The sequence below is a fragment of the Nocardia grenadensis NBRC 108939 genome (genome assembly GCF_001613445.1).
GTDB lineage: Bacteria > Actinomycetota > Actinomycetes > Mycobacteriales > Mycobacteriaceae > Nocardia > Nocardia grenadensis.
The window spans coordinates 342,498-400,168 of the sequence record NZ_BDCJ01000006.1; the positions used below are offsets into that span (position 1 = coordinate 342,498).

Genomic DNA, 57,671 nt, shown 5'->3' on the forward strand with positions numbered 1-57,671 from the left:
CCGTCGCGGCGCTGACCGTTTCCGGCGTGCCGAGCGCGCCGCTGCTCGCGCTGGCGGCCGCCGCTCTGCGCGGCGCCGGGCTCGGCGACGATATGGTCATCGGCCTCGCCGATTCCGCGCGTACCGCGGAATCGGCGCGGGTGATCGGTAATTTCACCAACTATCTGGCACTTCGCCTGGACGCCGCGAGCGGGACCGCGCGGGAGTCGATCGATCGGGCGGCCACGGCCGTCGCGGCAGCGCGCGAATACGCCGGCCCGCGGATCGAACGACTGACCCATCTGCTGCGCGGGCACGCGGTCCCGGCCGAGGGCGGTCTGTTCCAGGCGCAGGTGCAGCTCCGCGCCGAGGGAGCGCTCGCGCTGGAGGGCCACGGGTTGTCCGTCCGGGAGATCGGGCGGCAGGTGGCGCGTCCGTATGGTGTGGACATCGTCTTCGATATCGTCCCGGCGGCCCACGGTTCCCTCACGGTGCACATCGTCTTCCCGCCGCAGCTGGCCGGACGACCGGAGATCGACGGTTTCGCGGCCGGATTCGCGCAGCGGGCCGCCGCCTGGGCCGCGGACCCCGGGACGCCGATCGGTGCCGACGACACGGCGCCCGCCTTGTTCGCCGCGGCGACCGCGGGATTCGTGTTCATGACCTCCGGGCTGGGTGGCCCGCCGCGGTCGGCGGCCGAACGGGTGATCGCCGAGGCGATCCGTACCGTGCTCGAACTGGACGAAGAAGACGAGATCGGCCGGGAGGACACCTTCTTCTCGCTCGGCGGTGACAGTATCGCGGCCCTGCGCATGGTGACCGATCTGGGCGAGCAGGGGTATGCGCTCGATGTGCAGACCGTTTTCGGTCACCCGGCCGTGCACGAGCTGGCACGGCAGCTGGAGCGGGACGAGGCGCACACCGGTGTGGAAGTGGAACAGGCGCCCGCGGTGGCGCCGATGGGCGCGTCGGGATTGGACGCGGCGACCTTGAGTGCGCTGGGGAGGAAGTTCGGCGCTCGGTGAGCGACCCCGGGTGACCTTGCCCGGGGCCTCGCGGTAGTTCCGGCGCCGGTTCCATTCCGTTGTCCGGCCCGGTGAATCGGACTTCTCGGGCCCGATTTCCGGTGCTGATCCGGAGGTTCCCCAGCAGTGGGTACCTCCATTATTGTTAGGCAAGGCTTGCCTATATTCTTTGCGCAGGTTCTTGTGGTTGAGGAGTGGGATGCTCGACAAATCCGAGGTACGCGACGTGGTGGCGGCAGCCATCGGCGTACCGCCCGAGTCAGTGGGTTACGACGACGATCTCGTCGGCCTGGGCATGCACTCGATGCAGCTCATGAAACTGTCGGCGGCCTGGCGCAAACAGGGAGTGGACGTCCGGAGTTCGCAGCTGGCGCTGGAGCCGACGATCACCGCCTGGACCCGGCTGCTGTCGGCGAGCGGCGACACCGAACCCGCGACACCCGCACAACCGGCAGTTGCCGAACCCGTCGAACCGGCCGGTGAATTCGGGCTGGCGACCATGCAACACGCCTACTGGATGGGCCGGCGCGGTGACCAGCGGCTCGGCGGGGTCGCCGCACATCTGTACGTCGAGTTCGACGGTCACGGCGTGCGGGCGGACCGTCTCGAACGCGCGGTGGCCCGGCTGGTCGCCCGTCACCCGCAGCTGCGCGCGCAGTTCCTCGACAGCGGCACCCAGCGGGTACTCCCGGACGCGCCGCCGATTTTCGACACGGCCGACCTGACCGGCCACGCCGATCCGGCCGCCGAACTGGAGCGGTTGCGTCAGCGCAAAAGCCATCAGCGAATGGACGTCGGCAAGGGGCAGGTGGTCGATATCGCCCTGAGCCTGCTGCCCGACGGCCGCCACCGGCTGCACCTCGACGTGGACATGCTCGCCGCGGACGCGCAGAGCTACCGGCGCATCCTCGACGACCTGGCACAACTCTACGAAGCCGATGCCGACGGCCTCGCACCGCTCCGGTACACCTTCCGCGAGTACCTCACCGACCGGGAGCGCACCGCACCGGACAACAGTGCCGACCGGCAGTGGTGGGCCGAGCGCCTGGACGAGCTGCCGGATATCCCCGCGCTCCCGGTGATCCCGGAAACCGAACGCGCCGATCCGACCCGCAGCATCCGGCTGCACCACTGGTTCGACGCCGGTACCGCGGCGCGGTTGCGGCGGCACGCCCACGGCAACGGGGTCACTCCGGCGGTGGCGCTGGCGACCGTTTTCGCCGAGGTGATCGCACGCTGGTCGGCCCGGCAGCGGTTCCTCCTCAATGTCCCGCTGTTCGCGCGGGAACCGCTGCACGACGAGATCGACGCCGTGGTGGGGGATTTCACCAACTCGGTACTGGTGGATGTCGATGCCACCCGGCCCGAATCCATGGCCGCCCGCGCCGCCCGATTGCAGCACGCGCTGCACACCGGTGCCGCGCACGCTCGCTACGAGGGCCTGGATGTACTGCGCGACCTCGGCCGGCTGCGCGGAGCGCCCGTCACTCCGTCGGTGGTGTTCACCTCGGGCCTGGATCTCGGGGAGCTGTTCTCCGAACGGGTCACCCGGATCTTCGGGAAACCGGTGTGGATCCTGTCGCAGGGGCCGCAGGTCGATCTGGACGCGCAGGTCGCCGAGGTCGGTGGCGGTCTGCTGGTGAACTGGGACATTCGCCGGGACGCGCTGCCCGAGGGGATCGCGGACGCGATGTTCGAGCAGTTCCGGCTGATCCTCGAGACCCTGGTCGAACCGGAGGCCGACTGGTCGGCGCCGCTGGCGATCGCGCTACCGGAGGCACAGCGGGCGGTCCGGGCCGCGGTCAACGACACCGCGGCCGATCTCGGCGCACGGACCCTGCACGAATCGTTCTTCGACCGGGCGGCGCGGGAGCCGGGACGTCTCGCGCTCGGGTGGCGGTCGGGCTCGCTCACCTACGGGGAACTGGCCACACAGGCGCTGGCGGTGGCCGGCGCGCTGGACGCCGCCGGAGTGCGGGTGGGCGATACGGTCGCGGTGCTCGTGCCCAAGGGGCCGCGGCAGATCCCGGCGGTGCTGGGGGTGCTGGCGGCCGGTGCGACCTATCTGCCGATCGGTACCGGCCAACCGGCGGCGCGGCGGGACCGTATCCTGCGGCGCGGCGGCGCGCGGGTGGCGCTGGTGGACGGCGCCACCGGCTTCCCGGACGAGGTGATCGCGCTTCCCCTGGACCGGGCCCTGTCCGCCGACCCGCTCGCCGGGCCCCGCGACTGCGACCCGGCCGCGGTCGCCTATGTGCTGTTCACCTCCGGTTCCACCGGCGAACCGAAGGGTGTGGAGGTCGGGCACCGCGCGGCGGCCAACACCGTCGACGCACTCACCGCGCATTTCGGCCTCGGTCCCGGCGACCGGACGATCGCGCTGTCCGCACTCGAATTCGATCTGTCCGTTTTCGATATCTTCGCCCCGCTCGCGCTCGGCGGTGCCGTGGTCTGTGTCGACGACGTCACCGAACGCGACGCGCAGGCATGGAGCGCGTTGATCGAGCAGTACGCGGTCACCGTCGTGAACGGCGCGCCCGGGCTGGTCGCGATGCTGGCCGATACCGCCACCGGCGCGCAGCCGGCCACGGTACGGCTGGTGATCACCGGCGGCGACCGGGTGCCGGCCGAACTCGGGCATCGGCTGCGTGCCCGGGTACCGGGCCTGCGTTTCGCCGGGCTCGGCGGTACCACCGAAACCGCCATCCACTCCACCGTGTACGAGGTCACCGACGAATTCCCGGTCGGCTGGGTCACCGTGCCCTACGGTGTGCCGCTGGCGAATGTCGTGCTGCGCGTGGTGAACGAACGCGGCGAGGACTGCCCGGACCGGGTGCCGGGTGAGCTGTGGATCGGCGGGGTGAGTGTGGCCGACGGTTATCGCGGCGACCCCGCCCGCACCGCCGACCGCTTCGTCGAGCTGGACGGAACGCGCTGGTACCGCACCGGGGACCTGGCCCGCTACCTGCCCGACGGCACGGTGGAGTTCCTCGGGCGGGCCGACCATCAGGTCAAGATCCGTGGTTACCGTGTCGAACTCGGCGAAGTGGAAGCGGCGCTGTGCGCACTGCCCGATATCCGTGCCGCCGTCGCCCTGGTCACCGAATCGGGACGACTGGTCGCGGCCGCGGTCGCCGCGCCGGGCGCGGAACCCGCCGACCCGGTCGCGCGGCTACGGGAGTTGCTGCCCGCGCAGATGATCCCCGAATCGGTCCGCCTGCTCGAGGAGATGCCGCTGACCTCGAATGGGAAATCCGACCGCGCCGCGATCCGCGCGCTGTTCGCCGCCGATACCGGGCACGAGCCCGTCTACGTCGAGCCCGAGGGCGATATCGAGGCGGCGGTGGCCTATATCGCGGCCCAGGTGCTCGGCCTGCCGCGGCTCGGGGTGGAGACCGATTTCTTCGACGCCGGCGGTAATTCGATTCTGGCGACAACGCTCACCGCCAAGATCCGGGGTCTGCTCGCGGTCGCTGATCTCGGGGTCACGGTGGTGCTGGAGGCGCGCACGGTGCGCGGGATCAGCGCGGCACTACGGGCCGCCGACACCTCCGGCCGGTTGGACCGGGTGGCGCGCATTCTGCTGGAGGTCGCCACAGTGGGCACTGCCGAGGACATGGAGGTCGTCTGAGATGCCGACACTGGATGAACTCGCGGAACTCATGCGGGTCCGGCTGGCCGCGGAAGGTCTGGACACCGCACCCGAGGTCCCGGCGCGGCGGGATCCGCAGCGGGCGCCGCTCTCGTTCGGTCAGCGGTTCGTCTGGGCGCATCAGCAGATCGCGCCGGACAGCACCGCCTACAACGTCTGCCAGATCCTGACCTTCCGCGGCGAGGTGCACGACGCCGCCCTGCGGCAGGCCTTCCTGGCGCTGGTGCGCCGCCATGAGGTGCTGCGCACCACGTATCACGTGGACGAGACCGGTAACCCGTATCAACGGATCCACACCGAGCTCGCGCCCCGGGTCACCGAGGCGAACCTCACCGGCATCGATACCGCGACCGCGTGCCTGCGTGCCGACGAACTCGTCGCCGCCGCCGCGCACGGGAAGTTCGATCTGACCGCGGAATCGTCCCTGCGGCTCACCTTCGTCCGCCTGGACGCCGAGACGGTGGTCGTGGCCGTGGTCATCCAGCACATCGCCTGGGACGGAATGTCGCTGGCGGCGCTGTCGCAGGATGTACAGCGGTTCTACCGGGAGGCGCTGACCGGTGTGATCCGGGTCGAACCGCTGTCCCGGCAGGTCGCCGACTACGCCGAATGGGAACAGGACCGGTACGCCGAAGGCGACCACACCGCCGCGGACCGATTCTGGGCCGGGCAATTCGACCGCGAGCTACCCGAACTGCCGTTGCCCTACGACCGGCACCCGAGCGTGGTCACCGAACGGGGGATGCGGTCGGACCGGCTCCTGGGTACCGCCGCGGAAACGACACTGCGCTCGGCCGGCGAGCGATTGCGGGCCACATCGCTACAGATTTTCCTCGCCGCCTGCTATCTCTCGCTGCGTCAGCTCACCGGAACCCGGGACATGGTGGTCGGGACCGCGGTCGCCAACCGCGAAGAAGCCGGGACCGAAGAGCTGATCGGCAACCTGATCAATATGTTGCCGCTGCGGCTCACCGGCGGGTCGGGCGAGACGTTCGGTGACCTGGTCCGCCACCTCGGCGAGGTGACCAACGCGGCTTTCGCGCACAAGCATTTCCCGCAGGAGGCGATCGTCCGGGCCGTCAACCGCGCCACCGGCAATATCGGTTCGCAACTGTTCGACGTGCTGGTCCTCTTCGTCCAGCAACAGTTCCAGGGTCCCCGGCTGCCCGGGGCCACCACCACCTGGCGGCTGGCCGATCACGGCGCGTCGCTGCTGCCGCTGGCGGTCGAAGCGTTCATGCACGCCGACCGGGTGGAAGTGCAGATCACCTATCGCACCGACCTCTTCGACGCGACTACCGTCGACCGGCTGCACGACTATCTCGACCGGACCCTGGCGCACGCGGACGCGGACACACCGCTGGACCGGCTGCTGGTGCTCAGCGATACCGACCGCGCCAGGCTCGACGCCTGGGCGGCCGGACCGCGGGTACCGATCCGGCCGGAAACCCTCGATGGCATGATCCGGGCCGCCACGGCGGACCACCCGGACCGGGTCGCCGTGGTGTTCGGCGATATCGAGCTGACCTACGCCGAATTCGGTCTCCGGGTGGCGGCACTGGCGCGGCTGCTGGCCGATCGCGGGGTGGGCCCCGGGGATCGGGTGGGGGTGTTCGCCGAACGTAGTGAACAGCTACCGGTGATCTTCGCCGCGGTGTTGCGGGCCGGGGCGGTCTACACGCCGATCGATCCGAGCTATCCGGCCGACCGGATCGCGTTCCTGGTCGCCGACGCGGCGCCGGCGCTGCTGGTGCGTTCGGCCGGCGCCGAGCGGGCGCTGCCCGCGGCCGACGGTATCCCGGTCGTGGACCTGGCCGACGACGAGATCGTCCGCGCGCTGGAGCGGGCACGGGGCCTGCCGGCCGAACCGGTCCGCCCGGTTCATCCGCTGGACGCCGCCTACCTGCTCTACACCTCCGGTACGACCGGGCGGCCCAAGGGTGTCGTCGTCGGTCACCGCGCCGCCGCCAACCATGTGCAATGGATGCGTGACCATTTCGGTTTCGGTGCCGAACGGATTCTGCAGAAGGCCCCGATCGGATTCGACGTATCGGTGTTCGAGCTGGTCAACGCCCTGTGCACCGGATCGGCGACGGTCCTGCCGCCACCGGACTGGTGGCAGGCCGATGTGGAGGCGCTCACCGAGATCATCGACCGGCACCGGATCACCCAGATCTCGCTGGTGCCCAGTGTGGTGCGCGCGCTGCTGGACTCCGGTCCCGATCCGGCGCGGTTGCGATCGATGCGGTTCGTCTATCTCGGTGGTGAGGCGGTACCGCCGGCCCTGGTCGCGGAGTCGAGCCTCGTATTCGGCGGAACGGTACTGGGTCTGTACGGCCCCACCGAGGCCGCCATGGACATCACCCACGAGGATTTCGCCGGGGCACCGGAACAGGGGCCCGCGCTCATCGGGGTGCCGGAGGCCAATTCGTCGGTATTCGTGCTCGACGAGCAGCTGCGGCGGGTGCCCGCCGGGGTCACCGGGGAACTGTATCTGGCGGGAGTCCAGCTGGCCCAGGGCTATCACCGCCGTCCCGGCACCACGGCGGCGACCTTCGTGGCCTGCCCGTTCCTGGACGAAGCCGGCGCGCGGATGTACCGCACCGGCGATATCGCGCGCTGGAACGCCCGCGGCCGCCTGGAATACCTGGGGCGCGCCGACGACCAGGTGAAGATTCGCGGGCACCGGATCGAACTCGGCGAGGTCGGTTCGGCACTGCGCCGGATGCCCGGGGTCGCGGACGCGGCGGCGATCGCGGTCGCCCAGGACGCGGATACGGTGCTGGTCGCCTACTACGTACCCGAGGCGGATGCGCCGCCGGCGACCGCCGGCGAAGCCGAGAACGCCACGTATCTGCGGGCCCGGCTGGCCGAACGGCTGCCCGACTACATGATTCCCGCCGCACTGGTCCGGTTGGACCGGCTCCCGCTCACCGCCAACGGGAAACTCGACCGCAAGGCACTGCCGCTGCCGGATCTCGGCAGCGCCGCCGGGCGGGGGCGCGCCCTGCGCGGCACCGCCGAACACACGGTGGCCGAGGCCGTCCGGTCCGTGCTGGCGCTTCCCGTCGCGACGGTGCTGGCCGCCGACGACGATTTCCTCGCTCTGGGCGGGGATTCCATCAGCGCGATCCGGTTGGTGTCGGCGCTCAAGAAGAGCGGTCTGGCGATCACCACCGGCGCGCTGTTCGACGCACGCACCGTCGCCGCCATCGCTTCGGCCGCAACATCGATCACCGGCACCGCTCCTCCTGTCCTATCGGACGCGGGGGCCACCGGCTGGATACCCTTCGTGCCTCTCGGCTCCGAACCGACCGACGCCCAGCTCGGGTACGGCCGGGCGGCAGCGCTGGTGACCCCCGCCGACAGCACGGCGCGGGAGCTCACCGCCGCACTCGGCACCCTGCTCGACCGGCACCCGCTGCTGCGGGCCCGGATCGGTACCGGCCCGGACGGTCGGCGCGGCTATTACGTTCCCGGGCCGGACGAGGACATCGCACGCCCCGCGGTCAGCGAGGTCGAACTACCCGCCGTGCAATGGGACCGCGTCGCGGAGGTGCTGGCCGAACAGGCCCGGGTCACGGCGGCCACGCTCGATCCCGCGGACGGGATCGTGATGGGCGCGGTGTGGATCCGGACCCCGGACCGGACGGCCGGACGACTGCTGCTGGTGATCCACCACCTGGTCGCCGATCGGGTCTCGTGGCGGATCGTGCAGGACGAACTACGCCGGCTGTGGTCGGGAGAATCGATCGGGACCGCCGCGGGCACCTCGGTGCGGACCTGGAACATCAATCTGGTCCGGTACGCGGAGACCGAGGCGGTGGCCGGTGAACTCGACTACTGGCGGGCGGTCGTCGCGGATGCGGATCGGCTGGTGGAAGCAGTGGACTTCGATCCGGCCGACGTCACCGTGGAGATCACCGCCGAACTCGACTGCGACGACACCGCTTTCCTGGCGGAGACCGTGACCGAGTCCTTCGGCTGCGATTTCGATACTCTCCAGATCGCCGCGCTGGCGGTGGCCGTGCATCGGTTCCGCCGCGCCCGCGACCGGGACGCCGCCACCGTATCGCTCACCGTCGACGGTCGCGGCCGCGCCGAAAGCCTCTTCCCCGGAGCCGATCCGACGCGGACGGTCGGCCGGTTGGCGAGTCCGTACCCGGTAGTACTCGATATCGGCGGCGGATCCGGCGAGCCGGATACGGTCACCGCGGTCAAGGCGGTGAAGGAGCAACTGCGCGCGGTCCCCGGTGCCGGGATCGGATACTGCCTGCTGCGCGACCGCGCCGACGCCACCCTGCGGCAAACACCCGCGCCACAGCTGAGCTTCGGCTACCTGGGCAACTTCACCGTCGGCTCCGCCGCCGCAGTGGGCGGGATCGCACCGGAGTTCGGTCTCCCGGGCGAGTTCACCGGACCGGACCGGCCGGTGGCGGCACTGCTCGAAATCACCACCGCGACGCTGATCGACGACGGCGACCCGGTACTGCGCGCCACGATGCGCTGTCCGGCGGGGTCGCTCCCCGCGACCGAGGTCCGCGAACTGGCCGACCACTGGCTCGGCGGGCTGCGCGAGCTGGCGAAAACGGTGCGGGAGAACCCGGGCCGCCGGCTCACGCCCGGTGATGTACTCGCCGCCGAGGTGACCCAGCTCGACCTGGACCGCTGGCACGGCAGCTACGGCGCCTACGAGGATGTGTATCCGCTGGCGCCCATGCAGGCGGGCCTGTTCTTCACCGCCCTGAGTGCCGGGTCCGCCGACCTCTACAACGTGCAGACCCTGATCGGTGTCCGCGGTGATCTCGATATCGCACGGTTGGCCGCGGCGTACGACACGGTGCTCAACCGTTACCCGAATCTGCGGATCACGGTGTCGGTTTCCCACGGGGGCACTCCGTACGGCCTCGTGGCCCCGCACGTCGACATCCCGGTGCGCGAAGTGGATTTCACGGCCGACCGGGACCCGGCGGCGCGGCTGGCGGAGTTGATCCGGACCGATCAGGCCGAACAGTTCGACCTCGGCCGCGGCCCGATGTTCCGGGTCACGGTGGCGCGGTTGCCCGAATCCCGTCACATGATCGTGCTGACCATGCACCACCTGCTGCTGGACGGGTGGTCCGGGCAGCTGCTGACCCAGGAGATATTCGCCGAGTTCGCGGTGCCCGGGGCCGAGCCCCTCGCCGATCCGGCGACTTTCGCGCGCTTCCTGGACTCGGTCCGTCGCGGCGCGCCGGCTGCCGAGGCGGCGTGGGGCACGGTGCTCGACGGTGTCGAACCGTGTCTGGCCGCGCCCGGGCGGGCGCCGGGCGGTTCGGCGCCGCCGGTCGCGTGCGAGTTCACGATCGAGGAGGATCTGGTGCGCCGGCTCACCGCGTTGGCGGCCGAGCTCGGGACCACCTTCGGGGTGGTGTGCCAGCTGGCCTGGGCCAACACGCTGCGGTACGTGACCGGTACCGAGACCCCGGTGTTCGGGGAATCGGTATCGGGCCGCCCCGCGGATCTCGACGGCGTGCACGAGGCCATCGGCTGTTTCGCCAATATCGTTCCGGCCGTGCTACCGCTGCGCCGGGATCGCACCTGGCGCGAGCACCTCGCCGATACCCGGTCGCGGCGGGTGGAACTCATGGAACACCATCAGTACCCGCTGACCGCCGCCCTGCGGGCGACCGGGACACGCAAACTCTTCGACAGCATGTTCGTGCTGGAGTCGTATCCGGCGCGTCGCCGGGAGCTGGCGGATCTGCTCGATGAGTCGGGTTTGGAGCTGGTGTCCTTCGATGCCGGTGGCGCCACCGACAACGCCCTGCTGCTCATGATCTTCCCGGCGAATTCGCTGCTACTCAGCGATCAGGTGCAGGCCATCATCTTCTACGCCGAGGACGCCTTCGAAGCCGATGACGCGCGGATCGTGGAAGCCGCCTTCCGTAACACCCTCCGCGATATCGCCGACCATCCCGACCGCCCGATAGAGGCGGCCCGGATCCTCACCGACGAAGACGAAGGGCTGCTGGTGATGCGGAGGATGTGGCAGTGAACGCCGAGATCGAAGACGTCCTGGCGCTGAGCCCGTTGCAGGAGGGGCTGTTCACCCTGGCGCAGCTGACCGCCGCGGGACACGATGTGTACGCCATCCCGTTCGCGGTCGATATCACCGGCCCGCTGGATACCGGGGTGCTGCGCGGCAGTCTGGAGGCACTGCTCGTCCGCCATCCGAATCTGCGGGCGGTGTTCTGGGACGAGGACCTGCCGAAACCGGTGCAGATCATTCCCACCGCGGTGGACCTGCCGTGGACCGAGCTCACGGCGACCGACGACGAGGTGGACGCGGTCACCGAGGCGGAGACCCGGCGGCCGTTCGATCTGCGGAAGGGTCCGGCGCTGCGCGCCGCACTGGTGATCCTGCCCCCGGCCGCGGACGGTACCCAGCGCCGCCGCCTGATCGTCACCGCGCACCACATCCTGCTGGACGGCTGGTCGCTCGGCCTGTTCTTCGCCGAGTTGCGCGTGCTGTACGCGGCCGGAGGCGCGCCCGAGGTACTGCCGCCGGTACGGCCCTACCGGGATTACATCGGCTGGCTGGCCGGGCGCGATACCGACCAGGTGCGGCAGCAGTGGGTGCGGTATCTGGAACCGGTGAGCGGCCCCCTCATGGTCGCCGAAGGCGGGGCCGCGTCGGGGCTGGGCGGTACCGCCGCCGCGGTACCGCCCGAGGTCACCCGGGTCGGGCTGACCGCGGACGAGACGCGGACACTGCGGAACTGGGCGCGCGAGCGCGGGCTCACCCTGAACACCGCGGTCCAATTCGCCTGGACGGTGGTGCTGTCCCGGCTCACCGACCGCGCCGACACCGTGTACGGCACGGTGGTGACCGGGCGCCCCGAGCAGATCTCGGGCGTGGACCGGATGATCGGGCTGTTCATCAACACCGTCCCGGTGGCTTTCCGGCTGGATACGACCGAAACCGTGGCCGCGAGTTGCCTGCGCCTACAGCGCGAATCCAGCACGATGCGCGAGATCGGGTATCTGAGCCTGTCGTCGGTGCAGCTCGCCGCCGGGCACAGCGCGCTGTTCGACACGATGTTCGTCTTCCAGAACGCGCCGCTGGACGGGCTCGGTGATATCGGCGACAGCGGGGTCCATTTCGAACCCGTGCTGTCGAAGAACCTCACGCACTATCCGCTGACAGTGGTCGCCCACGTCTACGACGAGGAATTGCTGGTCGCGGTGGAGGCCGTACCCGGCGCGCTGCCGTACCGGCCCGGCGATATCGGGTCGATGATGCTCACCGTGCTGCGGCGGCTACCCGGCGCCGCCGACATCCCGACCGGTGCGGTGGAGGTCCACTCCGCCGCGGCCGCGGCCGAATTGCTGCGCGGCGCCGCGACACCGGAACTGCCGGATACCGACGCCGCGGCCACGGTATTCGAGCTGTTCGAACGCCAGGCCGCGATCACCCCGGACGTGCCGGCGCTCGCCGACGATACGGTCCGGTTCACCTACCGGCAGGTGCACGACGAGGCCACCCGGCTGGCCCGGGAACTCGTCGCCGCGGGTGTCGGACCGGAAGACACGGTGGCGCTCTGCCTTCCGCGTGGCGCGCGCTCGATCGTGGCCGTCCTCGCGGTATTCGCGGCCGGCGCCGCCTACGTTCCGGTCGATATCACGTTGCCGGCGACGCGGATCGAATCCATTCTGCGGCAGTCCCGCCCCCGGCTACTGCTGACCGCGGCGGGGTTCACGGCCACTCCGGACGGACCACCGGCGCTCGACCTCGACGACGCCGCGGTCGCCGCTCGTATCGCACGCCACCCGGCGGGTGCGCCGCCGGTGCGCCGTCGGCCCGGGCACTGCGCCTACGTCATCTTCACCTCGGGTTCCACCGGCGAACCGAAGGGCGTGGCGAGTACGCACCGGGCGCTGGTGAGCTACTTCGCCGACCACCGGGCCCGGGTGTACCGGCCCGCGGTGCGCCGGCTCGGGCGGCCGTTGCGGATCGCGCATGCCTGGTCGCTGAGTTTCGACGCCTCCTGGCAGCCGATGATCGGCCTGCTCGACGGGCACAGCGTGCAGGTGTTCGGCGAGGAGACCATGCGCGACGCCGCGGGCCTGGTGTCGGGGCTGACCCGGTTCGGGATCGACATGATCGATACGACGCCGTCGATGTTCCGCCAGCTGGAGGCCACCGGGTTGCCGGGGAAGCAGCTCACCGTGCTGGCGCTCGGCGGCGAAGCCATCGACGGGCAGCTGTGGTCCCGGCTGCGCGCGCTGCCCGATATCGCGGTACACAACTGCTACGGCCCGACCGAGACGACCGTGGAAGCGGTGGTCGCGGAGGTGACCGCGCCGGACGGTCCGGCGTCGGCGACCATCGGCCTGCCGACCGCCGGAATGTCCGCCTACGTACTGGATTCGCGGTTGCGTCCGGTGCCGGCCGGGGTGGTGGGGGAGCTGTACCTGTCCGGCCCGCAGGTGGCGCGCGGCTATGTGGGGCGCGCCGCGGCCACGGCCGGCCGTTTCGTCGCGGACCCGGTGCACCCCGGCACACGGATGTACCGCACCGGCGATCTGGTGCGGCACCGGCCCGAGGGCGGCCTGGACTATCTCGGGCGCGCCGACGACCAGGTGAAGATCCGCGGCTATCGGGTCGAGATCGGTGAGGTGGAGACCGCGCTGCGCGACCTGCCCGGGATCGCGGCCGCCGCCGCGGTCGTCCGCCGCCACGGCGCGAGCGCCGGACTGGTGGGTTTCGTGGTACCGGAAGCGGGTGCGCCGGTGGACCCGGCGCGGATGCGCGCCGCGCTGGCCGGGGTGCTGCCCGCCTATATGGTGCCCGGGCGGCTGGAGGCACTGCCCGAACTGCCGGTCAACGCCAACGGCAAGCTCGACGTCCGGACACTGGCCGGACTGGCCGAAGCGTTGCGTACGCGGCATCGAGAGGCCGGGTCGGCGGCACCGGTCACGGCGACCGAACACACACTGAGCGCGGTACTCGCCGAGGTGTTCGACGGTGGCGCACCGGGGGTCGAGGACGACTTCTTCGCGCTCGGAATGGACAGTATAGTCGCCATCTCGCTGGTCAACCGGGCCCGGCGGCACGGGCTGCCGGTGACCCCGCGCATGGTGGTCACGGCGCCGACGATTCGTGATCTGGCCGCCGCCATCGACGCGGGGGCGGCGACGGCGGCGGAATCGGACGGCCCCGACTACGGACCGGTACCACCGCTGCCGATCGTCTCGTGGATGTACGCACAACCGCATTTCCGGCGGTTGGCGCAGGGGGTGCTGCTCACTCTGCCCGAAAACATGGTGCGCACCGACCTGGAGATGGTGCTGCAGGCCGTGCTGGACGGACACGACATGCTGCGTGCGGTGCTGACCGAGACTCCGGACGGCCCGCGGGTCGTCACCCGCGAGCCCGGGGTCGTCGCGGCGACTGGGATACTGAGCGAGCTCGACATCGGTCCCGGTTCGACCGGATCCCGGTGCACCGCGGCGATCGGGGCGGCGGCCCGCACGGCAATCGACGAACTCGATCCGTACCGCGCACAGATGGTGCGCGCGGTGCGTTTCCGCGGTACGCCGCGCGGCGATCTGCTGTTGCTGACCGCCCACCACCTGGCGGTCGACGTGGTGTCCTGGCATATCCTGCTCGCCGATCTGGAACATGCCTGGGCGCAGGTCGCAGTCGGCGTGGCGCCGCGAATCGCCGCGGAGGGCACCTCCTACCGGCGATGGTCGGAGTTGCTGTGGCAGCGTGCCCGGCAGCCGGAAGTGCTCGCGCAACGGGATTACTGGGTGGCTCAGGTCCAGGCTCCCGACCCGCTGCTGGGTGGACGTGTCCTGCGGCGGAGCGATACGTGGGCGTCCCTGCGGTTCACCGGAGTACCGACCGCACCGGCGACGACCGCACAGATCCTGCGTTCCGCCGCGGGGCAGGACGGCGTCCGCGATCTGCTGTTGGCCGCGCTGACCGCGACGCTGGCTTCCTGGCGGCGCGAGCGTGGCCAGGATCACCGGGCCGGCGCATTGGTCGCATTGGAAAGTCATGGACGGCCGGATATCGCGGCCGACTGCGATACTTCCGCCACGGTGGGTTGGTTCACCAGCGTCTTTCCGGTCCGGCTCGGTACGGGCGAGCATGCTGTGGATGTCGACCGGGCCGAAGCGGAACCGGCCGCGGCGCGGGCGCTGCTGGATGCGGTGAGCGCGCATATGTGCCGGGTCCCCGAGCACGGTGTGGATTTCGGACTGCTGCGCGATATCGCCGGTGTGCCCGAACTGGTGGAGGTCGGGTATCCACAAATAGAACTCAACTATCTCGGCCGGATGGACCTCGGCGGGCATCGTGAGGGCGCCTGGTCGATGATCAGCGATCCGGCCCTGGCGCAGGCTCTGCCCGTGGACACCGAACCGGATCTGCCGGTGCGGTCGGCCACGAGCCTGGTCGCCACAGTCGAGAGCACCCCCCAGGGCCCACAGCTGATGACCCGATGGGGGTTCAGCGAGGGGATCTTCACCGCTGCCCAGATCGACCGGCTGACCGAGTTGTGGTCGCGGGCCGTGGCGGCACTGGCGGCGGCTGTGGACTCGCCCGGTCATGCCGCGGGGGAACCGTGAGACTTCCTGACCTCGAACACCATTCGGCCCCGAGACAGCGCCCGGCGGAAGCCACTGGATGCGCCGGGGCCGATCCGAGCGGCCGGGGCGGGCACCGTAATTCGCCGGCCGCGCCGACATCGAAACCAGAGCGGAGTGAGCGTATGCAGAGTCCAGGGTGGATCCGGAAATTCCACAGATCCCGGGCGGCCGAGCCGATTCCGTTGCTGATCTTTCCGCACGCGGGATCGGGGGCCTCGGCCTACCGAGCGCTGTCCAAGGCGTTCAGCGCGGATTTCGATGTTTTTGTCTTCCAGTACCCCGGCCGCCAGGACCGGGCGAACGAGCCGGCGCTCACCTCGCTGGCCGATATCGCGGCCGGCGCCTTCGCCGAGTTCCGGGCATCGGCGGTCCACCGCGGGCTGCCGTTCGTGACGTTCGGGCACAGTATGGGCTCGCTGGTGTCCTTCGAGTTCGTGCAACTCGCCGAGGCGGCCGGGATGCCGGTGAACCAGGTCGTGATCTCGGCCGCCGTCGCACCCTGTCGCGGCGAGCACCGCAAACCCGCTCCAACCGACGATGACGAACTGCTCGACCATCTCGCGACGCTCGAGGGCACCGGCTCCGATGTGCTCGCCAGCCGCGAACTGATGCGCATGGCGCTGCCCGCCATCAAGGCCGACCACCGGGCCTCCGACGCCTACCGGTGCGACCCCGATATCGAGATCGCCACCCGGATCCACGCGATCGGCGGGGACCGCGACCCGATCGTCGGCATCGCCGACCTCAACGGTTGGCGGCAGCACAGCGGGGAGGTCGAGGTCACGGTGTTCGACGGCGGCCACTTCTACCTGAACGACCATATCGCTGCCCTCGCCGACCTGGTGGCCGAGAGCGCGCGCTCCGGATCGAACGTATGAGACGAGGAGCGGCAATGGCTCAGGAATCCGATACCGACCACGTCGTCATCGCCGGCCTGGCGGTCGAGGCGCCCGGCGGTATCGAAGAACCACGCGCGCTGTGGGACGCGCTGGTGGAATCACGAGAACTCATCGGCCCGTTCCCGCGTGACCGCGGCTGGGATATCGACGATCTGCTCTCGCTGGACCGGCACGAAGGCTGGAACCCGGTCAACGACGCCGGTGGATTCCTCGACACCGCGGCCGAATTCGATCCCGCCGTCTTCGGTATCGGAAAACGGGACGCCACCGCCGCGGATCCGCAGCAGCGGGTGGTGCTGCGCACGGTGTGGCGGGCGCTGGAGAACGCGGGTATCAACCCGGGAGACCTCGTCGGCGAGGACGCCGGGGTCTTCATAGGTACCTCACCGATGGAGTACGGGCCGCGCGCGTCCGCGGTGCACGAGTACTCCGGTCACCGGATCATCGGCTACAGCACCTTCGGCGTATCGGGCCGGGTCTCGCACAGTCTCGGGCTGATCGGGCCTTCGGTGAATGTCGACTCGGCGTGTGCTTCGTCGTTGACCGCGCTGCATCTGGCGGCCGCGGCCGTCCGGGCCGGTGAATGTGATTGGGCACTCGCCGGAGCGGTGAGCGTGATGGGATCGCCCGGCGCGTTCTACGAGTTCTCCCGGCTCAATGCCCTGTCCACCGACGGTCACTGCCGCTCCTACGCCGATAACGCGTCCGGCACGCTGTGGGGTGAGGGTGCGGGCGTGGTGGTACTGGAACCGGAATCGCGGGCCCGGCGACTCGGGCACCGGATCTACGGCCGGATCCTGGCCTCCCATCACAATCACAACGGCGCGGGTAAACCGATCCTGGTGCCCCGGACCGACGCGCAGGAGCGGGTGATCCGGAAAACCATCGCCTCCGCCGGAATCGATCCCGCGCTGGTGGGAATGATCGAGGGGCACGGCACCGCCACCCGCGCCGGCGACCCGGTCGAGATCCGGGCGCTGCAGAACACCTACGGCGCGGCGGGCTCGTCCGCCCCGCTCGGCTCGGTGAAGGCCAACGCCGGCCACGCCCAGGCCGCGGCCGGAATGCTCGGCCTGACCAAACTCCTGCTGTCCGGCCTGCACGGACGGATTCCCCCCACCCTGTACGCCGACACCCCGACCACCCGCGTCGACTGGGAGCGCACCGGTCTGCGGCTGGCCGCCGAACTCACCGCGTGGAAACCGGTGGACGGCTACCGCTACGGCGCCATCTCATCGTTCGGCGCGGCCGGAGCCAATGCCCACGCGATCATCGCGATGCCTGCCTGTGAGGAGAACGGCGATGTCTAGCCATCGGATGCCCGACGGGTCCGTTCCGGTTCTGCTGTCCGCGGATACGCCGGATCTGCTGCGCGAGGAGGCGGCGGCGATCGGGGCCTACGCGCGCGAACACACCGGGGTCACCGCGGGCGAGATCGCCGATATGCTCTTCCGGACCCGGGTGGCGCGCCGGCACCGGGCCCTGGCGCTGGTGGACGACGGGGCGACCCTGGCCGCGGCGCTGGCGGCGGTCGCCGCCGGACGGGAACATCCCGCGGTGGTCCGCAGCAGCGCGGTGCTCGCCCGCAAACACACCTTCGTCTTCCCGGGGCAGGGCGGCCAGCGACCGGGTATGGGCGCGGTGTTCTACGACCGGGCCCCCGCGTATCGGGCGGAAGTGGACCGCTGTGCCGCCGAGTTCGCCGAACTGTTCGGGACCGCGCCGCTGGATTACCTGCTCGACGATTCCGTGGCCGCCGACGATTCGGCGCGGGTCGTGCAGCCCGCGTTGTTCCTGCAGATGGCGGGGCTGGCGGCGCTGTGGAAAGCGGCGGGCGTGGAACCCGCCGCGGTGGTCGGGCACAGCCAGGGCGAGATCGCCGCGGCCTATGTATCCGGGAAGATGACGCGCCGGGACGCGCTGCTGGTCGTCGGGGCGCGGGCCGAAGCGGTGGACCGGATCGCCCCCGAGGACTACGCGATGGCGGTCGTCGAGGCCGACCGGGAGGAGGCCGAGGCCCTGCTCGCACGGCGGTCCGGCCGGGCCGAGGTGTCGGTGGTCAACTCGCCGCGCATGGTGGGCGTCTCCGGCGATCGCGAGGTGGTCGGCGAGGTGGTCGATACCCTCGCCGCGGCCGGGCGGTTCGGGCGGGTCATCCGGGTCCGGTATCCGGCGCACACCGGCATGGTCAACAGCCTGCGCGTCGATCTGCGCGCGGGTCTGGAGGGCCGGCTGACCGAGCGGTACTTCCGCGACAGTCCGATCGCCGCGTTCGGCGCCACCCTGGGCGAGGCGTTACCGGCCGAGTCGACGCTGGACGACTACTGGTTCTGGAATCTGCGCAATACCGTCCGGTTCGACCGGGCGATCGCCGCCGCGGTGGCGGCCGGCTCCGATTCGTTCGTGGAACTGGCCGAACACCCTGTCCTGCAGCTCCCGGTGCGGGAGAATCTGGAGACCCTGGCGGCCCCGGCCGAGACCATGGTCACCGGCACCTCGAACCGGACCGCCACCGATCTCGCGTTGTTCACCCGGAACCTGGCGACGCTGGCGGTGCACGATCAGCACTACCGGTGGTCGGCACTGGCCACCGATACCGGCGGCACACCCCGCCCGCCGCTGCTGGATTTCCCGAATATGCGGATGAGCCGGCAGCGGCTGTGGCTGACGCTCGGCTCGAGTCCCGCGCCGGCGCCCCGTCCGGTCGTCGCGGACCTGGTCGCCGCGCCGGCGACTCCGGTCCCGGAACCGGTGATACCCGCTCAGCTGTTGGTCGAGGAGTGGGCCCGGCTTTCCCGCCGGAAACTGCTCGCGCCGCGCACCATCGGGCTGGTGGACGCCTCCGGTGCCTGCGCCGAACTGGCCGAAGCGCTCTGTGCGCAGGCCGAGAACTACGGAGCGACCGCCCGGCTCCTCACCGCCGAGGCCGGCGGCGACCCGGCCGGTATCGACGCCGTGGTCGTCCTGCTGCCCGCGGCCGCGGACGCGGAGATGAGCGAAGCGGTCGCGGAATTCTTCGGCATCCGCGCCTGGTGGCTGAATCCAGATCCCGCGGTGTCCGACTTCTGGCTGGTCACCGTGGGCGGCGAAGCGGTGGTACCCGGTGACGAACCGCATCCGGTACCCGCCGCCGCGGCGGCCGGTTTCCGGTCCGTCGGTGCCGAGTACGCGGGTATCGCCTTCCGGCACCTGGATCTCACCGCCGCGACGGCGGAGACGGCCGGGGCGGTGCTCGCGGCCCTGCACACCGCGGACGAATCCGAACTGGCGGTACGCGACGGCAACCTGTACGCCAAGCGGCTGACCGAGGCCGAGCCCGCCGCCGGCCCCGGCGCCGTCCCGGACAATGTGCTGATCACCGGTGGCACCGGCAAGGTCGGCCTCGAATTCTGCGCGTATTTCGCGCGGGCCGGCACCCGGCGGATCACACTCGTGTGCCGCTCGGGCGAAACGGCGGAGGTGACCCGCAAACTGGTGCCGATCCGAGCGACCGGCGCCACTGTGCGGGTCCTGTCCGCCGATATCGGTGATCCGGCCGCTGTTGGTGCCCTGGTTTCCGAATTCGGCTCCACCCCGGCGGATTTCGTACTTCACGCCGCCGCCGATTACGCGGGCATCGAGGGCATCGAACTCACCGAGCTCACCTACGCGCAGGTGGTCGAACTGCTGCGGGCCAAGGTCGGTGGCCTCACGAATGTGCTCGACGCGCTCCCATTGGCCGCGGCTGCCCGGGTGCTGCTGTGCTCCTCGCTGGCCGCCACCCTGGGCGGTCGCGGCACCGTCGTCTACTCGGCGGCCAACCGCATGCTGGACGCTCTCGCCTACCGGTTACGTGCCGCGGGTGTGGACTGCGTATCGGTGCAGTGGGGCCAGTGGGCGGTCCACGAAGGTGTGGGAGCCTCCGATACCGCGACCCTCGCCGAGGTCGGATACCTGCCGATGCGGTCGGCCGATGCCATCGCGCTGGGCCTGAGCGGACTACCCGGCAACGCGGTGATCACCGCCTTCGATTGGGACCGCGGCCGCGCGGTGTTCGGCGCGTTCGGTTACGGGCCGCTGCTGTCCGGATTGGCCACCCCGGCGGCCACCACGGCCGCCCCGGAACCGGCCCCGGACCGCGCCGCCCCGGCCGCCGGTGCGCTCGTCTCCCCGGCTCTGCGGATCGTGGAACTGTTCGCGCAGGTCCTCGGCGAGGACGATCTCGACGCCATCGATACGACCAAACCGCTGGTCGCGCTCGGGCTGGACTCTCTCCAGGCCCTGGAACTGCGCCGCCGCGTCCACCAGGAATACGGGTACGAACTGCCGGTCGGCGACCTCGTGGGCGGTGCCACGCTCGACGACGTGGTCCGGCTGGTGGGGGACCGGCCCGCGCCGGGGCAGCCCCCGACCGCGGCGCCGGCGACCCCGGCCCCCGCCGCACCGCCACCCGCCGCGGCGCAGCCGGCGGCCGCGCCCCTGGACACCGACGATCTCGGCGCCCGGGCCCGGTGGGCGGCCGAACAGGTAGTTCCCGCGGACCTGGATATCGAGCGGCTCCGCTCCGCCCGGCACGACCTCGATCTGTTCGGTGCGCGCGCCATGCTCCGCGCCGTGGAACCGGTCCTGCGGGATCGGGCCGTGCACAGCGTCGAGGACATCACCGAACGGCTGAAGGTCGCGACCCGGCATCGCTGGCTGCTGCGGCAGTGGTTACAGGAACTCACCCGCCACGGCGCGCTGATCGGTGACCCGGACAGCGGTTACCGCTACGAGCGGGAGCTGCCGCCCACGACGCGCGACGAACTGGTCCAGGCGTGCACCGATCTCGGCTACGCACCGCAACTCGCCACCTTCCTGGGCGGCACCAACGAACACCTCACCGAACTCGTCCAGGACCGGATGCGGGTGCAGGAGTTGCTGTTCCCGGACGGCGATATGTTCACCGCGGAGGCCACCTACCGCGAGAACGCGATCAGCCGCTATCTCAACCACGCCGCCCGCGAGATCGTCGCCGGGGTGGTCACCCGCCTGCGCGCGGACCGGTCGCCGGTGCGGATCCTGGAGCTGGGCGCGGGGGTCGGTGGGACCACCGACGATGTGGTGGCCGGACTCACCGGTCTGCCCGTCGAGTACCACTTCACCGATGTCTCGAATTTCTTCCTCGACGCGGCCCGCCGGCGGTTCGCCGATCGGCCGTGGATGCGGTTCGCCATCGTGGACATGAACACCGATCTCGCCCGGCAGCCGCGCCACGACCTCGTGATCGCCTCGAATGTGCTGCACAACGCGCATCACATCGGCCATACGCTGCGCGAACTGCGCGAGCTGCTGAATCCCGGGGGCGCGGTGGTGTTCATCGAGACGGTGGTGGCGCACAGCCAGCTGCTGACCTCGGTGCACTTCCTGATGTCGCCCGCGGCCGGGCAGCCGCACGCGGGGGCGACCGATGCGCGGGCGGGAACCGACCGGATCTTCCTGACCGAAGCGGAATGGGTGGGGCAGCTCACGGCCTCGGGCCTGCGCCCGGCCGTGGTACTGCCGGCGGCAGGCCATCCCCTGGCGCTGCTCGATCAGCGTGTTTTCGCCGCCGTGCGCGACGCGTAGGCAGCTTCGGATGTGAACGCGAAGTCGCCGGGTCGGCGGCGGGGAACAGCGAAAGAGAGAACACCATGTCAGAGAAACGGTCGGATTCCGGTGACGCGATAGTCGTCGAGTCCGTCGTGAAGTCGTTCGGCGAGGTGAAAGCCCTGCGCGGGATCGACTTCCGCGTACCGGCCGGGAGCGTGCTCGGCGTACTCGGGCCCAACGGCGCGGGGAAGACCACCACGGTCTCGGTGCTGTCCACCCTGATCCGGCCCGATTCGGGCCGGGCGGTGGTGGCCGGGCACGACGTCGTCCGCGACGCCGCCGAGGTGCGGAAATCCATCATGCTCACCGGTCAGTACGCGGCGCTGGACGAAATGCTCACGGGCCGGGAGAACCTGGTGCTGTTCGGACGGTTGCTCGGCCTGCGCCGCCGGGCCGCCCGGCAGCGCGCCGACGAACTGCTGGAACGCTTCTCGCTCACCGAAGCGGCCGACCGGCGGGTCGGGCAGTACTCCGGCGGTATGCGCCGGCGGATCGATATCGCGTGTGGGCTGGTGCGCGCACCTCGGGTGGTGTTCCTCGACGAACCCACCACCGGCCTGGACCCGGTGAGCCGGCAGCAGCTCTGGGCACTCGTGCGCGAGCTCGCGGCCCAGGGGGTGACCATCCTGCTCACCACCCAGTACCTGGAGGAAGCGGATGCGCTGAGCGACAACATCATCGTGGTCGACAAGGGTACGGTGATCGCGGAGGGCACCGCCGATGCGCTCAAAGCACGTTCGGGTTCGAGCTACTGCGAGGTCGTGCCGGTGGATCCCGGCGATGTGCCGGCCGTGGTGGCCGCGCTGGCGCCGCTGTCGGAGTGCACGGTCGCCGATTCCGCCGACCGGGTGTCGCTGCCCGCACCTGACGGCGCCGCCACCCTGACCGCCGCGTTGGCCCGGCTCACCGAGGCCGATATCGAACTGATCGATATAGCGCTGCGACGGCCGTCGCTGGACGAGGTGTTCATCCGCCTCACCACGCGCAGCGAGGAAGCCGAAGCGGTAGAGGTCCCGGCATGAGCGGGCCGGGCCCGGAGGCGGTAGCGGAGCGTGACCACGCAGGGCCGCTCAGGCCCGATGGACACGGCGTTATGGTGGCCTCGACCCTCGGACGGCCGCCGGTGGAGGATCTGAACGTCCCGCCCGGTATGCAGTGGGCGGCACTGAGCGAGCGGTCCATCCGGGCCGCGGTACGCGAGGGCGACCTGGTCATCGCCTTCGCCGCGCCGCTGACCTTCTTCGTCTGTTTCTATGTGCCGCTACGTAAATCGGTGGAGGCGGGCGGTGTCGACTACGCGCAGTACCTGCTGCCGCTGATCCTGGTACACGCCATGTTCTTCAGCTCCATGTTCGCCGCCGACCGGGCGGCCCGGGAGGTGGCCGGCGGTATGGGTACCCGGCTGCGGGCCATGCCGGTGGTGCCGTGGGTGCCGCCCGCCGCGCGGGTTTCGGCGAATCTGGCGCGGGCGATCACCGCGATCTGCGGTGCGCTGGTGATCGGGACCCTGTTCGGCTTCCGCTTCCACGGTGTCGTCCCCGCCCTGGTGTTCCTGGCGCTGGTGCTCGGCCTCGGAGTGGCGATGATGCTGGCCACCGACGCGCTCGGGACCGCGACGGCCAATCCGCAGGTGGGTGCCACGGTGCTGTTCGTACCGCAGCTGCTACTGGTCATGATCTCCACCGGTTTCGTCCCGGCGGAGGGTTTTCCGGGCTGGATCCAGCCGTTCGTACGTCACCAACCCGTCTCCCGGGTGGCCGACGCGCTGCGCGGGCTCGCCGACGGACGGTATACGGAAGGACTACCGGTGGCCGTGACCTGGGTCGCGGGTCTGCTGGTGGTGGGCGCGGCCTTGGCGGTATGGGCGGAAAGGAAGCGGCAGTGACCACATTCTTGGATCAGGCGCTGGTGGAGACCGGGCGGCTGCTGCGGCGCTGGAGCCGCCAGCAGGAGGTGCTGTCCACCACGCTGGTACTGCCGATCCTGTTGCTGCTCATGTTCGAACTGGTGCTCAGCCGTACGCTCGGCGTGCCCGGCGACGCGGAACCGCTGTACGGTTTCGTGCCTCTGATCGCCGTCGCGGGTGCCATGTACGGCGCCATGGGCACCGGGGAATCCTTGTTCGGGGAGCGGCAGAGCGGTTTGCTGCGTCGGTTCTGGGTGCTGCCGGTGCACCGGGCGAGTGCGCTGCTGGGCCGGTTGCTCGCCGAATGCGCGCGGGCCGCGGTCGCGACCCTGCTGGTGGTCGTGGTCGGGGTGCTGCTGGGGCTGCGGTTCGACAATGGCTGGGTCGGGGCACTCGGCGTGATCGCGATCCCGGTGATCGTGGTCGCCGGCTTCACCCCGCTGGTGGTCGCGGTCGGCGTGAGCCGGGCCGGTGGCCAGGCCGTGCAGGTGTTCGCGATCGTGGTGCTGGTCGGCATGTTCTTCAATTCCGGTTTCGTTCCGCTGGCGAACTATCCGGGCTGGTTGCAGCCCATCGTGCGGGGACAACCGATGAGCTGTGCCATCGAGACCATGCGCGGCTTCCTGCTGGGCGGGCCGATCGCCACGCCTTTGGCGCAGACCGTGGCCTGGGCGGTGGGCATGGTCGCGGTGTTCGGGGCGCTGGCCGTCCGCGGCTACCGCAAGGCGGCCGAGAGCTGAACTCTGGGAAGGAAAGGGCGCCGGGTGGGCTACTGGGCCCGCGGTCCCTTTCGCGAGATTCTCAGACTAGAACCCCTGCTCGATCCCGTCTTCTCTACGGTCCGCAACTGCAACCCCGCCCTGCGATACGACTCCCGGCCCGCCGTCATCGATTTTCAGCGACGGGAAACGACGATATAGACACAGTCGCCCAAGGGTACTCTTGCAACTGCGCATTCTTACCCCAGTCGCTCAGGGCGCCCTTTCTTGAACTCCGGATCAACGCGCCGTGATTATTGTCGACGCGTGAGTGTGATAAGCACATAAGAAATAACATTCGCGCCGATACAGCGCACCAGATCGTCGTGGTCGAGCTGATCGTCGGACAACTCTGCAGCTGTGCCGGGCATCTCGGTTGGCTCGGTCGTGGCCCAGACCGTCGTATCGCCCACCGGGCTCCTCGCCCTTGATTATCGAGATCTCGATTGTGCCCCATAGAATTGCCGATCGTAGTCGGCGGGGGCAAAGGAGGAACACCGATCGTGACCAGGCCGCAGTCCTGGAATGTAGTGGCAGCGGAACTTCTCCAGAAGATGCGCAAGCTCGCGGACGACTACACCCGCGTGCACGAATCACCTACCAGAGGCGTTGCGCACGCCGCGCACGACGTCAGCCGGGTGGCCGACCGGACCGACGGTACGGCGGCCGGACTCCTGCGTGCTGAGTTGCGGCCGACCGATCGGAGGGGCGAAGCCGGGCGAACAGGGGATCCTGCGGCTCGGTCACCATCAGATGCCTTCGGCGGCACGGTCTCGAATCGGCACGCCACTGATATCGAAGCGGAGCTGCGGCGCTATCCCGGTTCGGAATACATCACTCAGCGTCCCGCGCCCGCGCCCGGCGAACCGGTCGGTGCGGCGTGGATCGACGGCCCGCGGCATTACGCGTGGGAACGCGAGTGGCTCACCGAGAACAGCCCCCGCATCTCATCCCTCTCCACGCTCACCCTGGCCTCGCTGGAGGCGGAAACGGCGCTTCGCCTGACCAATGCGACGCCAGGACCTCATTTGTTGATGCAACCGCGCCCTCGGTTGACCGGCGAGATGCTACCCATCTGGAAGTTTCGAACCCTGCCGATAGGCGAGCCGGTCCGGCCCAGCGGAACCGACACGGCGTCTCGGGCCGGCCCGATCGGCCGGATCGCCCGCCACTTTTCCCTCGACGAGTTCCCCCAGTTCGGGTATCTCGCGCCGGTCGGGGCGAGACCGATACTCGATGCCGACCTCGAGCTGATGCGGCAAGTCCTGTCGCCTGTGGAGCAGGTGCGTTTCAACCAAATCCCCAGAGATGGGTTGTACACCTCGCACTATCCGCTCTGCCGCGGGCAGCAGAACCAATCCCCGGAGTTCCTGCGGACGCGATATCTCGCTGATGTCTCTCTGCCCGAGATCGGCTCGCGAACGTTTCACCAGTACTTCTTGGACGACGTCGTCGCGCCGTACCAGCGCCGCGAGGCCCATCAGCTCCTGAACAGCTATATCGGCCGAGACCTGTCCGCGGAGGATCGGATAAGTCACTGGTTCGCGACCACGGTGACAGCGACATTGGACGCTGCGCCCAGTGCGGCCCCTCGGATCGTCCACGAAGCATTGCAGTCCCAGCTGCAACGCGACACCGCACTGATGTCTCCCGAAGATCGGGAGGTTCATGCGTTCGTGGCGAAGGTCGATCAATTACTGGCCGGGAACACTGATTTCGGCACGTATCTGCAACACCGGGAGCTCCCGGAAATGCGGGCATACGCTGAGGATGTTGTGTCCCACAATCGTCACCGGGACAGCGACGCCAAACAAGTGCCTCTCTTCGCGACGATATTCCCACTGGCGAGTTAGCCTCGATCTCGTGAGGGTGGGAATCGTTCTGGCCTGGTTCGGATTGATTGTTTTCGCTTTCGTGGCGGCGTGAGCCGCCCCGAACAGCGGGTGGGCTGACGAGTTCCACCAGCTCGGAGGGTTCGCCTGCCTGATTCGTCGGAATGGATATCAATGCTGTTCAGGGAGAATTGCGGGGAGCGGACGGATCGCTCCCCGGACGGGTCACAGTTCGATTCGCTGGTCCTCGGGCAGGAAGAGTTTGTCCGTTTCCACCACACCGAAGGTTCGGTAGAACTGGGCGATATTGCGGACAACCTGATTCACCCGGAACTCGTCCGGAGAATGGGTATCGCCGGCGAGCAGCCGTTCGGTGACCTCGGGGGTCTGCTTGGAGCGCCAGATCCGCGAATACGAATTGAACATGGTGTGGTAATCGGGATTCGTGACGCCCTGACGCTGCTCGGCGATGCGGTAGGCCGCCAGCGCGATCTGCAACCCACGCAGATCGGCCAGGTTCTCGCCGACGGTGAGCGCGCCGTTCACATGCTGTTCCGGCGACAGCCCCTCGGGGACCAGGGCGTTGTACTGCTCGATGAGCGCCTGGGATTTGGCGTCGAAGGCATCCCGGTCGGCGGGGGTCCACCAGTCGCGCTGGTTACCGTCCCCGTCGAACTTCGAACCCTGGTCGTCGAAACCGTGCCCGATCTCGTGCCCGATCACCGCCCCGACCCCGCCGTAGTTCACCGCCATCTCGGCGTCCTTGTCGAAGAACGGCGGCTGCAGGAACGCGGCGGGGAAGACGATCTCGTTGTTGGTGGCGGAATAGTAGGCGTTCACCGTCTGCGGTGAGGCACTCCACTCGGCCTTGTCCACCGGTTTCCCCAGTCGGTCGAAGGACCGCTTCACCTCGAAATCGTTGATGGCGCGCAGGGATTCGATCAGCTTGCCGCGGGTGACCTTCAGCCCGGAATAGTCCACCCATTTGTCCGGGTACCCGAGTTTGGTGCCGATCTTTTCCAGTTTCTCGATCGAGGCCCGGCGGGTCTCCGGGGACATCCAGGTCGAATTGGTGAAATTCTCCCGGTAGGCCGCCATCAGATCGTCGACCATCGCCTCGACCCGTTCCTTGGCCTCGGGTGGGAAATGCTTGTCCACGTACAGCTTGCCCAGCTGTTCGCTCAAGTTGCTGTCCACCGAGCCGACGGCCGATTTCCAGAGTTCGGGCCGCTGTTTCAGCCCGGACATCAGCCGCCCGTTGAAATCGAAATTGGCGTCGGAGATCTCCTCGGGCAGCACGTTCGCGTAGGTTTTGAGCACGGCGAGCTTCAAGTAGTCGCGCCAGATAGCGATATCGGTCGTCGCCCAGATCTTGCCCGCCTCGGTGACGAACGAGGGCTGGTTCACCACCACCTTCGCGAAGAGATCCCTGGGCCGGTCGGTGATACCGCGCAGCCACGGGTCCCAGTCGTATTCCGGAGCCAGGGCGGTGGCCTTGTCCCAATCGAAGACGTTGTAGGTGGCCGCCGCGTCGCGGTTGCGCACATTGTCCCAATGGGCGGCGGCGATCCGCTTCTCCAGATCCAGCAGCCGCCCGGCCACCCGGGTGGGGTCCGGCATATCCGCAGCCTTGGCCAGGCGTTCCAGATATGTCCGGTAACCGGCCAGCTCCTCGGCGAACTGCGGATCGCGATAGTACTGCTCGTTCAGGCCCAATCCGGACTGGCCGACAGCGGGGATATGGGCGGAGGAATTCTTCTGGTCGATGCTCACCCCGATACCGATCAACCCGCCGATCGGCAGCCGGCCCATCACCTCGGCCAGGGCCGGTTTGTCCTTCGCGTCCTCGATCTCGGCGAACATCGAGTCCAGGGGCGTCAGACCCAGCCGTTCGATCTCGTCCAGGTCCATCCGCGCGTCGTAGAGGTCGCGGATCTGCTGGGCCTCGGTCCCGTCCTCCGGGTCGCTGATGCTCTCGATGATCTCCCGCAACTGCTGCTGGGTGCGTTCCCCGGCCTCACTGAACGCCCCGTAGGAGGTCTTGTCCGGCGGCAACTGGTATTCGCGCAGCCATTTACCGTTGACGTGCCGGTAGAGATCGTCCTGGGGCCGGATCGCCGGATCGGAACCGCTCATATCGACGGTCACCAGCTTGATGGGTGTGGCCTCGGAGCAGGAGGCCAGCCACGCGGCCGCGGGCGCCAGCCCCAGCGCGACGAGGAACCCACGGCGATCGAGCACCAATCGACGATCCGATGATTTCAACGAAACCTCTCCCCGATGCGAGACCCCGCACCTCTTCTAGGCGAACCGGCCCCATGAGGCTACCGGCGCCCCACCCCCGCGTCGCGCCGGGCAACACGGCGCGGCCTGAGCGGTGCGACCTGCCCCGGTTTCGGAGCGACCGAGCGCATGCTGCCCGGACCCGTCCACCGGTCGGCGGCGATCGAGCATCGACAGTGTGGTGAGCCTCCCCGGACCGATCGAGGTGCACGACAGCATTCCTCTGCTGTCTGCTCCGGATGGTCTGCCTCAGCGGTCGGGGCCCGCCCCCCGGTTCTGGAGCGACAGAGCGAAAGAGCGCAACGACTGAGCGCCGGTGTGAAGAACCGGGGTCACAGGGCCCCCGACCCGCGCGCCGGAGGCGCGCAAATGAACGCAACCCCGATTTCGGGTTGAGCTGGGGATTCGCTATCCTTGACCGGTTGCCTGCGGGCCCGGTGCCCGCGATTCGGCCGCGAACCCCCGGTGGTTGATCGTCGAGATCGTACAGAACCGCTGGTAGGCGCGCGTTCGGGTGGTGACAGACCATGCCCGTCGGGTCGGCAATCCGGCGTGCTTATCGTCCAGGTCGAGGAGGCTGAAGTGATTCAGCAGGAGTCGCGGCTGCGCGTCGCCGACAACACGGGTGCCAAGGAGATCCTCTGCATCCGCGTTCTCGGTGGTTCGTCGCGCCGCTATGCCGGTATCGGCGACGTCATCGTCGCCACTGTGAAGGACGCCATCCCCGGCGGCAACGTCAAACGGGGTGACGTGGTGAAGGCCGTCGTGGTGCGCACCACCAAGGAACGGCGCCGTCCGGATGGTTCCTACATCCGTTTCGACGAGAACGCCGCTGTGCTCATCAAGGCGGACAACGACCCGCGCGGCACCCGCATCTTCGGCCCGGTCGGGCGCGAGCTGCGCGACAAGAAGTTCATGAAGATCGTTTCGCTGGCCCCGGAGGTGCTCTGACATGAAGGTGCACAAGGGCGATACCGTGCTCGTCGTCTCGGGTAAGGACAAGGGTGCCAAGGGCAAGGTCATCCAGGCCTTCCCGAAGGACAACCGGATCCTGGTCGAGGGCGTGAACCGGATCAAGAAGCACGTCGCGAACTCCGCGAACCTGCGTGGCGCCTCCTCCGGCGGCATCGTGACCCAGGAAGCGCCCATCCACGTGTCCAACGTGATGGTCGTCGACTCGGACGGTAACCCGACCCGGATCGGCTACCGCACCGACGAAGAAACCGGCAAGCGGGTTCGGATCTCCCGTAAGAACGGGAAGGACATCTGATATGACCACCTCCGAGAAAGTGCAGCCCCGGCTCAAGCAGCGCTACCGTGCCGAGATCAAGGACGCGCTGAACAACGAGTTCGACTACGCCAACGTCATGCAGATCCCGGGCGTGGTCAAGGTCGTGGTGAACATGGGTGTCGGCGACGCCGCCCGGGACGCGAAGCTGATCAACGGCGCGGTCGACGACCTGGCCCTGATCACCGGCCAGAAGCCGCAGATCCGCAAGGCCACCAAGTCCATCGCGCAGTTCAAGCTGCGTGAGGGTATGCCGATCGGCGCCAAGGTCACCCTGCGCGGCGACCGGATGTGGGAGTTCCTGGACCGCCTGGTCTCGATCGCCCTGCCCCGTATCCGCGACTTCCGCGGCCTGTCGCCCAAGCAGTTCGACGGCAACGGCAACTACACGTTCGGCCTGAGCGAGCAGTCGATGTTCCATGAGATCGATGTGGACAAGATCGACCGTCCGCGCGGTATGGACATCACCGTTGTCACCACCGCCACCAACAACGAAGAAGGCCGTGCCCTGCTGAAGCACCTCGGCTTCCCGTTCAAGGAGAACTGAGACATGGCCAAGAAAGCACTGGTCAACAAGGCCAACCGCAAGCCGAAGTTCGCTGTCCGCGCCTACACTCGCTGCCAGCGCTGCGGCCGGCCGCACGCGGTGTACCGCAAGTTCGGCCTGTGCCGCGTGTGCCTGCGCGAAATGGCGCACCGCGGCGAGCTGCCGGGCGTGCACAAGAGCTCCTGGTGAGCTGAGCCGGGCGGGTGGTCGCCCGCCCGGTGTTCACAATATCGAGAAGGACCCGAGCCGAGCTCGGGTCCTTCTCGACGGCCCTGTCTCCGGCCATCGGCATGACGCGGTCGGCTCGGTGCGCGACCGGAAAGACGAGCTCTGCGGTCGGTATTCGCGCGGTGTCTGTACCGGATACGTCTAGGACGTGTTCATGATGAGGCCGATATGGGTGAAGTAGTTCAGTACGGAGAACACTATCCAGGCGGTGCCCGAGAGGCACCAACATATCGCTATGACAAGACCCACCACTCGATTGCTGTTCTTGGTGAACGCCGGTGTCAGGACGGCTCCTGCCGCGATGAGGAAGAACAGTGTCGAGATGAATACCGACTCCACCATCGGTGAATCGGCGAATCGACCGGTGATGGGCTCTTCCGGCGGGGCGCCGAACAGCTGGTACTTGATACCGGCGACTCCGATCGCGGCCATTCCCGCGCCGACGGCGGCGACCAGGTAGGACACCGGTCTCATCGTCGTGAAAAGGCTCGCGATGTCTTCGCCCCCGGCCCGCGATCGGATCTTCCACAGATAGAACGCGGCGGCCAGCAGGAGAACGCCGAGAGCCAGCGACCCTTCGCCGAAAACTATATTCGCCTGGGGGACGACCGAAAACGGCCATTCGACGGTCATATGCCCACCGAGAAACGTCAGCAATGCGCCGTTGATTCCGAGGGCCAACGCGTATCCGTCGAAGTCCGAAGGTTTTCCTTCCAGGATTTTTCGCCCCAGCGAGACAACCAATAGAAGGGATACGCCTGCCGAAATTCCCATCAAGGTGTTGTACATCTGGAAGCGATCCCAGGGGAACTCTTCTGGCGCTGCCAGGAGTGTCGATCGAACAGCTGTTGTCGAAAGCATGTAATTCTCTTACTACTTGTGAACTGTGCCGATGGGTGATGATTTGCCGGCTGTCCGGTCGGTCGACCCGTGCAGCCGGAAGCAATCGATCATCGGCGGGATGGATCGGATCGCCGCTGCGGTCCGGCTCCGATGGCCTCGGAGAACGCGGCGGTTGGCAGACGGCGATCTCGGGTTGAAGTGGATATGTGTCCTGCGTGCCCTCCGGCCCGGTGGTTGTAGCAATCCGGTTCGCTGTCGGGGCCGGCGCGCTTCCGACGTGCGATGCTCCGAGTATCGTCCGTGCTGAATGTTTGCCAAGGCGTTTGCTGTATATCGGCTGTGTAACATTTTCCGGGTGGCGGACGAAGCCGGTGAATCGGGAAGCGCAGCGACGGGGTCTGCCGGGCCGGTAGCGGAGGACGGTGGCTTCGCCGCCCAGGCATGAGCGGCGGTGCCGCTCGCTGCGCAGGCAGTGCGCGGTACGAACGGGTGGTGATGGCCGCCTGTCCCGGCGGGCGATTTCCGCAGGGCGTATCGGCGGTGCTCGATTCGGAGCGGCCGGTGTCCGGGCCTTGAGCCGAAATGGTAGCTGTTGCGGCATAGTCGAATTCGTTCCCAGGTTCGAGGAGAACCGGAGAAATCGGGCACGGGTGGCGTCGGTTAGTATCGGCGACTGTGAGGCATATCGCGCGAGCGCCGGAGCTGGTGCGGGTGCTCGTGCTCGTCTTCGCCGCCGTGGTGCTGACGCTCGAGGTCCGCGACGGCCAGCTGGTCGATCCGCGTGAGACCACCTATGTCTCGCTGGTGTCTTCCCTGGTCGCGGTGCACAATTCGGCCGAAACCGAGGTCGAGCGGCCGAGTGAGACGGGCGGGCAGTCCGTGCACTGCCGCTATGCCTGCGCACGTGCCGCGGCACCGCGGCCCCGGTTCGACGACCTGTGGCCTGCCGCACTGCTCTTCATGGGCCTCGTTGTGGGGCTGCTGGTTTACACGCGCCGCATATCGCCGTCGGCGCTACCGGCGCCCGCTGCGGCCGCGGCCGGGGAAGAGATTCTGCTGCACCTCTGCGTCTGCCGGAGGTGACAGACCTATGCCGAGCCGGCGGGCCGATCCCCGCCGGCCGGTGAGAGCTGCCCCGATGGAGGCCGTGCGGATTCCTGAGACAGCTGTGCGAGGTGCTGCGCGTGCCGTGGAGTGGCCCCGGGAGCCGGTCCGTCTCCTGCCAGGGGCGGGCCGGGGGCTACCGGGAGTCGAAAGTGTGCCGCGGTCCGGCCGCCGCGCACCGATCCGTTCCTGGCAACCGTTTCCCCACGCTCGCTGCCGCGCAGTATCCGGCGGGGTGGTCTGCGCGCACCCGAAAGGCGTCGGTGGAGCGGTCCGGAAACAGGCACGCCGGCCCCGCGCCGGGTCCCGCAGAAAGGAACACACCGCACGAGAATCCGGTTCGGCCTGCGGTCGTCCGAGTGGACGAGGGCCCTGCCGACTGCCGCACACGGCGGCACAAGAGCACATCGGACACCCACGATCAGACGATTACAACAGGAGATATCCATGAGATTCCACCTTCCACTGACCGTCCTCGCGGTCTCGGCCGGCTGTCTCGTTCTCGGGAGCGGTTCGGCTTCGGCGCTGTCGGTCGATCGATCCGAGGAAGCCGTCACCGTGCACCTGACCGACGCGGAAGCACGGGCGGTCGAGGACCTGAACCTCGGCCCGCTGCTCGGCGCACTGCCGCCCAATTTCACCCCGGACGCGAAACAACGTCTCGGCGAGAGCATCACCGAGTACGCGGGCCGCGCCGCCGACCAGCCGGGATCGACCCTGTCGGTCATCATCGACCAGCCGATCGCGGCACCGCCGGGAGTGAGCGTCACCGTCACCCGCTGATCCGCCGATAGGCACCGCCCGGCCGGCGGATCCCGATGCCGGCCGGGCGGCAGCCAGGCCGCGGTGCGGCCGGTGCCGCGACCCAGATCGGCTGCCCACCGCACCTGCTGCCATGCCCGCCGGTGCAGACGGTCGAGCAGCGCGAGACCCATATCGTCGAGCACGGTCTGCTCGTAGGTGGGTGCCCATCCGTCGTAACCGGTTGCCACATCGACCGTTCGGTAGTGGCGACGGTCGAAATCGGCGAAGGTCGGCACGGTCCCATCGTGCGGCGGTGGCCGGGCCGCGGGCAACAGATTTCCGGCCTCGACCACCAGGCCGGGAGCCCGTCCGGCTCGCCGGGGGCGCGGCCGGAACATCGGGCACCGCCCCCGATGTCAGGCGAAGTGGGATTTGTAGATCTGGCCGTGCACGCCGACGGTACGGTCCCCCACTTGGGAGACGGTGAAGTCCGCCGCCGCGGAGAGATAGGCGTACGCGGTGGCGCGATCCATACCCTTCTCCTGTTCCAGGAAATCCAGCGCGTTCACGACCGCCCGGCGCATGGCGACGTTCAGATCGCTGGACTTCTGCGAACCGTCCGGGTCGGAGAGGCCGGCCGGTGACTCGCGCACGCTACATTCGGTGACATGCCGACCTCGAATAATCCGCTGCGCCGGATCGCGTGGTTCGTGCTCGGCCTCCTGTACGTCACCGCGGTGGCGGCGCCGGGCGCGGCGGCGGAGCAGCCCACCCGGATGGACACCTACGTCACCGATTCGGCCGGTGCGCTCGACGCCGGTGACGCCCAGCGCGTGCGTGCGGCGGTCGATACTCTCTACGCCGATCACAAAGTGTGGCTCTGGGTCGCCTATGTGCACGATTTCGCCGGTGACAGCCCGCAGGACTGGGCCGCGCGGACCTCTCGGCAATCCGGGTTCGGAAACCGGGATCTGCTGCTGGCGGTGGCCACCCGGGATCGCGCCTACGCCTTCTACGGTGAGCGCCCGGCCGGGGTCAGCGAATCCGAGATCGACCGGCTGCTCGCCGACCGGGTCGAACCCGCGCTGCGCGACAGCCGGTGGGCCGACGCGGGTGTCGTCGCGGCTCAGGGGATCGGTTCGGCAATGAGCGGGGGCGGAGTGAGCACGGGTCCCGTACTGCTCATCGGTGCGCTCATCGTGCTCGCCGTGGGGGGTCTGCTGCTGTATCAGCGCTACCGGCGCCGGGCCCGGGACCGGGCCGAACTCGAACAGGCCCGGCAGACCGATCCGACCGACCCCGCCGCCCTCGCGGCGCTACCGCTCGAGGCGCTGCACGCGCGGTCGCGGGAGATCCTCGTCGAACTCGACAATGCCGTACGGACCAGTGCCGAGGAGTTGGAACTGGCCGTCGGGGAGTTCGGTGATCCGGCGGTGCTGCCCTTCCGTACCGCGCTGGAGAACGCGCGAGCCGCCACCGCGAAGGCGTTCACGATCCGGCAGCGGCTCGACGACGCCATCCCGGAAACACCCGACGAACAGCGCACCCTGCTGATCGATCTCATCACCACCGCCGGTCGCGCCGACCGCGAACTCGACGCCCGCGTCGCCGAGTTCGACGCGATGCGCGATCTGCTCATCGATGCCGGACCCCGGCTGGACGCGCTGACCCGCGATATCATCGACCTCACCGGCCGCACCCCGGCATCGGAAGCCGAACTGGCCCGGCTGGCGAGCATCCATCCGGCCAGTGTGCTCGCACCGATCGCCGACAACGTCACCATGGCTCGCGAGCGGATCGCTTTCGCCGACGACTGCGTCGACGACGGTCGGCGGGAAATCGCCCGGCCGGTGGGTGAACAGGGCGGGGCGGTCGCCGATATCCGGGCCGCCGAGGGCGCGATCGGCCAGGCCCGCACCCTGCTCGACGCCGTGGACGGCGCCGCGGCCCATATCCAGCAGGCGCGGGCGGGCCTGCCCGCCGTCCTCGACGAGTTGCGCGGCGATCTCGCCGCCGCCGCCGAATTGACCGAGCACGGCGGCCCGGAACTGGCGACGGCCGTCGCCGCCGCCCGGGACGTGCTGGCGCGTGCGGATACCGCCGCCGCGGCCGACCCGCTCGGTGTGTACCACGAGGCGGTCGCCGCCGACGGGGATCTGGATCGGGCGCTCGCCGCGGCCGGGGCCCGGAAGACGGCGGCCGCGGACCTGGCGCGCCGGCTGGACCAGACGCTCGGCGACGCGGCCACCCGGGTCCGGATGGCAGGCGATTTCATCGCCACCCGCCGGGGCGCGATGGACGCGATGCCCCGCACCCGGCTCTCGGAGGCTCAGCGGCACCTCGACGAGGCGCAGCGGCTGCGCACCGCGGACCCGGCCGCCGCGCTCGATCATGCGCGCCGGGCCGCCGATCTCGGTGGTCGCGCATTGCAGGAAGCGCAGGCCGGGGTGCAGACCTGGGAAGTCCGGCGGCCGCCGACGGGTGGGGCGCAGGCGGGCGCGATCCTGGGCGGCATCCTCATCGACAGCATGCTGCGCGGTGGGATGGGCGGCGGTCACGGTCACCACGGCGGGTACCGGGCCGGGTCCTTCGGCGGGTCGGGCGGATCGCGGCGGATCAGCCGCGGCGGACGCTTCTGACGCGACCCGAGTGCCCGCCCGCGGTACGGGCGCGGGTGAAAGCGCGCGTGCCGCCACCCGGGTGGCGGCACAATCGATCCGCGCGTATCCGCTGATCTCAGCGCGACATGATGAGCGGTACCAGTTGTTCGTCCGGTGTCCGGGCGCCGTGGTGGCCGGACATCGCCGACTCCAGCGGTTCGTGCTCCGGTCGCACCAGTACGGTGCGGCCCGCCGCGACGGCGAGCAGATCCCCGATCCGGTTCGCGATCACCGGGGTGGGCGGAGTGGGACCGAACCAGTGTTCGTCGAGGGCCTGCTCACGGGTCACCACCTGGGCGTGCCCCGCCAGCCGCTCCCGCCAGGTCGCCAGCGCGTCGGCTCGTGCGGCGGTGTGCCGGAGGTAGACGTGGCGAACCCGGGCCTCGCCCGCGATCAGGGCTACGTCGCGGTGCAGCACCTCGGACGCGTCGAGGTCGACCGCGTGGTCCGCGTGGATCATCCCGTGGTCACCCGTGATCAGCAGTGTGCAGGTGCCGGGCAGTTCGCCGAGCAGTCCGGCCACGAACCCGTCGATATCCCGCAGGACCGCGAGTGCCTCGGGTGATTCGGGTCCGTGCAGGTGGCCGGTCGAGTCGAGGTCGGGGAAGTAGGCGTAGGCGAAGCGCGATCGCGTGCCCGGATGACGGGCGACGGCCAGGATTCCGGCGCGGAGTTCGTCGAGAGTGGTGGCGGGGTGCAGTGTCCCCGGTGCGCGGAACGATGCCCGGGTCAGACCGGAGCGCACCTGGTACTCCGGGACCACATAGTGCAGCTCCACGCCGCGCGCGGCGAGGTCCTGTAAGCGGCTCCGGTGCGGTTGCGCCGATTCGGGCGGATAGGTCTCGCGCGCGTCGTCGCCGGTCGCGGAGTCGAATCGCCAGCGCAAGGAGTTGAACAGCCGCAGGCCGTCGGCGGCGGCGGGCACGGCGAAGCTGTAGCCGATGATGCCGTGTGTGGCGCAGGGCGCGCCGAGCGCCAAGCTGGTGAGGCTGGTGGCGGTGGTGGCCGGGAATCCGGCGGTGAGCGTGGTGGTGACGTGCGCCGCCAGTGTGGGGGCGAGATCACGGTGGCGTGCCAGTAGTTCGGCGCCCAGACCGTCGATCAGCAGCAGCACGACGTCCCGGTTGAGGGTGAGGCCGAGTGGGTCGGGCGCGTCGAACCCGAACGACGCGGTGACGGACGGCAGGATATCGGCGAGCGTGTACTGCACAGGTTCCAATGGTGCAGTACGGAGGCGATCCGGGAGCGAATCCGTGGGTAGACCGGCTGGGGCACAGGCGTCCTGCCCGTGGCCGCCGCGACCGTTGCGGATCCGGGAGCATGCCGGTCGATCGCGGTCGACGCGATCGACCGGCGGCGATTCTCGAGGTCTTTCGCGCGTGTGGAGGCCGTGTATCACGCGCTGCCGCTGCGGTGCGACTCGGTAGCGCGTTCCGCTCCCTCAGCGAAATGTTCACGCACGCGAATTGGCTGGATTGCATCATGCATGTTATGTGTACTATGCACATCGGCTGACTTTCGAATATCGAGGAGCACGCTCGTGACCAAACCCGAACCCGTCGTCCGCCCCGCGGCGGTACTGGCGGTGCTCGCATACGCCGGGATCGTGGCGTCGTTGACGCAGACCCTGGTGATGCCGTTGCTCGGGCAGCTACCGGAGATCCTGAACACCGAACCCTCGAACGCGACCTGGGTGGTGACCGCGAGCCTGCTGGCCGGCGCGGTGACGACGCCGGTCGCCGGCCGGCTCGGTGATCTGCTCGGTAAGCGGCCCGTGCTGGTGGGATCGGTGGTCCCGCTCGTCATCGGTTCGGTGATCTGCGCCGTGTCCTCTTCGCTGTGGCCGATGCTGATCGGGCGCGGTCTGCAGGGAATGGGCGTGGGCCTGATCCCGGTGGGTATCGCCGCTCTGCGCGATCTCCTGCCGCCCGCCAAACTCGGCTCGGGTATCGCGCTGATCAGTTCCTCGCTCGGTGTCGGTGGCGCGCTCGGGCTCCCGCTGGCCGCCGCGGTCGTCGAATACAGCAGCTGGCGGTACCTGTTCTGGGGCGTCGCCGGGCTGGCGGCGGTGGCCGGTGCGCTGATCTTCGCGGTGGTGCCGTCGACGCCGCCGCGGGCCGAACGCGGCCGGTTCGACCTACTCGGCGCACTCGGTCTGGGGGCTGCCCTGGTCTGTTTGCTGCTGGCCGTATCGAAGGGCGCGAGCTGGGGCTGGTCCAGCGTCACGACGATCTCCCTGTTCGTCGCCGCGGTGGTGGTGCTGCTGGTGTGGGGCGCGTGGGAGCTGCGCTCGCGTGATCCGCTGGTCGACCTGCGGGTCACCGCCCGCCCCCGGGTCCTGCTGACCAACGCCGCCTCGATCGTCATCGGTATGTCGATGTTCGCGCAGGCGCTGATCTTCCCGCAGCTGCTGCAACTGCCGCAGGCCACCGGCTACGGCCTGGGCCAATCGATGGTCGCCATGGGTCTGTGGATGGCGCCGGGTGGCCTGATGATGATGCTGTCCTCACCGCTCAGCGCGAAACTGTCCGCGCTGGCCGGGCCCAAGGTGACGCTGATCCTCGGCGCGATCATCATCGCGGCCGGTTACGGCGCCTCGGTGCCGCTGATGGGCGAGCCCTGGGGTCTGATGGTGGGCGCGATCATCATCAGCCTCGGCGTGGGCTTCGCCTACGGCGCCATGCCCGCCCTGATCATGAGCGCGGTGCCGATCACCGAGACCTCGGCCGCCAACAGCTTCAACACCCTGATGCGTTCGATCGGCACGTCGGTGGCGTCGGCGGCCATCGGTGCGGTGCTGGCCGAGATGAGCACCACCTTCGCCGGTGGGATCTCGGTGCCCACCGAGAACGGTTTCAAGGCGGGCATCCTGATCGGTTGCGGTGTCGCCGCGGCGGCCGCGGTCATCGCCCTGACCATCCCCACCGCCAAACGCGCCGCCGCGGTCGCGGTCGCGGGTGCGCAGCCCGCAACCGAGAAGCCGGAAACCGTGCACGCGATGGCCGAAGCGGTTCCGGCCGCTCCGGCCGGTCTCTCGGTGGAAGCCGAGCGGGTCGTCGACGATGCCGAAGCCACACGGCCCGAGACCAACGGTTCGGTGCCCACTGCGGCCCCGCGGCACGCGGCCCCCGAACCGGCGACATTCGCCGCGGCGGGAACCGACGCGTATACCGCGCCGCAGCCGAGTGGAAGCGGCTCCATTCTGTTCGGCCGGGTATACGACGCGCGGGGTGTCGCGGTGATCGGTGCGACTCTCACCCTGATCTCGCCGTCGGGCCGGCAGCTGGGCCGGGCGCTGTCCGGGTCGGACGGTTTCTACGAGATCGCGGCCCCCGCCCCCGGTACGTATGTGCTGATCGCCTCGGCCGAGGGGCGGCGCCCCGACGCGTCCACCGCGGTCCTGGGCAGCAACCCGGTTTCCTACGACGTCACTCTCACCACGCTCGCCGGCCTCGCCGGCACGGTCGCGTGTACCGGCGACGGCGCCCCGGTGGCCGGTGCCACCGTCACCGCCCTGGATATGCGCGGTGAGGTGCTGGCCGCCGCGGAATCCGACGCCACCGGCGGATTCGACCTCGCGGGCCTGCCCGAAGGCGAGTTCACCGTGGCCGTCAGCGCGTTCGGTTATCACCCGACCGCGGTGTCGGCGCGGGTGAGCAGCCGGGACACCGCACTGCTCGAGGTGCTGCTGCGCCCTGGCGTGCGGGTGGCGGGCGTGGTGCGCGGCGGCGGTCGCCCGCTCGCGCAGGCCCGGGTCACCTTGACCGATTCCCTCGGCAATGTGATCGAGACCGTGGCCACGGACGCGGACGGGGCCTATACGTTCGGGAACCTGGACGAGGGCACCTACACGGTCGTGGCGACGGGGTACGCGCCGTCCACGGCCCAGGTGCATGTCGGCGAGCACGACGTGGACGGCCTCGATATGGACCTGCGGGCGGAGCCGCTCCCCGCGCCGACCGGGTCGGACGAGGTGGAGACCGAACAGTTCGGCGAGCTTCCGGAGGTGCACAAGAGCTCCTGGTGAGCTCCGGTACGGAAGCGGGATGAACCAGGGCCCCGGAGCAGTTGCTCCGGGGCCCTGGTTGCTTCGATACCGTGGATGATCTGCACCTGATCACCGATTCGCGGGCGGCCGTGCGGTGGGACTCACGGGGCCGTAACCGCGGCGCGGATGCCAAGCCTTTCTCTACCGGTCGCCGTCCTTACCGTCGAGGGCGAGCGTGATCAGGTTCACGATCTGCTGCTGGCCTGCGGTCAGCATGTCGAACTTGCTCCGCATTTCCAGGGTCAATGTGTCGACCCTGCCGTTCAGCTGTCCGAGTTCGCCCTGGATCCCTGTGATGTCGCCGCGGATCTCTGTGATGTCGCCGCGGATGTCGGCGATATCGGCCCTGGTCGCATTGTGAAGACGCATGTTCTGTTCACGGAACTCCCGCAGCTCGATGCGAAGCTCCGAGGTGTCGCGATCCGCCCCGCCCGCAAGCACCCGAGCCGCAGCCGCATCCTTCTCGCTGCGCTGCAATCGATGCTTGACATCTCCCATTTCACTCTCGAGGGCCGAGAGCCGGTCCTCGAAGTTCCCCTTCTCCCTCATAACGGCCAGATTACCTGGTCGTGGCATTGTTCCGGGGCCCTGATTTTGTCGTACTCGAGTCAGCTCCTACACTAGACCGGTTGCCAGGGCACCTTTGTGTCCGTGGGCGGCCCCACGTGGCTGCCCGGGGCGATACGAACTCATCCGGCGGTGACTGCCGCCCGGACCAGCCGAATTGCTGTAGGCCCACGGCCCGCGCCCACTGGCGTGGGTGTTGTATGGGAACCGCAGCGAGAAAGGTGTCGAGGTCGAACTATGACCATGACCGATCCGATCGCAGACTTTCTGACTCGTCTGCGCAACGCCAATTCGGCGTACCACGATCAGGTGAAGGCTCCGCATTCGAAGCTCAAGGCGAATATCGCCGAGATCCTGAAGCGCGAGGGCTACATCGCCGATTACCGCACCGAGGACGCGACCGTGGGTAAGAACCTCGTCGTCGACCTCAAGTACGGCCCCAGCCGCGAGCGCAGCCTGCAGGGTCTGCGCCGCGTGTCGAAGCCCGGTCTGCGCGTGTACGCGAAATCCACCAACCTGCCCAAGGTCCTGGGCGGCCTCGGCGTGGCGATCATCTCCACGTCGACCGGTCTGCTCACCGACCGCCAGGCGGCCAAGCAGGGAGTAGGCGGGGAAGTCCTCGCCTACGTCTGGTAGAGGGAGGTACGGACAATGTCGCGTATCGGTAAAGATCCTGTGGTGCTCCCCTCGGGTGTCGAGGTGACCATCAATGGTCAGGACATCGCGGTGAAGGGCCCGAAGGGACAGCTGTCGCTGACCGTCGCCGAGCCGATCACCGTCGCGCAGGAGGACGGCCGGCTGGTGTTCACCCGGCCCGACGACGAACGCCGCAGCCGCTCACTGCACGGCCTGACCCGGACGCTGGTCGACAATATGGTCACCGGCGTCACCAAGGGCTACGAGAAGAAGATGGAAATCTTCGGCGTCGGCTACCGCGTGCAGCAGAAGGGCAGCAACCTCGAGTTCGCCCTCGGCTACAGCCACCCGGTGCCGATCGAGGCGCCCGAGGGCATCACCTTCGCGGTGGAATCGCCCACCAAGTTCTCCGTATCCGGGATCGACAAGCAGAAGGTCGGCCAGATTTCGGCGGTTATCCACGGTCTGCGCAAGCCCGACCCGTACAAGGGCAAGGGCATCCGCTACGCCGGTGAGGTCGTTCGCCGCAAGGTCGGAAAGACGGGTAAGTGATCATGGCGCAAACCGAGAATCAGAAGGCCAAGCGCATTCCGCTGGGCAAGGACGTTTCCACTCGCCGGCGGCTGTCCAAGACGCGTCGCCACTTCCGCCTGCGCAAGAAGATCGAGGGCACCACCGCGCGTCCGCGGCTGATCGTGCATCGTTCCTCGCGGCACCTGCACGTGCAGCTGGTCGACGACTCCGCCGGCCGCACCCTCGCTTCGGCGTCGACCATCGAGGCCGATGTACGGGCGCTGGACGGCGACAAGACCGCCAAGGGCAAGAAGGTCGGCGAACTGATCGCCGAGCGCGCCAAGGCCGCCGGTGTGGAGGCCGTGGTGTTCGACCGCGGTGGACACGACTACCACGGCCGGATCGCGGCGCTCGCCGATGCCGCTCGGGAAGGCGGGTTGAAGTTCTGATGACCAACATGACTGCACATACCTGTGTGAACGGAAGGAACGTCTGATGCCGGGACGTCAGCGGCGTGACGGCGGAAACGGACCCGCCGGACAGAACTCGAACGCCCCCGACGGGGGTCGCGACAACCGCCGGGGCGGCGACCGCCGCGGCGGTGGCGACCGTCGTAACGACCCCGCCGAGAAGAATCAGCTCGAGCGCGTCGTAGCGATCAACCGTGTCTCCAAGGTGGTCAAGGGTGGTCGGCGCTTCAGCTTCACCGCACTGGTCATCGTGGGCGACGGCAACGGCCTGGTCGGTGTCGGCTACGGCAAGGCCAAGGAAGTTCCCGCGGCCATCCAGAAGGGTGTCGAGGAAGCGCGCAAGGGCTTCTTCCGCGTCCCGATGATCGGCTCCACGATCACCCACCCGGTGCAGGGCGAAGCGGCGGCCGGTGTGGTCATGCTGCGCCCCGCTTCCCCGGGTACCGGTGTGATCGCCGGCGGCGCCGCGCGTGCCGTGCTGGAATGCGCGGGCATCCACGACATCCTGGCCAAGTCGCTCGGTAGCGACAATGCGATCAACGTCGTCCACGCCACCGTCGCGGCGCTCAAGATGCTGCAGCGGCCGGAAGAGGTCGCGGCTCGCCGTGGTCTGCCGCTCGAGGACGTCGCTCCCGCGGGCATGCTGCGTGCCCGTGCCGGACAAGGAGTCTGATATGGCAGATCTCAAGGTGACCCAGATCAAGAGCTCGATCGGCGCCAAGCAGAATCAGCGCGAGAGCCTGCGGACCCTGGGTCTGCGGGGTATCCGCAAGTCGGTTGTCCGTGCGGACAACCCGCAGAACCGCGGTCTGATCAATGTCGTGCGCCACCTCGTAACTGTTGAGGAGGTCTGACATGACCATCAAACTGCATCATCTGCGGCCCGCTCCGGGCGCGAAAACCGATAAGACCCGCGTGGGTCGCGGTGAGGGTTCCAAGGGTAAGACCGCGGGTCGCGGCACCAAGGGCACCAAGGCACGCAAGAATGTGCCGGCCGCCTTCGAGGGTGGGCAGATGCCCATCCACATGCGGCTACCGAAGCTGAAGGGCTTCACCAACCCGTTCCGGGTGGAGTACCAGGTCGTGAACGTGGGCGCCATCGCCGAGCTGTTCCCCGAGGGGGGCACCATCGGCAAGGACGAGTTGGTCGCCAAGGGCGCGGTGCGTAAGAACCAGCTGGTCAAGGTTCTCGGCGAGGGCGAGATCTCCGTCGCCGTCCAGATCAGTGCGGACAAATTCTCCGGCTCCGCCAAGGAGAAGATCACCGCCGCCGGTGGCACCGCCACCGAACTGGGCTGACGTTCGCCGGTTTCGACGATCGACATGGTCGGGTCAAGCGCGGAGGCGGTAGCGCAGTGTAACCACGCAGCGCTCCCGACCATGTCGAAAGGCACAGCGCCGCCGGACGAGTGCAGGCTCGTCCGGCGTCACTGTTAGAGTTCAAGTGTTGTCTGCCAAGACCCGTCATGGGTTCGGCGATTTCCGACCGGGACACGCTGAAAAATTCCATGGCCTGACCATGTCGTTCGCCAGGAGGATCTGTGCTTTCCGCCTTCGTTACGGCCTTCCGGACTACGGACTTGCGGCGGAAGATTCTCTTCACGCTGGGGCTGGTCGCGTTGTACCGCCTCGGTGCCTCGCTACCGTCGCCCGGGGTCGACTACAGGGCGGTCCAGGAATGTATCGACCTGGTCTCCGGTGGTGACTCCGCCGGTATCTACCAGCTCATCAACCTGTTCTCCGGTGGTGCGCTGCTGCAGCTGTCGGTGTTCGCCATCGGCATCATGCCCTACATCACAGCGAGCATCATCGTTCAGCTGCTGACCGTCGTCATCCCGCGGTTCGAGGAACTGCGCAAGGAAGGCCAGGCCGGCCAGACCAAGATGACGCAGTACACCCGCTACCTGTCCATCGCGCTCGCGATCCTGCAGGCCACCGGTCTGGTGGCCCTGGCCGCGCGCGGTCAGCTGTTGCAAGGGTGCCAGCAGGACATCCTGGCCGATACCAGTATCTTCGGCATGATCACCATCGTCCTGGTGATGACCGCGGGTGCCGCCCTGGTGATGTGGTTCGGTGAGCAGATCACCGAACGCGGCGTCGGCAACGGAATGTCGCTGCTGATCTTCGCCGGCATCGCCGCTCGTATCCCGAGCGAGGGCAAATCCATCCTGGACAGCCGCGGCGGCCTGGTGTTCGGCCTGGTGTGTGTGGCCGCACTGCTCATCATCATCGCGGTCATCTTCGTCGAACAGGGCCAGCGCCGGATTCCGGTGCAGTACGCCAAGCGCGTGGTCGGCCGCAAGATGTACGGCGGCTCCTCGACCTATCTCCCGCTGAAGGTGAACCAGGCCGGTGTCATCCCGGTCATCTTCGCGTCCTCGCTGCTCTATCTGCCGAACCTGATCGCCCAGCTCACCGGGTCGACCTCGGCCACCGAGCCCAGCTGGTGGCAGGAGGCGATCCAGAAGTATCTGGTGAACCCCGGCAACCCGGTGTACATCGCCATCTACTTCGGCCTTATCGTCTTCTTCACCTACTTCTACGTCGCCATCACCTTCAACCCGGAGGAACGCGCCGACGAGATGAAGAAGTTCGGCGGCTTCATCCCGGGCTACCGCCCCGGTAAGCCGACGGCCGATCACCTGACCTATGTGCTGAGCCGGATCACCCTGCCCGGTTCCATCTACCTCGGGCTGGTCGCTGTCCTGCCGAATCTGTTCCTCGATATCGGTTCGTCCGGTGGGGCACAGAATCTGCCGTTCGGTGGCACCGCCGTGCTCATCATGGTGAGCGTCGGCCTGGACACCGTGAAGCAGATCGAAAGCCAACTCATGAATCGCAATTACGAAGGGTTCCTCAAGTGAGAGTTGTACTACTCGGGCCGCCGGGAGCGGGCAAAGGCACTCAAGCCGTGCTGCTATCGGAGAAGCTGGGCGTACCACATATCTCTACAGGCGATCTCTTCCGCGCGAATATCAGCGAGCAGACTCCCCTCGGTCTCGAGGCGAAGCGCTACATGGACGCGGGCGAACTCGTGCCCAGCGATGTCACCAACCGTATGGTGCGGTCCCGAGTGGCCGAGCCCGACGCCGCGCGCGGGTTCGTGCTCGACGGTTACCCCCGCACGGTCGATCAGGCCGACGCGCTCGCCAAGATCCTCGACGATCTGGGCACCGAACTGGACGCGGTGCTGTGCTTCGTGGTCTCCGAGGACACGGTGGTCGACCGGATGCTGGCCCGGGGTCGCTCCGACGACAACGAGGAAACCATCCGCACCCGGCTGCGGATCTACCGAGACGAGACCCAGCCGCTGCTGAACTACTACGACGGCCTGGTCGTCTCGGTGGACGGCGTCGGCGAGGTCGACGAGGTCAACGCGCGGGCCCTGGAGGCACTGGGTCGTAATGCCACGACCGGTTAGCCCGGGCCGCGGGCGCGGCGGGAACCCTTCGGCGATGGGGAGCTGACCAGATATGGTCTTCGGTCGAAAGAACAAGAAGGTCGTTCCGTTCCGCTCCGCCGGCGAACTCGACGCGATGGCGGCGGCAGGCGCTGTCGTGGGTCGCGCGCTGGTCGCGGTACGCGCGGCCGCCGCGCCCGGCGTTTCCACGCTCGAACTGGACCGGATCGCCGAACAGGTGATCCGGGATGCCGGCGCCGTCCCGTCGTTCAAGGGTTACCACGGCTTTCCCGGCTCGATCTGTGCCTCGGTGAACGACCGCGTGGTGCACGGGATCCCGACCGAGGACGAGGTGCTCGCCCCCGGCGATCTGGTATCCATCGACTGTGGCGCGGTGCTGGACGGCTGGCACGGTGACTCCGCGTGGACGTTCGGTGTGGGTGACCTGATCGAGGCCGACCGCCTGCTCAGCGAGGCATGCGAGAAGTCGATGGTGGCCGGTATCGCGGCCATGGTCCCGGACAACCGGCTCACCGATGTCTCGCATGCGATCGAGCTCGGCACCCGGGCGGCCGAAACCGAGCACGGTCGCGCCTACGGCATCGTCGACGGTTACGGCGGGCACGGGATCGGACGGGAGATGCACCTCGACCCGTTCTTGCCGAACGAGGGCGAGCCGGGCAAGGGTCCGCGCCTGGTGGTCGGTTCGGTGCTGGCCATCGAGCCGATGCTGACCCTGGGCACTTACGACACCAAGGTGCTCGACGACGACTGGACCGTGGTGACCACCGACGGGTCACGGGCGGCGCACTGGGAGCACACCGTCGCGGTGACCGAGGACGGGCCGCGGATTCTGACGCTTCGCCCCGAATAGGGTCGTCGCGCGGCGTGTCCGAATGACGCTACCGCGCGTAGGGCTCGGCTCGATTACGGCTCAGGCCTCCAGCATCAGCGTAACCGGCCCGTCGTTGGTCAGTTCGATATTCATACGTGCTCCGAAACGTCCGGTGGCGACCGGGGCGCCGAGGTCACGCAATGCACCGGTGAAAGCCTCCACGAGTGGTTCGGCCACCGGCCCCGGCGCCGCCTGGGACCAGGACGGCCGTCGACCTTTGCGGGTGTCGGCATAGAGCGTGAACTGGCTGACCACCAGGATCGGCGCACCCAGGTCGGCCGCGCTGCGCTCGCCGTCCAGAACGCGAATCCGCCAGACCTTGTCGGCGAGGGCGTGAGCGGTCGGTTCGGTGTCGTGGTGGGTGACGCCGATCAGAACGAGGAGTCCTTGCGGGGCACCGTGTTCGGCCGGGTCGATACGGCCGACGACCACATCGTCGACGATCACCCGGGCCGATATCACCCGTTGTATCAGCGCGCGCACAGTTCGATCATGCCCGTCCGGGGGCGGTCGCCTAAGCCGAGGGTCCGGTAAGTCCTGTTCACGGATGGTTCGCCAGTAGTGGATGCGGCGCGCCGGGTGTCGATTACGGTCCGGTTGGCGAGGCAGGTGTGAGATCGCGGAATCCGAGAACAGACGCCGCAGAATAGTCCGTAGTCCGGCGGCGAGCGAGTTCGAGAGCTTCCCCTTCCTGGGAGATTCGACCGCAATGGTGTCATGCCAGAATGGCGGCGTATGCGGGTACAGACGCGAAGTCGGCGATGCCGGGCGAACGGCGAGACGCTCTCCGTATCGGTTTCCGGTGTAGGCATCCACACGTATGGTCAGGAACTGGATAGTGAGCGATCGAGACAAGGGAAACCCGGGTCGGGAAGACCGGGCCGACGCATCGAACGAAGACCCGGTCGACACACCGGATGTGGGCTTCACCCTCTCCACGGAAGAGCCGCGGCCCGACCCGCGGGACGAAGTCGCCACCGATTTCCCGGACGAGACCGGTGCCGAGATCACCGCCGATTCCGGTGACGGGACGCTCGACGAGGCGGATACCGGAACCCGGGACGAGGTGGCGGAACTGGCGCGCCGGGCGGCGGACGCGATGGCCGAGGTGGGGCCGGTCGGCTGGCGGCAGTTGGACGCCGTGTTCGCGCTGACCGCCACCGCCGGGCTGGCTCAGGTCGTCTACACCGACGGCGAACATACGGTGCGGTCCGAGCCGCCCGCCGCAGTGTTGGAGATGGTGCGCGGCCAGCGTGCGCTGGTGGCGGAGCGGGACGGTGAACCGTGGTGGCGGCTGTTGCTGCGGTTGAGTTCGGATGGGGAGTTCGACCTCGACTACGACTTCGGCGACGAGCCCTTTCCGGACGGGCAACTGTTCGAACCCGAGGTGTACCGGGCGGATCTGGAAGAGTTCCCGCGCGAGGAACTGCCGGTGTGGCTCGCGGCCTATATCGGTCACGCGGACCGCCAGTCGCGTACTCCGCAGCGGGCCGCCGTATCGGCACGGGCCGATCGCCTCGCGAAGGTGTGGCCGGTGCTGGCGGAGAACGAGTTTCCGGACTTTCCGGAAATGTGGGCGCGCTGGGCGGTGATCTCCGCCGCGTTCGTCGCCGCCGGGTCCGACTGGGGCCCCCGTGTTCTGCCGTCGATGGGGTGGTTCGAGAGCTCGCGGCGTGGCGGTTCGACTCTTTACGCCCTGCCCGATGGGCGTGCCGTGCTGTCCGGTGGTGTGTGGGACGCACCCGCGCTCGATGCCACCTACAACCGTGGTGCCGAGATGCCGGAATTCTATGCCGGAGCGCCGGACTGGGTCGCGAACCCGGTGCTGAACCCGCGGGCGGCCACCGGCCTGATGTCGTTCTGTTATTGGTGGGAGTCCGGTCGCTGGTACCGGGGTGAGTCACCCGCGGCGGAGCATTGCGCCACCGCGGTGCCCGGTGTGTGGACCGGGGAGACGGTCGCCGGCATTGTCGCCGGTATGGCGGCCGAACAGCCGAGTGCGACGCAGCAGGCCGCGGCGGCCGCACTGGTGTCGGCGGCCGAAATAGGTCTGGTCACGCGGGAAACCGTGATCAATGTCTTCGGCGACGACGGTCGTTACGATATCGACGGCGCCATGTACCAGCTCGGCCTGGCGGGTGTGGTGATGCGGCTGCCGGAGCAGATGCCCGAAGGGGAAGCCATCTTCCGGGTGCGGAACTACATCATCGGCCGCGGGCTCGACACCACGGGCTATCCGCTCGATGATCTGGTGGCGGACCGGTTCAGTGTCGGCTGGATGGTGTACGTGCCCGTACCACGCGGCGAGATCGCGATCGGGCGGGCCATCTTCTATATCGCCGATGACGGCGTACTGGAACATTCTTCCTCGTCGATCGCGCCGACGACCTTTGTGGAGGGATTCGAGCAGCGCTATCAGGAACGGCAGGGTTCCCGAATCTGACGGTCGCTGTGCCCCGACGCTCGGGTGCGGTCGCTGATTCCCCGGGCTGGGAAATCGGCGATCTCAGGGCACTGTCAAGATAGATTGCGGCTATGGCAGGTCCGGGAGCTGACCGATAGCCGGTTCCACGGTGCGAGAGGCGAGGGGACGAGATGTCCGATGAGAAGCTGGATTTCACGGCCGATCAGGCTGAGCGTGTCGCGAACAAGGTGGACGCCGTCGCCGGCCGGATCAAAGCGGTCCTGGAGACCATGAAGACCGAGCATGCGGCTCGCTACGGTTGCTGGGGCGCCGACAAAACCGGGAATAAGTTCGCTCACGGCGACAACAAGAACGGATATGTCGAGGGTATGGCGAACCAGCAAAAGGTCATCGACTCCTACCCGGAGTTTCTCAGTGGAAGCAAAGGGTACTCGCCCGAATTCCGGAAGGCCGCGAGACTTCTCACCGCGGTGGAGAACGGCAACCGGCTCGGCATCGAGCGCACGGTCAGGTTCAAGGCGTGACCGCTGGGCGGCCGAACTCGCGGATTTGAATCCGGAGTGCGTGGAGAAGAATCGGGATGACGGACGACGAGATGTCGATGGGCCGCCTGACGGATCTGTTCGATTCCGTGCAGGCCGGCATGAAATCGATCGAACATATGCAGCAGAAGTGGGCGTTACTGACGGCGACGGGAACCGCTGCCCATAAGCGCGTCTCGGTATCGGTCAATGCGGAAGGCGAGGTCATCGAGACCCGGTTCTCCGGAGAGATCGGTGATCTGAGCTACGAGGAGATCGCCAAGGCTGTCACCGAAGCAGCGCAGGCCGCTATGCGGGAATTGCGCCGGCAGACATCCGCCCTGATGGCCCCCGTGCAGGATCAAGATTCTCGTATGCCCAAGCTATCCGAGCTGGCGTCCGGCGTCCCGGATATCCTGAGCCTTGTGCCCGAGCCGCCGCGCGTGTCCACAGCGGCGCCGGGTTCTCCGGAACGGCTTCTGGCGGAATCCGAGGCCATGGAATTCGCCGACACCGAACAGATCGACGGTGATTCGTCGCAGTCCGGGGTGACCGGTCCCTCTTGGTGATGCGGTCCGGGGCAAGGCCGCGTCGTGGCCTATAACGTAGAGATTCCAGGGTGGCTACAGGGCATCGCCGAGATCCTGAATTTCGGGATGGAGTACCCGGAAGCCCGTGCGGGGGATATGTCGGAACTCGCGCAGCATGCCCTACTCGATCCTGCGGCCGAGATGCGCGCGATCACTCCGTTCGTCGAGGAGACGATGGCGGATATCGCGGATATCTATACGGGTGTCGCTACCGATGCCTTGATAAAGCAATTGGGTCAGCTGACGCAGGGTAAATATTCGCTGGACACGCTGGCGGACGCGATGGAGGAATTCGGGCGGGCCGTCGACGCCAGCGCAGACGGTATCACCAAGACGCAGTTGATGCTCTTGGGATTCGCGGCATACACACTGTACTTGTTGTGGTCGGCGCGGGCCCTTCTGTCGACGACACCGTGGGGGCGGCTCGCGTTGCCGGCCGCCGAGGCGATGATTATCGCGACAGGGAAAGAGCTCGTTGCTGTCACGGCCGGCAACGGGATGCGGCGGGTGGGTGCCGAATTGGCGCTGGCGACGATGAAAGACTCACTGGCGCCGTTGCTGACGAGGTTCGGGGCCTTGGTTCCGCTGGGGAAAGTGTTCGGCAACGAGATAGTGAAGGGGGCGCTCAAGGCGGGGGCCGTGGGTGTGGCGGTGGACGCCGGCGCCAGCCTGGCCGCGGGGGCGGAGATCAAGCCGGAATCGTTGTTGATATCGGGCACGTCGTGGGCGTTCGCACCATTGGCCGGTGGTCCGGCGGCATGGGCGATGTCGAAAGTGCTGGCGTCCTGGACAGCGCCGATGCTGGCGAAACGGGTGCTGATCGGGGCCGTCGCGGGGCAGGCCGGTATGGGCGGCATGTGGGCCGGCGGAGTTCTAGCGCAGCTGGCGATCGGGGGCAAGGTAGATTACTCGTTCGATCCGCATATGTTGGTGGCGGGAGCCGGACTGGGAGCGCTGAGTGCCGCCCGCCCGGTACCCGGCGGTGTGGGTGAGGGAGTTTCGGGGGCGGGGATGTCTCGCGCGCCGGACCTCGGGCAGCTGACGCCGCAGTCCCGTAGTGAGGGCCGCGCGCTCTATCTCGAGCTGTCGAAGCAGTTGCATCCGGACAAGCTTCCGGAAGGGGCCGCTCCGGCACGAACGAGTGGTCTCTATGACCGGGTCAACGAGATCGGCAACCAAGCCAACGGACCCGGGCGGAACAACGCCTATTACGAAGGGCATGTCAAAGAGCTCAAAAACGTTCAGCAAGAATGGAATACATATCGTGAGGGGCTGCGGGGCAACGCGGCGCCCGAAGGTTCGGTCCGTGCCTCGGCCGACGGCTCCGCGCCGCACCCGAACAGTGGCGGAAGGTCCGGCGCGGGCGATGGTGGCCTTCGTGCTGGATCGGCCCCCGAAACCGGCGGGCGACCGGCCGAAGGCGGAGTCCGCTCGGCGCCCGGTTCCGAAGCGGGTACGCGGCCGGGCGCTGCGGACAGCGGTCACGGGAAATCGCTTGCAGTGCGCGGTGAGACGGGTAAGACGGTCGAAGGCCGATCGAGTGTCCCTCCGGTAGCCAGACCGGCGGCGGGTGGTGCCGGGGTGGGTGGCCCCGTGGTCGCGGGCCAGCAGGCCGGCGCCGCCGCGCAGACAGGTCAGGGTACCTCGACCGGGGGTAATGCGGGCTCGACCGTCGACGGGTTGATGCAGGCGGTGGAACAACGGGGCGGTACGGCGGCGGGATTGCCGGTAGGCGTCGACCCGATGCCTGCCCGCAATCCCGCCGCGGTCCGGGACGGTATCGACCCCACGGCTGTGCTGAACCGATGGTCGGACGGTGCCGGCGCGGTACCGCAGTGGCGCGGCACCGAGCGTGGCCTGGTGTATTTCCCCGGTGCCGCACGAGATCCGATATTCGAACAGGGCGCGGTGCCCGGCGAATCGGGTGTGGTCATCGGCTTCACTTCGATGGAGCAGGCGCGGGAATTCGGCTCCGAGGTGGTGTACGTGTTCGACGCGCCGGGCGGCTTCGTACAGAACCTGCCGTCCGGTGGCCGAGCCGTTGTCCTGCTTGGTGGGGTGGGGTCGCAGTTCGTGGTCGGGAGACACGAATCCACCGCCGCGGGAACGATCTATGTGGCGAACCCGGGTTTCGATCCGAGTCGTCCGCCCGGAGAACGCCCGGACACCGGAGTCGCCGATCGGTCGAGTACGCCGACACCTCCGCGGGAACCCATGCCGCCGAAGAACGAGCCGGGGACCAGGCTCGATTCGGCGGTGAAACGGGAAGGATCTCCGAGGTCGGAGCCGGAGCCGCCGGCCAGGGGCCGACCGGGGCCCGGATCGGGCGTGCGGGAAGCGACGATGACCCCGACACGTCCGCGGGAGAGCACGTCCGCGGCCGATCAGCTGCTCGCGGCGGCCATGCGAGGGCAGACGACACAGCAGGCCGTCGAGGCCGGAATGGTGGCGACGAAGTTCCCTGCCACAGCCGAGCCCATGCCGGCGGCCCCAGCGGGTGCGAAAGAGCACGTCGATATGCCCGGGCTCTTCATCGGATGGGGTAAGGCCGGGGGACAGGCCCCGGTCTGGCAGGGCACGGGCGGCGCGGGTGCGGTGTACGTCCCGGTAGCCGAGGCAGGTGGCGCCGGATCCCCGTTCACCCAGGGAATAGCGCCCGAGCACGGTATGAGCGTGGCCATCGGATACGACTCGCTGGACGCCGCGCGCCAGTTCGCCGGGGTGGGGCGGATCTATGTGATCGACGCACCGGGTGGCTTCGCTCAGCGGACGCCGGACGGCGGCCGCGTAGTGGTGTTCCCAGGCGGGGTGCGGTCGGAGTTCGTGGTCGGCCGCCACCAAACCGAACTGGATTCGCCCGGCGAGTGGGGCTATGTCGAGAATCCGAGTTTCGGTATCCCGTACACCGAACCCGCTGTGGGCGCCGATCCCGTCCGCACCCCGCCCACATCGAAACCCGAGCCCGCGACGCGGCCCGGAGAACCGGCCGCGGGCACCGGTCGGACCACGGAACCGACCCGCAGTGGTCCGCCCGCGGCGCCCGCCCGGCCGGAAGTGATCCAACCGGTCGTGAATGCGCCTGTGGCGGGAGCTGCCGCGCAACCCGGGCCGCTGACGGTGCCGGGGCACGAACCGCCCGCGGCGGTACCGGAAGCGGCGGCCACACCGAAGTCTCCCTCCGCGCCGCAGTCGCCGTCGGCACGGGACACGACCTCGGCACCGGACACGACACCACGGTCGGATCCTGATACGAAGGACAACACCCCCGGCGCACCGGCTCCGCGTAAAGATCCGGCAGCGACCCCCGCGGCGGCTACCACGCCGGAAGCGCGGACCGGCCCGCTGCCCGCGGCAATAACGGCCCGGTCGGCCGAACACGAAGGCACCGCGCAGAAGGCGCCGGCCACCGCCGGTCGCCGGGCAGAACCGCTGCTGGCGGGGCAATGCGCGACCCTGGCGTCCTACAAGTTCGAGCACGCGAACTGGATCGCGCGTGGCAGGGTGGGGCCGGAACCGGTCAAACCCCCGCCGGGAAACCCGCTGCGCGGCGACAACGCGGTCGATATCGCGAAGCATGTGCGCGGGGACTGGCACCGGGACCGCAAACACCACCGGACACTGTCCGAGCTGATCCACAAGGTGATGACCACACCCGGGTTGGCGGCCCTGCTGGTGATCGAATACTCCGACGGCTTCGGGCACAGTGCTTTCGCGCGCCACGATCCCGTTCACGGCATCATCGTCGAACACAGCTACAACGGTGGAGTCGAATACACCCATACCGGTCTCGACGAGGTCCGCGAATTCGTCGCTGTCTTCGCGAACGAGACGCATCGGGTGACGTCCATCCAATCTCGGGACGGCGTACTCGAAACCCCACTCGCCGTCGGCGAAGAGCCCACCGCGCTGCCCGGCCTGCATATGCCTTCCACCGACACTCGGATCTTCGGATCCCCACAGGAGCCACAACGATTCAGCGGTAACGAGTCCTACCGACTCGATGTGGGTCCGGTCGCCGGGATCAGCCATATCGGCAGGCCGGAAATTCACCACCACAGCAACCAGGACGCGATGCGGCTCGGTGTGTTCGATCACGGCGGTGAACCGATCGAGGTCGTGGTGGTGTGCGACGGCGTATCGACCTCGGCGGGTGGCGCCGTTCTCGCGGATGCGGCGGCGGAGGCCGCGATCGGGTATGTCGGGCGAGCTGTCGAGGCCGCCGTCGGCGGCGCATTCGACGCGAGTGCGGTGTCGGAAGCGGCGGTCGACGTTGTTCAGGACATAGCAAAAGGATTGGCCGAAGGGCAGTATCGGGACCTCGCAGAGCCCCCGGCCACTACGATCGTCATCGCGATTGTCCAGCAGGGAAAGGCGACGGTCACCTGGGTCGGTGACAGTCGAGCACGGGTCGGTTCACAACTGGTGACCCGGGACCACTCGGTATTCAACTGGTTCATGGATATGACGGCGATGTCCGATACCGACGTGGTTGCGCGCCTCGCCGAGTACGGGATGCGACCCGCCATGCTCGAGTTGATCAGGGAACTGGACGGCCTGACCGAAGCTCAGGCGCTGGCGCACCTCAAAAGATGGGGCGTGAAGACCGGGGCGCTGCAGCACGCCATCACGACGAAGGTGGGCCCGCCGAAGGGAAAGGCGACGTATACCGAGGTCATCGAGCTCTCCGGCGATGTCACCGTCACGGTCTACAGTGACGGTTTGAACAGCGTGGATCCGGTCGTTGTCGATCGCCTGCTGCAGGAGCACTCGCAGGATCCGGGGCAACTCGTCACCGCGTTGATCGATCAGGCCCTGATCACCAGCAAGGACAACATCACGGTCGCGGCCCTGCAACACCCGCCACGTCCGGCATCCCACCACCATAAAGACGTCCTCTCGGCGGGGACAACGCAGGCCGAGACAGGGCCGGCCGCAGCCGCGCAGCCACGTCCGACGCCGCCGCTGACTGCTGCGCAGACAGTGCAGATCCGGCAGATCCTGACGCAGGTCGGCTCGGCGCGTAAGCGTCTCAGCGTTATGGCCCGTTACGGTCGAATCGATTTGGACGGCTTAGGTGTGCCCACCGAGTGGGCCCCCGCTTTGCAGCACAGGGCGCGCGACCCGCGCCTTACTGTCGATATGCGGCGACACCTCGAAGCGATGTCTGCTGCCGCAGCTGAATACAGCGAGCGACGCGACCGTCTCGATGAACTGGCGCGGGACACACTGCCCTATGTTCGGCCGCGCACTTCGTGGTCGGATCTACCCAACCAGTGTCTGCCCCATATGGTTTACGATCTGCGGCGCGATTCCGCGCAGGCGAATGATCCGGTGCGCGGCGCCGACCCGCTATGCGGTATCTCGGGCGACGAGGTCGCGGTTGAGCTTGCCGAAGGACATGACGTCGAGCCGGTGCCCGCACAGTGGCGGACGAACTTCGGTGTCGCGGTCGACGAATTACGAGCCGGCACCGGCGGTGCGGCACAGATGCTGGTGGCCTACCCGAAGGTCGCGGCATCCAGTGCGCATGGACCGATGTACCACGTCGTCCGGCTGATCCGGCATTCCGATCGGATCGAATACCGCGACCCGGTCAACTTCGATTTCGATCCCGACTTCACTCCGCCCCGGGGCGGAGCGCCGGTGCTGGTGTGGCACCTGGACGAGCAGAACAAGCCGATCGTGGTCGGCAACCCGAACCCGGTCGATCCGCGCACTGTGCCGTATGAGGTGCGTATCGGAGCCTCGACCGCCGGCGAAGGCGAGTCGAGCCTGCCTCGTGGCGAGCTTCCGGACCCGGCCCCGGTGGACGAGCTCACGCAGGAGGTGTTGCGGCGCAACGGTGTCGAAACATTGGCTGCGCTGCTGAATCCGGTACGGGGCAGTGACAGCCTTGTCGCCGCGTCGCGGCTGCGTGCGCGGGTGGCTGCCGAGCTGGTCGACACGGCGGCGCGGGGCGGGCTGAGTGCGGAATTGCCGGCCCGGCATCCGGGTCTGACAGCGGTGATCGGGGCGTTGCCGGCCCACGACGCGGAGAAAGCCAATTGGGCTGCTCTCGAGTCCGGCCGGGCCGGACTCGGTAACCGAGCGGCGGCAATCCTGAAGGATATCCGCGGTACTGCCGAGAGCGTGGCGGGCGATACGCCGGTGCGGTTGTTGTCGGCGGTCGAGGTGCCCGATCCCGGACCACAGGACGCGCGGGGCGGCGTGCTCCGAGTCCATCTCGGGCTCGGTCCGGTCGACGATTCGGACACCCTGATCTGGCATATGGCCGACAGTGCTCCCGACGGGCCCGCGCTGATGGAGGGTATAGGTGGTGCCCTCGCCGACTTCGCGGGCCGCCGGAATTCACCGGGGACCGTGGCAATGATCGCGGTTGTCACCTTCGACCTTCGCCCGCCCCCGGAGGACTGGGCGGGCACGCTCGACCGTCGGATCGCCGCAGCCGCCGAGTCCCTGGTCGAATGGGTCTCCGGGGTCAACGCGATCCGCGAATTCCGCGACGGCGGGCTCAAACCGACGGTCCAGCTCGTCGGCCGCGGTGCCCAGAGTGAGGCCGTGCGGATAGCGAGCCGGGCCGCGGGTATGGCCGCCGAATACGACGGGGAGATCGACGTCGATCCGCCGCTGGACGTGCTGACCGACGTGCCCGGTGCTGCGGAGATCACTCCGGAGCGGCAGCAGAGGGCCGCACGAGCGCTTCGAGAGTTGGAGGCGCTCGGGCCCGAGCCCACCGCCGCGCAGATCGCGGAATTCCTGACCGGCCTGGGTGCCGGGTTGAATGACCTTGTCGACGCCGCACCGGAGAAGATCTCCGAACTTCCCGGTGCACCTGGGCTTTCCCGTCACATCACCTCGTTGACGCCACTGGCTGCTGCCAGGCGGAGCGCCGAGGCCCGCGTGCGCGACGAAGAGCAGCGGGACGGCGGCCCCTCGCTCGCCGCGACCGAGAAACTGCAGGATATCGAGGCTCGGTTGGCGATGCTGAATCGAACCCTGCGCTCGGTTCGCCATCTGCCCGGCCGCCCCGCGATGACGATCCTTTCGCTCGAGGAACCGTTCGTGGAAATCGGTCGTGGGGATCGGGCCGGCATGATCGACTTCCATATCGCCGTCGGCGAGGCGAACCCGATCACACTGGATACGATCCTGCAGCACGCCGTCGACGCGCATCAGGCTCGGACCGCTCAGAATGCCGGGCTGGCTACATACGTGTGGCGGGGCGGCGACCCGCGGCGAATGGTCCGCGAGCTCGATGCGCTGTTGCAGCTGCGTATCCGTGCCGGCGAACAACTCGAATTGCCACCGATGCGGACCTTCACCCGCACCTACGGTGCCGATGTCAGCGACGGCGATCAGCTGGACTCCTGGCTGCTGGCGTTACTGGTAGACAGGGTCGCGCGCCGGGCGCATACGACCGTGACTCTGGCGAGCCGCCTCTCCCGCCCCGCGGCCGAAGTGGAGCCCCTGCTGGATCCGGGCTCGCCGGAACGGGCGGATTGGGTCGAACAGTACGACTACGTTCGCGGCCAGGTCATGTTGCCGGTGCTGTCCGAAGACGCTCAGGCGATCGAACAGGAAGTCGCGAACCTGCGCGCGAGACCCGG

At 68.5% G+C, this 57,671-nt stretch carries 38 protein-coding genes and 3 pseudogenes (2 of these 41 cut by a window edge); 34 read left to right on the forward strand and 7 right to left on the reverse strand.

All coding sequences use genetic code 11. The features are described from left to right. The 11 genes and pseudogenes from NGR01S_RS08440 to NGR01S_RS08485 all read left to right on the forward strand — a co-directional run. Window positions 1–1,004 carry the 3' portion of a condensation domain-containing protein gene (locus NGR01S_RS08440; protein ID WP_063035592.1) on the forward strand. 745 nt of this gene lie to the left of the window's left edge, so only the last 1,004 of its 1,749 coding nucleotides appear in the window; its start codon lies off the left edge, out of view; it ends in the stop codon at window positions 1,002–1,004. A gap of 199 nt (window positions 1,005–1,203) precedes the next feature. Next, complete coding sequence (locus NGR01S_RS08445; RefSeq protein ID WP_063035593.1) at window positions 1,204–4,635, forward strand: non-ribosomal peptide synthetase; 3,432 nt, start codon at window positions 1,204–1,206, stop codon at window positions 4,633–4,635. A gap of 1 nt (window position 4,636) precedes the next feature. Then, window positions 4,637–10,693: a non-ribosomal peptide synthetase gene (locus tag NGR01S_RS08450; RefSeq protein ID WP_063035594.1), complete on the forward strand. Its 6,057-nt coding sequence runs from the start codon at window positions 4,637–4,639 to the stop codon at window positions 10,691–10,693. Continuing rightward, entirely contained in the window at window positions 10,690–15,276 is a 4,587-nt protein-coding gene (locus NGR01S_RS08455; protein ID WP_084480544.1) for a non-ribosomal peptide synthetase, read from the forward strand. Before NGR01S_RS08450 ends, NGR01S_RS08455 begins: the two co-directional genes overlap by 4 nt. A gap of 143 nt (window positions 15,277–15,419) precedes the next feature. Further along, on the forward strand, window positions 15,420–16,175 hold the full coding sequence (locus tag NGR01S_RS08460; protein WP_063035596.1) for a thioesterase II family protein: 756 nt from the start codon (window positions 15,420–15,422) through the stop codon (window positions 16,173–16,175). A gap of 14 nt (window positions 16,176–16,189) precedes the next feature. Continuing rightward, complete coding sequence (locus NGR01S_RS08465; protein ID WP_084480499.1) at window positions 16,190–17,506, forward strand: beta-ketoacyl [acyl carrier protein] synthase domain-containing protein; 1,317 nt, start codon at window positions 16,190–16,192, stop codon at window positions 17,504–17,506. 55 nt (window positions 17,507–17,561) lie between these two features. Beyond that, a pseudogene (nbtC, locus tag NGR01S_RS08470) lies at window positions 17,562–20,546 on the forward strand (nocobactin polyketide synthase NbtC); the annotation flags it as partial. A gap of 567 nt (window positions 20,547–21,113) precedes the next feature. Then, complete coding sequence (locus NGR01S_RS32365; RefSeq protein WP_245664499.1) at window positions 21,114–21,782, forward strand: class I SAM-dependent methyltransferase; 669 nt, start codon at window positions 21,114–21,116, stop codon at window positions 21,780–21,782. 65 nt (window positions 21,783–21,847) lie between these two features. After that, the gene (locus NGR01S_RS08475) at window positions 21,848–22,828 is read left to right on the forward strand and encodes a daunorubicin/doxorubicin resistance ABC transporter ATP-binding protein DrrA (RefSeq protein ID WP_063035598.1); all 981 of its coding nucleotides are present in this window, start codon (window positions 21,848–21,850) and stop codon (window positions 22,826–22,828) included. A gap of 71 nt (window positions 22,829–22,899) precedes the next feature. Continuing rightward, window positions 22,900–23,691 carry an ABC transporter permease gene (locus NGR01S_RS08480; protein ID WP_063035599.1) on the forward strand — a complete coding sequence of 264 codons (792 nt, stop codon included), beginning with the start codon at window positions 22,900–22,902 and terminating at the stop codon, window positions 23,689–23,691. After that, window positions 23,688–24,452: an ABC transporter permease gene (locus NGR01S_RS08485; protein ID WP_063035708.1), complete on the forward strand. Its 765-nt coding sequence runs from the start codon at window positions 23,688–23,690 to the stop codon at window positions 24,450–24,452. Before NGR01S_RS08480 ends, NGR01S_RS08485 begins: the two co-directional genes overlap by 4 nt. 272 nt (window positions 24,453–24,724) lie before the next feature. On the opposite strand, the gene NGR01S_RS30845 is transcribed toward NGR01S_RS08485, so the two are convergent. Next, the gene (locus NGR01S_RS30845) at window positions 24,725–24,883 is read right to left on the reverse strand and encodes a hypothetical protein (RefSeq protein ID WP_157107168.1); all 159 of its coding nucleotides are present in this window, start codon (window positions 24,881–24,883) and stop codon (window positions 24,725–24,727) included. 90 nt (window positions 24,884–24,973) lie between these two features. Between NGR01S_RS30845 and NGR01S_RS08490 the strand changes: the two genes are divergently transcribed. Continuing rightward, window positions 24,974–26,323: a sugar transferase gene (locus tag NGR01S_RS08490; protein WP_157107169.1), complete on the forward strand. Its 1,350-nt coding sequence runs from the start codon at window positions 24,974–24,976 to the stop codon at window positions 26,321–26,323. 204 nt (window positions 26,324–26,527) lie between these two features. Here the strand turns inward: NGR01S_RS08490 and NGR01S_RS08495 are convergent, their stop codons facing one another. Continuing rightward, window positions 26,528–28,543, reverse strand: coding sequence for a M13 family metallopeptidase (locus NGR01S_RS08495; protein WP_063035601.1), 2,016 nt, complete (start codon window positions 28,541–28,543; stop codon window positions 26,528–26,530). A 624-nt stretch (window positions 28,544–29,167) separates the two neighbouring features. Here NGR01S_RS08495 and rplN point away from each other — a divergent pair. From rplN to NGR01S_RS08515, 4 genes are read left to right on the forward strand one after another with little or no spacing between them, the layout of a single operon-like run. Then, window positions 29,168–29,536, forward strand: coding sequence for a 50S ribosomal protein L14 (rplN, locus tag NGR01S_RS08500; RefSeq protein WP_014349098.1), 369 nt, complete (start codon window positions 29,168–29,170; stop codon window positions 29,534–29,536). 1 nt (window position 29,537) lies between these two features. Further along, entirely contained in the window at window positions 29,538–29,855 is a 318-nt protein-coding gene (gene rplX, locus NGR01S_RS08505) for a 50S ribosomal protein L24 (protein WP_030522663.1), read from the forward strand. A gap of 1 nt (window position 29,856) precedes the next feature. Then, window positions 29,857–30,420, forward strand: coding sequence for a 50S ribosomal protein L5 (rplE, locus tag NGR01S_RS08510; protein ID WP_063035602.1), 564 nt, complete (start codon window positions 29,857–29,859; stop codon window positions 30,418–30,420). A 3-nt stretch (window positions 30,421–30,423) separates the two neighbouring features. After that, window positions 30,424–30,609 carry a type Z 30S ribosomal protein S14 gene (locus NGR01S_RS08515; RefSeq protein ID WP_014349101.1) on the forward strand — a complete coding sequence of 62 codons (186 nt, stop codon included), beginning with the start codon at window positions 30,424–30,426 and terminating at the stop codon, window positions 30,607–30,609. Between the two features lie 180 nt (window positions 30,610–30,789). Here the strand turns inward: NGR01S_RS08515 and NGR01S_RS08520 are convergent, their stop codons facing one another. Continuing rightward, entirely contained in the window at window positions 30,790–31,509 is a 720-nt protein-coding gene (locus NGR01S_RS08520; RefSeq protein ID WP_084480505.1) for a DUF981 family protein, read from the reverse strand. A 657-nt stretch (window positions 31,510–32,166) separates the two neighbouring features. Between NGR01S_RS08520 and NGR01S_RS08525 the strand changes: the two genes are divergently transcribed. Both NGR01S_RS08525 and NGR01S_RS30850 read left to right on the forward strand, forming a co-directional pair. Next, complete coding sequence (locus NGR01S_RS08525) at window positions 32,167–32,574, forward strand: hypothetical protein (RefSeq protein ID WP_063035604.1); 408 nt, start codon at window positions 32,167–32,169, stop codon at window positions 32,572–32,574. Between the two features lie 468 nt (window positions 32,575–33,042). Further along, window positions 33,043–33,378, forward strand: a complete 336-nt coding sequence (locus NGR01S_RS30850; protein WP_063035605.1) for a hypothetical protein — start codon at window positions 33,043–33,045, stop codon at window positions 33,376–33,378. A gap of 377 nt (window positions 33,379–33,755) precedes the next feature. On the opposite strand, the pseudogene NGR01S_RS08535 reads toward NGR01S_RS30850, so the two are convergent. Then, window positions 33,756–33,980, reverse strand: a pseudogene (locus NGR01S_RS08535) (acetamidase/formamidase family protein); the annotation flags it as partial. Window positions 33,981–34,007: 27 nt separating this feature from the next. On the opposite strand from NGR01S_RS08535, the gene NGR01S_RS08540 reads away from it, so the two are divergent. After that, complete coding sequence (locus tag NGR01S_RS08540) at window positions 34,008–35,978, forward strand: TPM domain-containing protein (protein WP_063035607.1); 1,971 nt, start codon at window positions 34,008–34,010, stop codon at window positions 35,976–35,978. Window positions 35,979–36,075: 97 nt separating this feature from the next. Here the strand turns inward: NGR01S_RS08540 and NGR01S_RS08545 are convergent, their stop codons facing one another. After that, complete coding sequence (locus tag NGR01S_RS08545) at window positions 36,076–37,209, reverse strand: alkaline phosphatase family protein (protein WP_063035608.1); 1,134 nt, start codon at window positions 37,207–37,209, stop codon at window positions 36,076–36,078. 330 nt (window positions 37,210–37,539) lie between these two features. Between NGR01S_RS08545 and NGR01S_RS32370 the strand changes: the two are divergent. After that, window positions 37,540–38,991 (forward strand): annotated as a pseudogene (locus NGR01S_RS32370) (MFS transporter); the annotation flags it as partial. 6 nt (window positions 38,992–38,997) lie between these two features. Next, complete coding sequence (locus NGR01S_RS32375; protein WP_245664500.1) at window positions 38,998–40,026, forward strand: MSCRAMM family protein; 1,029 nt, start codon at window positions 38,998–39,000, stop codon at window positions 40,024–40,026. Between the two features lie 162 nt (window positions 40,027–40,188). On the opposite strand, the gene NGR01S_RS08555 is transcribed toward NGR01S_RS32375, so the two are convergent. Next, entirely contained in the window at window positions 40,189–40,596 is a 408-nt protein-coding gene (locus NGR01S_RS08555) for a DUF4349 domain-containing protein (protein WP_063035609.1), read from the reverse strand. Window positions 40,597–40,851: 255 nt separating this feature from the next. Here NGR01S_RS08555 and rpsH point away from each other — a divergent pair, with 255 nt between their 5' ends. The 9 genes from rpsH to map all read left to right on the forward strand — a co-directional run bounded on the left by rpsH (window position 40,852) and on the right by map (window position 46,507). After that, on the forward strand, window positions 40,852–41,250 hold the full coding sequence (gene rpsH / locus NGR01S_RS08560) for a 30S ribosomal protein S8 (RefSeq protein ID WP_039822465.1): 399 nt from the start codon (window positions 40,852–40,854) through the stop codon (window positions 41,248–41,250). A gap of 15 nt (window positions 41,251–41,265) precedes the next feature. After that, on the forward strand, window positions 41,266–41,802 hold the full coding sequence (gene rplF / locus NGR01S_RS08565) for a 50S ribosomal protein L6 (RefSeq protein ID WP_063035610.1): 537 nt from the start codon (window positions 41,266–41,268) through the stop codon (window positions 41,800–41,802). 2 nt (window positions 41,803–41,804) lie between these two features. After that, window positions 41,805–42,212, forward strand: coding sequence for a 50S ribosomal protein L18 (gene rplR, locus NGR01S_RS08570; RefSeq protein WP_063035611.1), 408 nt, complete (start codon window positions 41,805–41,807; stop codon window positions 42,210–42,212). A 46-nt stretch (window positions 42,213–42,258) separates the two neighbouring features. Then, window positions 42,259–42,906 carry a 30S ribosomal protein S5 gene (gene rpsE, locus NGR01S_RS08575; RefSeq protein ID WP_063035612.1) on the forward strand — a complete coding sequence of 216 codons (648 nt, stop codon included), beginning with the start codon at window positions 42,259–42,261 and terminating at the stop codon, window positions 42,904–42,906. A gap of 1 nt (window position 42,907) precedes the next feature. After that, the gene (rpmD, locus tag NGR01S_RS08580) at window positions 42,908–43,087 is read left to right on the forward strand and encodes a 50S ribosomal protein L30 (protein ID WP_063035613.1); all 180 of its coding nucleotides are present in this window, start codon (window positions 42,908–42,910) and stop codon (window positions 43,085–43,087) included. Between the two features lies 1 nt (window position 43,088). Beyond that, the gene (rplO, locus tag NGR01S_RS08585) at window positions 43,089–43,532 is read left to right on the forward strand and encodes a 50S ribosomal protein L15 (protein WP_063035614.1); all 444 of its coding nucleotides are present in this window, start codon (window positions 43,089–43,091) and stop codon (window positions 43,530–43,532) included. A 242-nt stretch (window positions 43,533–43,774) separates the two neighbouring features. Continuing rightward, window positions 43,775–45,097 carry a preprotein translocase subunit SecY gene (gene secY, locus NGR01S_RS08590; RefSeq protein WP_063035615.1) on the forward strand — a complete coding sequence of 441 codons (1,323 nt, stop codon included), beginning with the start codon at window positions 43,775–43,777 and terminating at the stop codon, window positions 45,095–45,097. Further along, complete coding sequence (locus NGR01S_RS08595) at window positions 45,094–45,654, forward strand: adenylate kinase (protein ID WP_063035616.1); 561 nt, start codon at window positions 45,094–45,096, stop codon at window positions 45,652–45,654. The genes secY and NGR01S_RS08595 overlap by 4 nt, the downstream gene beginning before the upstream one ends. A 52-nt stretch (window positions 45,655–45,706) precedes the next feature. Next, the gene (gene map, locus NGR01S_RS08600) at window positions 45,707–46,507 is read left to right on the forward strand and encodes a type I methionyl aminopeptidase (RefSeq protein ID WP_063035617.1); all 801 of its coding nucleotides are present in this window, start codon (window positions 45,707–45,709) and stop codon (window positions 46,505–46,507) included. 60 nt (window positions 46,508–46,567) lie between these two features. Here map and dtd read toward each other — a convergent pair whose 3' ends face one another. Then, window positions 46,568–47,011 (reverse strand): D-aminoacyl-tRNA deacylase, encoded by a 444-nt coding sequence (gene dtd, locus NGR01S_RS08605; protein ID WP_063035618.1) that lies wholly within the window; start codon window positions 47,009–47,011, stop codon window positions 46,568–46,570. A gap of 355 nt (window positions 47,012–47,366) precedes the next feature. Here dtd and NGR01S_RS08610 point away from each other — a divergent pair, with 355 nt between their 5' ends. The 4 genes from NGR01S_RS08610 to NGR01S_RS08625 all read left to right on the forward strand — a co-directional run. After that, window positions 47,367–48,971, forward strand: coding sequence for a hypothetical protein (locus tag NGR01S_RS08610; protein WP_245664490.1), 1,605 nt, complete (start codon window positions 47,367–47,369; stop codon window positions 48,969–48,971). Between the two features lie 152 nt (window positions 48,972–49,123). Continuing rightward, complete coding sequence (locus tag NGR01S_RS08615) at window positions 49,124–49,477, forward strand: hypothetical protein (protein ID WP_063035619.1); 354 nt, start codon at window positions 49,124–49,126, stop codon at window positions 49,475–49,477. 56 nt (window positions 49,478–49,533) lie between these two features. Next, complete coding sequence (locus tag NGR01S_RS08620) at window positions 49,534–50,043, forward strand: YbaB/EbfC family nucleoid-associated protein (RefSeq protein ID WP_063035620.1); 510 nt, start codon at window positions 49,534–49,536, stop codon at window positions 50,041–50,043. Window positions 50,044–50,067: 24 nt separating this feature from the next. Continuing rightward, window positions 50,068–57,671: the beginning of an MFS transporter gene (locus tag NGR01S_RS08625; protein ID WP_063035621.1), read on the forward strand. Its footprint extends 29,155 nt past the window's final position; only the first 7,604 of its 36,759 coding nucleotides appear in the window; it begins with the start codon at window positions 50,068–50,070; its stop codon lies beyond the right edge, outside the window.

What these genes read in the sequence shown, in the direction of transcription:
- map (WP_063035617.1), top strand. Translation starts at nt 45,707, where the DNA reads ATGGTCTTCGGTCGAAAGAACAAGAAGGTCGTTCCGTTCCGCTCCGCC.
- rpmD (WP_063035613.1), top strand. Translation starts at nt 42,908, where the DNA reads ATGGCAGATCTCAAGGTGACCCAGATCAAGAGCTCGATCGGCGCCAAG.
- NGR01S_RS08615 (WP_063035619.1), top strand. Translation starts at nt 49,124, where the DNA reads ATGTCCGATGAGAAGCTGGATTTCACGGCCGATCAGGCTGAGCGTGTC.
- rplE (WP_063035602.1), top strand. Translation starts at nt 29,857, where the DNA reads ATGACCACCTCCGAGAAAGTGCAGCCCCGGCTCAAGCAGCGCTACCGT.
- rplO (WP_063035614.1), top strand. Translation starts at nt 43,089, where the DNA reads ATGACCATCAAACTGCATCATCTGCGGCCCGCTCCGGGCGCGAAAACC.
- rpsE (WP_063035612.1), top strand. Translation starts at nt 42,259, where the DNA reads ATGCCGGGACGTCAGCGGCGTGACGGCGGAAACGGACCCGCCGGACAG.
- NGR01S_RS30850 (WP_063035605.1), top strand. Translation starts at nt 33,043, where the DNA reads ATGAGATTCCACCTTCCACTGACCGTCCTCGCGGTCTCGGCCGGCTGT.
- NGR01S_RS08515 (WP_014349101.1), top strand. Translation starts at nt 30,424, where the DNA reads ATGGCCAAGAAAGCACTGGTCAACAAGGCCAACCGCAAGCCGAAGTTC.
- NGR01S_RS32375 (WP_245664500.1), top strand. Translation starts at nt 38,998, where the DNA reads ATGGCCGAAGCGGTTCCGGCCGCTCCGGCCGGTCTCTCGGTGGAAGCC.
- NGR01S_RS08450 (WP_063035594.1), top strand. Translation starts at nt 4,637, where the DNA reads ATGCCGACACTGGATGAACTCGCGGAACTCATGCGGGTCCGGCTGGCC.
- NGR01S_RS08520 (WP_084480505.1), bottom strand. Translation starts at nt 31,509, where the DNA reads ATGCTTTCGACAACAGCTGTTCGATCGACACTCCTGGCAGCGCCAGAA.
- NGR01S_RS08555 (WP_063035609.1), bottom strand. Translation starts at nt 40,596, where the DNA reads ATGAGGGAGAAGGGGAACTTCGAGGACCGGCTCTCGGCCCTCGAGAGT.
- NGR01S_RS08480 (WP_063035599.1), top strand. Translation starts at nt 22,900, where the DNA reads ATGGTGGCCTCGACCCTCGGACGGCCGCCGGTGGAGGATCTGAACGTC.
- rplF (WP_063035610.1), top strand. Translation starts at nt 41,266, where the DNA reads ATGTCGCGTATCGGTAAAGATCCTGTGGTGCTCCCCTCGGGTGTCGAG.
- NGR01S_RS32365 (WP_245664499.1), top strand. Translation starts at nt 21,114, where the DNA reads ATGTTCACCGCGGAGGCCACCTACCGCGAGAACGCGATCAGCCGCTAT.
- NGR01S_RS08540 (WP_063035607.1), top strand. Translation starts at nt 34,008, where the DNA reads ATGCCGACCTCGAATAATCCGCTGCGCCGGATCGCGTGGTTCGTGCTC.
- rpsH (WP_039822465.1), top strand. Translation starts at nt 40,852, where the DNA reads ATGACCATGACCGATCCGATCGCAGACTTTCTGACTCGTCTGCGCAAC.
- rplR (WP_063035611.1), top strand. Translation starts at nt 41,805, where the DNA reads ATGGCGCAAACCGAGAATCAGAAGGCCAAGCGCATTCCGCTGGGCAAG.
- rplX (WP_030522663.1), top strand. Translation starts at nt 29,538, where the DNA reads ATGAAGGTGCACAAGGGCGATACCGTGCTCGTCGTCTCGGGTAAGGAC.
- NGR01S_RS08465 (WP_084480499.1), top strand. Translation starts at nt 16,190, where the DNA reads ATGGCTCAGGAATCCGATACCGACCACGTCGTCATCGCCGGCCTGGCG.
- NGR01S_RS08445 (WP_063035593.1), top strand. Translation starts at nt 1,204, where the DNA reads ATGCTCGACAAATCCGAGGTACGCGACGTGGTGGCGGCAGCCATCGGC.
- NGR01S_RS08620 (WP_063035620.1), top strand. Translation starts at nt 49,534, where the DNA reads ATGACGGACGACGAGATGTCGATGGGCCGCCTGACGGATCTGTTCGAT.
- NGR01S_RS08475 (WP_063035598.1), top strand. Translation starts at nt 21,848, where the DNA reads ATGTCAGAGAAACGGTCGGATTCCGGTGACGCGATAGTCGTCGAGTCC.
- NGR01S_RS08460 (WP_063035596.1), top strand. Translation starts at nt 15,420, where the DNA reads ATGCAGAGTCCAGGGTGGATCCGGAAATTCCACAGATCCCGGGCGGCC.